Source organism: Pseudomonas kermanshahensis, assembly GCF_014269205.2.
GTDB lineage: Bacteria > Pseudomonadota > Gammaproteobacteria > Pseudomonadales > Pseudomonadaceae > Aquipseudomonas > Aquipseudomonas kermanshahensis.
Genome location: NZ_JABWRY020000001.1, coordinates 1,031,701 through 1,089,371, shown reverse-complemented (window position 1 = coordinate 1,089,371; position 57,671 = coordinate 1,031,701). Strand labels below are relative to the sequence as shown.

At 61.2% G+C, this 57,671-nt stretch carries 41 protein-coding genes (1 of these 41 running past the window's edge); 6 read left to right on the top strand and 35 right to left on the bottom strand.

Annotated features, from left to right (window positions below; translation table 11 throughout):
• Window positions 1–171: 171 nt before the first annotated feature.
• From HU764_RS05080 to ihfB, 18 genes are all read right to left on the bottom strand, one after another.
• A complete protein-coding gene (locus tag HU764_RS05080) occupies window positions 172–915 on the bottom strand; it encodes a hypothetical protein (protein ID WP_186682329.1) in 744 nt (247 codons plus the stop codon).
• A 294-nt stretch (window positions 916–1,209) separates the two neighbouring features.
• On the bottom strand, window positions 1,210–2,562 hold the full coding sequence (locus tag HU764_RS05075) for an aminotransferase class I/II-fold pyridoxal phosphate-dependent enzyme (protein WP_186703957.1): 1,353 nt from the start codon (window positions 2,560–2,562) through the stop codon (window positions 1,210–1,212).
• 8 nt (window positions 2,563–2,570) lie between these two features.
• Window positions 2,571–10,073 (bottom strand): type I polyketide synthase, encoded by a 7,503-nt coding sequence (locus HU764_RS05070; RefSeq protein WP_186703958.1) that lies wholly within the window; start codon window positions 10,071–10,073, stop codon window positions 2,571–2,573.
• Window positions 10,074–10,443: 370 nt separating this feature from the next.
• Window positions 10,444–12,432, bottom strand: a complete 1,989-nt coding sequence (locus HU764_RS05065; protein ID WP_225935615.1) for a polysaccharide biosynthesis protein — start codon at window positions 12,430–12,432, stop codon at window positions 10,444–10,446.
• Between the two features lie 27 nt (window positions 12,433–12,459).
• Complete coding sequence (locus HU764_RS05060) at window positions 12,460–13,473, bottom strand: MraY family glycosyltransferase (RefSeq protein WP_186682321.1); 1,014 nt, start codon at window positions 13,471–13,473, stop codon at window positions 12,460–12,462.
• Window positions 13,470–14,459 carry a UDP-glucose 4-epimerase family protein gene (locus HU764_RS05055; RefSeq protein ID WP_186682319.1) on the bottom strand — a complete coding sequence of 330 codons (990 nt, stop codon included), beginning with the start codon at window positions 14,457–14,459 and terminating at the stop codon, window positions 13,470–13,472. Before HU764_RS05055 ends, HU764_RS05060 begins: the two co-directional genes overlap by 4 nt.
• Window positions 14,456–15,616 (bottom strand): glycosyltransferase family 4 protein, encoded by a 1,161-nt coding sequence (locus HU764_RS05050; RefSeq protein ID WP_186682317.1) that lies wholly within the window; start codon window positions 15,614–15,616, stop codon window positions 14,456–14,458. The genes HU764_RS05055 and HU764_RS05050 overlap by 4 nt, the downstream gene beginning before the upstream one ends.
• Window positions 15,617–15,697: 81 nt before the next feature.
• Entirely contained in the window at window positions 15,698–16,645 is a 948-nt protein-coding gene (locus HU764_RS05045; protein WP_186682315.1) for an NAD-dependent epimerase/dehydratase family protein, read from the bottom strand.
• Between the two features lie 36 nt (window positions 16,646–16,681).
• The gene (locus HU764_RS05040) at window positions 16,682–17,734 is read right to left on the bottom strand and encodes an EpsG family protein (RefSeq protein ID WP_186682313.1); all 1,053 of its coding nucleotides are present in this window, start codon (window positions 17,732–17,734) and stop codon (window positions 16,682–16,684) included.
• Window positions 17,731–18,537, bottom strand: coding sequence for a glycosyltransferase family 2 protein (locus HU764_RS05035; RefSeq protein ID WP_186682311.1), 807 nt, complete (start codon window positions 18,535–18,537; stop codon window positions 17,731–17,733). The genes HU764_RS05040 and HU764_RS05035 overlap by 4 nt, the downstream gene beginning before the upstream one ends.
• Before the next feature lie 60 nt (window positions 18,538–18,597).
• Window positions 18,598–19,611 carry a polysaccharide biosynthesis protein gene (locus HU764_RS05030; protein WP_186682309.1) on the bottom strand — a complete coding sequence of 338 codons (1,014 nt, stop codon included), beginning with the start codon at window positions 19,609–19,611 and terminating at the stop codon, window positions 18,598–18,600.
• A 19-nt stretch (window positions 19,612–19,630) separates the two neighbouring features.
• On the bottom strand, window positions 19,631–20,488 hold the full coding sequence (locus HU764_RS05025) for a dTDP-4-dehydrorhamnose reductase family protein (RefSeq protein WP_186682307.1): 858 nt from the start codon (window positions 20,486–20,488) through the stop codon (window positions 19,631–19,633).
• Between the two features lie 38 nt (window positions 20,489–20,526).
• Window positions 20,527–22,011 carry an oligosaccharide flippase family protein gene (locus tag HU764_RS05020; protein ID WP_186682305.1) on the bottom strand — a complete coding sequence of 495 codons (1,485 nt, stop codon included), beginning with the start codon at window positions 22,009–22,011 and terminating at the stop codon, window positions 20,527–20,529.
• A 13-nt stretch (window positions 22,012–22,024) separates the two neighbouring features.
• Entirely contained in the window at window positions 22,025–23,242 is a 1,218-nt protein-coding gene (locus HU764_RS05015) for a glycosyltransferase family 2 protein (protein WP_186682303.1), read from the bottom strand.
• A gap of 116 nt (window positions 23,243–23,358) precedes the next feature.
• Window positions 23,359–24,408, bottom strand: coding sequence for an LPS O-antigen chain length determinant protein WzzB (locus HU764_RS05010; protein ID WP_186682301.1), 1,050 nt, complete (start codon window positions 24,406–24,408; stop codon window positions 23,359–23,361).
• Window positions 24,409–24,656: 248 nt separating this feature from the next.
• Complete coding sequence (locus tag HU764_RS05005; RefSeq protein ID WP_186703959.1) at window positions 24,657–26,096, bottom strand: MBL fold metallo-hydrolase RNA specificity domain-containing protein; 1,440 nt, start codon at window positions 26,094–26,096, stop codon at window positions 24,657–24,659.
• 103 nt (window positions 26,097–26,199) lie between these two features.
• Window positions 26,200–26,463, bottom strand: a complete 264-nt coding sequence (locus tag HU764_RS05000) for a lipopolysaccharide assembly protein LapA domain-containing protein (protein ID WP_027595953.1) — start codon at window positions 26,461–26,463, stop codon at window positions 26,200–26,202.
• An 18-nt stretch (window positions 26,464–26,481) separates the two neighbouring features.
• Complete coding sequence (gene ihfB, locus HU764_RS04995) at window positions 26,482–26,778, bottom strand: integration host factor subunit beta (RefSeq protein WP_003252675.1); 297 nt, start codon at window positions 26,776–26,778, stop codon at window positions 26,482–26,484.
• A gap of 569 nt (window positions 26,779–27,347) precedes the next feature.
• Between ihfB and HU764_RS04990 the strand changes: the two genes are divergently transcribed.
• The gene (locus tag HU764_RS04990; protein WP_186682297.1) at window positions 27,348–27,803 is read left to right on the top strand and encodes an REP-associated tyrosine transposase; all 456 of its coding nucleotides are present in this window, start codon (window positions 27,348–27,350) and stop codon (window positions 27,801–27,803) included.
• A gap of 144 nt (window positions 27,804–27,947) precedes the next feature.
• Here HU764_RS04990 and rpsA read toward each other — a convergent pair whose 3' ends face one another.
• The 7 genes from rpsA to mtnA form a co-directional block, all read right to left on the bottom strand.
• Window positions 27,948–29,624, bottom strand: a complete 1,677-nt coding sequence (gene rpsA, locus HU764_RS04985) for a 30S ribosomal protein S1 (RefSeq protein WP_003252673.1) — start codon at window positions 29,622–29,624, stop codon at window positions 27,948–27,950.
• A 123-nt stretch (window positions 29,625–29,747) separates the two neighbouring features.
• The gene (cmk, locus tag HU764_RS04980; RefSeq protein WP_027595952.1) at window positions 29,748–30,434 is read right to left on the bottom strand and encodes a (d)CMP kinase; all 687 of its coding nucleotides are present in this window, start codon (window positions 30,432–30,434) and stop codon (window positions 29,748–29,750) included.
• Window positions 30,431–32,671, bottom strand: a complete 2,241-nt coding sequence (locus HU764_RS04975) for a bifunctional prephenate dehydrogenase/3-phosphoshikimate 1-carboxyvinyltransferase (RefSeq protein WP_099453220.1) — start codon at window positions 32,669–32,671, stop codon at window positions 30,431–30,433. Before HU764_RS04975 ends, cmk begins: the two co-directional genes overlap by 4 nt.
• Before the next feature lie 159 nt (window positions 32,672–32,830).
• The gene (gene pheA / locus HU764_RS04970; protein ID WP_027595950.1) at window positions 32,831–33,925 is read right to left on the bottom strand and encodes a prephenate dehydratase; all 1,095 of its coding nucleotides are present in this window, start codon (window positions 33,923–33,925) and stop codon (window positions 32,831–32,833) included.
• A complete protein-coding gene (gene serC, locus HU764_RS04965; RefSeq protein WP_085272802.1) occupies window positions 33,925–35,010 on the bottom strand; it encodes a 3-phosphoserine/phosphohydroxythreonine transaminase in 1,086 nt (361 codons plus the stop codon). Before serC ends, pheA begins: the two co-directional genes overlap by 1 nt.
• Before the next feature lie 272 nt (window positions 35,011–35,282).
• Entirely contained in the window at window positions 35,283–38,045 is a 2,763-nt protein-coding gene (gyrA, locus tag HU764_RS04960; RefSeq protein WP_027595948.1) for a DNA gyrase subunit A, read from the bottom strand.
• Window positions 38,046–38,401: 356 nt separating this feature from the next.
• Window positions 38,402–39,478, bottom strand: coding sequence for an S-methyl-5-thioribose-1-phosphate isomerase (mtnA, locus tag HU764_RS04955; RefSeq protein WP_186682293.1), 1,077 nt, complete (start codon window positions 39,476–39,478; stop codon window positions 38,402–38,404).
• A gap of 110 nt (window positions 39,479–39,588) precedes the next feature.
• Here mtnA and ubiG point away from each other — a divergent pair, with 110 nt between their 5' ends.
• From ubiG to HU764_RS04940, 3 genes are all read left to right on the top strand, one after another.
• The gene (ubiG, locus tag HU764_RS04950) at window positions 39,589–40,287 is read left to right on the top strand and encodes a bifunctional 2-polyprenyl-6-hydroxyphenol methylase/3-demethylubiquinol 3-O-methyltransferase UbiG (protein WP_027595946.1); all 699 of its coding nucleotides are present in this window, start codon (window positions 39,589–39,591) and stop codon (window positions 40,285–40,287) included.
• A 2-nt stretch (window positions 40,288–40,289) separates the two neighbouring features.
• Window positions 40,290–40,961, top strand: coding sequence for an N-acetylmuramic acid 6-phosphate phosphatase MupP (mupP, locus tag HU764_RS04945; RefSeq protein ID WP_027595945.1), 672 nt, complete (start codon window positions 40,290–40,292; stop codon window positions 40,959–40,961).
• 148 nt (window positions 40,962–41,109) lie between these two features.
• Window positions 41,110–41,850: a YciK family oxidoreductase gene (locus HU764_RS04940; protein ID WP_027595944.1), complete on the top strand. Its 741-nt coding sequence runs from the start codon at window positions 41,110–41,112 to the stop codon at window positions 41,848–41,850.
• A 126-nt stretch (window positions 41,851–41,976) separates the two neighbouring features.
• Here HU764_RS04940 and HU764_RS04935 read toward each other — a convergent pair whose 3' ends face one another.
• The 7 genes from HU764_RS04935 to HU764_RS04905 all read right to left on the bottom strand — a co-directional run bounded on the left by HU764_RS04935 (window position 41,977) and on the right by HU764_RS04905 (window position 49,831).
• Entirely contained in the window at window positions 41,977–42,762 is a 786-nt protein-coding gene (locus HU764_RS04935) for an iron-containing redox enzyme family protein (protein WP_027595943.1), read from the bottom strand.
• Between the two features lie 62 nt (window positions 42,763–42,824).
• Window positions 42,825–45,281, bottom strand: a complete 2,457-nt coding sequence (locus HU764_RS04930; protein ID WP_027595942.1) for an EAL domain-containing protein — start codon at window positions 45,279–45,281, stop codon at window positions 42,825–42,827.
• A gap of 131 nt (window positions 45,282–45,412) precedes the next feature.
• Window positions 45,413–47,245: an ATP-binding cassette domain-containing protein gene (locus tag HU764_RS04925; RefSeq protein WP_186703960.1), complete on the bottom strand. Its 1,833-nt coding sequence runs from the start codon at window positions 47,243–47,245 to the stop codon at window positions 45,413–45,415.
• Window positions 47,238–47,870 (bottom strand): DsbA family protein, encoded by a 633-nt coding sequence (locus tag HU764_RS04920; RefSeq protein ID WP_186682289.1) that lies wholly within the window; start codon window positions 47,868–47,870, stop codon window positions 47,238–47,240. The genes HU764_RS04925 and HU764_RS04920 overlap by 8 nt, the downstream gene beginning before the upstream one ends.
• Before the next feature lie 3 nt (window positions 47,871–47,873).
• Entirely contained in the window at window positions 47,874–48,806 is a 933-nt protein-coding gene (trhO, locus tag HU764_RS04915; protein ID WP_027595939.1) for an oxygen-dependent tRNA uridine(34) hydroxylase TrhO, read from the bottom strand.
• A 193-nt stretch (window positions 48,807–48,999) separates the two neighbouring features.
• A complete protein-coding gene (locus tag HU764_RS04910; RefSeq protein WP_085272798.1) occupies window positions 49,000–49,296 on the bottom strand; it encodes a BolA family protein in 297 nt (98 codons plus the stop codon).
• 10 nt (window positions 49,297–49,306) lie between these two features.
• Window positions 49,307–49,831, bottom strand: coding sequence for a DUF2059 domain-containing protein (locus HU764_RS04905; protein ID WP_027595937.1), 525 nt, complete (start codon window positions 49,829–49,831; stop codon window positions 49,307–49,309).
• 154 nt (window positions 49,832–49,985) lie between these two features.
• On the opposite strand from HU764_RS04905, the gene HU764_RS04900 reads away from it, so the two are divergent.
• Window positions 49,986–51,380, top strand: coding sequence for a class II fumarate hydratase (locus tag HU764_RS04900; protein WP_099453215.1), 1,395 nt, complete (start codon window positions 49,986–49,988; stop codon window positions 51,378–51,380).
• 363 nt (window positions 51,381–51,743) lie between these two features.
• On the opposite strand, the gene HU764_RS04895 is transcribed toward HU764_RS04900, so the two are convergent.
• The 3 genes from HU764_RS04895 to pap all read right to left on the bottom strand — a co-directional run bounded on the left by HU764_RS04895 (window position 51,744) and on the right by pap (window position 55,677).
• The gene (locus HU764_RS04895; protein WP_186683367.1) at window positions 51,744–52,802 is read right to left on the bottom strand and encodes an IS110 family RNA-guided transposase; all 1,059 of its coding nucleotides are present in this window, start codon (window positions 52,800–52,802) and stop codon (window positions 51,744–51,746) included.
• Window positions 52,803–52,950: 148 nt separating this feature from the next.
• On the bottom strand, window positions 52,951–53,916 hold the full coding sequence (locus HU764_RS04890; RefSeq protein WP_085272796.1) for a DMT family transporter: 966 nt from the start codon (window positions 53,914–53,916) through the stop codon (window positions 52,951–52,953).
• 267 nt (window positions 53,917–54,183) lie between these two features.
• Entirely contained in the window at window positions 54,184–55,677 is a 1,494-nt protein-coding gene (gene pap, locus HU764_RS04885; RefSeq protein WP_027595934.1) for a polyphosphate:AMP phosphotransferase, read from the bottom strand.
• Window positions 55,678–55,798: 121 nt separating this feature from the next.
• Here pap and mnmC point away from each other — a divergent pair, with 121 nt between their 5' ends.
• On the top strand, window positions 55,799–57,671 hold the 5' portion of the coding sequence (gene mnmC, locus HU764_RS04880) for a bifunctional tRNA (5-methylaminomethyl-2-thiouridine)(34)-methyltransferase MnmC2/FAD-dependent 5-carboxymethylaminomethyl-2-thiouridine(34) oxidoreductase MnmC1 (protein ID WP_186703044.1). The gene runs 95 nt beyond the window's last position; 1,873 of the gene's 1,968 nt are visible here — the first part of the coding sequence; the start codon lies at window positions 55,799–55,801; the stop codon falls past the right edge of the window.

The window sequence follows — 57,671 nt, the reverse complement described above, 5'->3', positions numbered from 1 at the left end:
AGACACCTGTAGGAGCAGCCTTGTGCTGCGAAGACGCCAGTGGCAGCAGCGAAGATCGATTGTGCTGGCACCGGCCTCTTCGCAGCACAAGGCTGCTCCTACAAGGATTGCGCCTGGCGGTTGGCTCAGGGTCACTTCATTAATTATTGCAAAACCCTTGCGTGTGCAAGATTAAAAACTGACGCCAAGTTTTATACCGTATTCATCCTGCACCTGAGTATCCGTTGGGGTCATTGCAAACTGCCCGTCCAACTCATATTCAAAGCGGCTGTAATACAACGAGGCAATCACCGGTATCATCCCGTCCTGATTGAACAGCAGGCTCATTTCAGCAAACGGATGAGTGCCATCTTTCAAGTCCACTTTCTCGTTGCTGATGCCATGGATCTCCAATTGCGAATCACCATTGATCAGCTTACGCATGCCGGCTTCGAAACGTAGGGTCGCGGTGTCGAACCGGTAGTTGTAACCCAGCGCCACCTTGGCAAAAGGCGTGCGGTTGGTGAGGTCGATGTCGTACTTGCGGTTGTTCGGCTGCAGGCGGTTCCATTTGTAACCGCCGCCCACCAGCAGGTCGACGGAATGGCGCTCAGCCAGCGTAATACGCCAGCCCAAGTCGAGGTCGGCCTGCGCGTCCTTGACCTTCTGGTTCTGGTGCTTGCTATAGAGGCCGCTGAGTTCTGCCTGATAAATGAACCCGTCGGTTGACGTCATTTTATTGCCGAAGTTAATGAATGCGCCGCCTTCTGGCATATGTTCCGTGTCGGTTTTACCGTGCCCGGTGAATTCCTGTTCGGTGTAGCTTCCCTGTAAGCCAAACGCAAAAGCCGGTGCAGTGTGAGAAGTCGCATCGCAAACGGTTGGCACGGCGCAGACGCACGCCGATACAACAGCAGCAAGAGTCACTCTGCTCATAAGTACTCCATCGGATACACGACGGGCCCAGGGGGTGGCCCGGTTAATGATCACGATAGTCGTATTTTTTAAAGTTGCAGGCGTTACGCAAACTTTACACAGACACTTTTTTGCGTCGTTTTAAAGAGGAATTATTTAGATGTTTAACACTAGAGCGCTCGAAGTAAGTTCGGCTTTTCTTGCTTCGATTTAATATGATTAGCCGCTTTTCAGTGGCCAGATTCCAGCTATCATTGATGGCCCATTGATGGCACGCCACAAGGGCTGCCAAGCAGCCCCTCAGGCCTTACCCCATCACCCCAGCCGCGCCATCTCTTCAGCGACCACCGCCACCGTGTGCTGGATCTGCTCGGGCGTATGCTCGCACGAGACAAAGAAGCGCACCCGCGCCGCCTGCTCTGGCACGGCCGGGTAGACGATCGGCTGGGCATTGATGCCCCGCTCGAACAGGGCACTGGACAACCGCCCCGCCTTGAACGAACTGCCGGTAATCACCGGGATCACCGCAAGCCCCGTGCTGGTGGCGGTGTCCAAGCCCGCTTCACGCGCCAGGCGCAAGAACAACTCGCCCCGCGCCTGCACCTGGGCAACCCGCCCGTTATCCGCCGCCAGCAGCTGCAACGCTGCCAAGGCCGACGCTGCGACAGCCGGCGGCATACCAACGCTGTACAAAAAACCCGGCGCCAGAAACTTGAGGTGCTCGATCAGCGCCGTGCTGCCAGCGATATATCCGCCGCAACTGGCCAAGGTCTTGCTCAAGGTGCCCATCCAGATGTCGACGTCATCACCCGCCAGGCCAAAGTGCTCACGGATACCTTTACCCGTAGCCCCCATCACGCCCAGCGAATGCGCTTCATCCACCATCAGAAACGCTTTGTGCTTGCGCTTGATGTCGACGAAGCGGGGCAGCTCAGGGTAGTCGCCGTCCATGCTGTAGATGCCTTCGACCACCACCAGCACCCGCTCGAAGTGCTGGCGCTGCTCGCTCAACAGGCGGTCCAGCGCCTGCCAGTCGTTATGCGCAAAGCTCAAACGCCGTGCACCGGACAACTGAATGCCCTGCAGGACGCTGTTGTGAATCAGCTCGTCATGCACCACCAGGTCGCGCGGCCCGAACAGGTAGCCGATAGTGGTGACGTTGGTGGCATGGCCGCTGACCATCACCACGGCGTCGTCCACCTCGTACAGCCTGGCCAACCCCTGCTCCAGCTCACGGTGCAGCGGGCGATCACCCGAGACCGGGCGGCTGGCAGACACCGAGGTGCCGTAGCGGTCGATCGCCGCCTTGGCTGCCTCGGCAACGCTGGGGTGGCCGGAATACCCCAGGTAGTTGTAACTGGCGAAGTTCAGGTACTCGCGCTCGCCAATCTGGGTCTGCGCGCCGGCGGTGCCTTGGTGCAGGCGGAAAAACGGGTTGCTCAGCCCCAGCCGCTGCGCGGTTTGTTGCATCACCCGCAGGTGCTGGTAACCCGGGAGCTGGTCGAAACGGTAAAACGCTTCAGGCACCTTCAATGCAGCCTGCTGCACCTGCTCCAGGGTGGCACCTTCCGCGCCTTCGGCGCCTGTGTTACGGCGCCGCGCAAGGGCTTGCTGGATCAGGCGTTGCTTGGCGTCGCCACCAAGGCCGGTCGGGGTTTTGGCTGTCATCTGAGCTCTTAGTCAATCAATCGGTTAGGTGCCACACTGGTCTCGGCCAGTTCTGCATTCAGTTCAGCCACTTGTTCGGCGCTGAGTTCGCTGCCATGACGGGCGAGCACGTTTTGCGCCAGCTGGTCTTCGCCAGTGCCGGCTTCACCGCGCAACAGCTCAAGCAAGCGCACGCTGAGCTTATCGATGCTGGAACTGTCACTGAGCTCCATGACCGGCAGGCGGATACCGAAGCGTTCTTCCAACGCCACCACCAGCTCGACACTCATCAGCGAGTCCAGCCCCAGTTCCTGCAGCGGGCGCTGTGCATCCAGGCGCGCGGGCGGCAGGCGCAGAATCTCGCACACCTCGTGCTTGAGCATCTCGGCAAAGCGCTCGAGCAATTCGGCATCGTCAAGCTCGGCCAGCATGCGCTGGATGTCTTCACCGCCGTTGTCGTCTTCCTGGTCACCGCCGTGGGCACGGGCCAGTTCGCTGAAGCGTGGCGAGGTGGCGGTCGGCAGGAAGCGCGACAGGGCTTTGAAGTCCAGTTCGAGCACGCCTTGGCCGTTGTCACCGCTCAGCAGCATGGCTTCGAGCTGGGCCAGGGCCGCCTCGGCGCGCAGGGCAGCACCGCCCATGCGGCTTTGCAGGGCATCCTTGATCTGGCTGTTGCGGGCCAGGAAGCCGACGTCGTCAATCGCGCCCCACAGCACTGCGGTGGCCGCCAGCCCTTGGGCACGACGGTGGCGCGCCAAGGCTTCGAGCCAGTGGTTGGCGGCGACGTAGTTAGCCTGGCCGGGGTTGCCGAACAGGGTGGTGGCCGACGAGAACATCACGAAGAAGTCCAGCGGCAACGCTTGGGTCAGTTCATGCAGGTACTGCGCGCCCTTGGCCTTGGGCTCAAGCACGCGACGCAGCTGGTCGCCATCGAGGTTGCGGATCAGGCTGTCGTCGATCACTGTCGCGGCATGCACCAGGCCTCGCAGCGGCCATGGGCTGGCTGCGATGCGCTCGAACACCGCGCGCAGCTGGCCGGCATCCGTGATATCGCAAGCCACTGCCTGCACATCGATACCTTGAGCCTGCCACAGCGCCAGCTGCGGCTGGGCCTCGGCACTGGCCGGGCCACGGCGGCCCAGCAGCACCAGGTGGCGGGCGCCCTTGTCGATCAACCATTGCGCCGTGCGCAGGCCGAAGCCACCCAGGCCACCGGTGACCAGGTAACTGGCATCGGCTGCCAATTGCAAATTACGCAGCGGTTGTTCGCGGGTGTCGACCGTGCGTTCGATCGGGTTGGCGTAGGTGATCACCACCTTGCCGATCTGCCGCGCCTGCTGCATGTAGCGGTAGGCTTCGACCACCTGGTTGGCGTCGAACTCGCGGAATGGCAGCGGGTGCAGGATGCCTTGGGCAAACAGCGCCATCATTTCGGCGAACAGGCGACGGGTCAGTTGCGGGCGTTCGCTCATCAGCTGGTCGGCGTCGATGCCGAAGTAGCTGATGTTGTTGCGGAACGGGCGCAAGCCGATACGGGTGTTCTGGTAGAAGTCGCGCTTGCCCAGTTCGAGGAAACGGCCAAACGGCTTCAGCACACGCAGGTTGCGGTTGATCGCCTCGCCCGCCAGCGAGTTGAGCACCACATCGACGCCACGCCCGCCGGTTGCGGCCAGTACCTGGTCGGCATAGGCCAGCGAACGCGAGTCGTAGACGTTGTCCACGCCCAGCAGGCGCAGGAAGTCGCGCTTCTCGTCGCTGCCGGCGGTGGCGTGGATCTCGGCACCCAGCCACTTGGCGATCTGGATCGCCGCGATGCCCACGCCGCCAGCCGCGCCGTGGATCAGCACTTTCTCGCCCGGCTCTACGCGTGCCAGGTGGTGCAGCGCGTAGTACACGGTGAAGAAGGTGCTCGGAATGGTCGCTGCGGCTTCGAACGACATGCCCTCTGGGATGCGTGCCACGGCGTTGGCGTTGGTCACCAGGCGGTTGGCGAAGCTGCACGGGCCAAAGCCCACCACGCGGTCGCCCGGGGCGAAATCGCCGAGCACGTCAGCGCCCTTGCCTTGCACCACACCGGCAAACTCGAAGCCCAGGGTTGGGCCAGAGAAGCCGTTCTCGATCGCTTCGTCAGACAGCAGGCCGAGGGCGAACATCACGTCGCGGAAGTTCAGGCCGGTGGCCCGTACGGCGATGTCCAGCTCGTCCGCCGCCGGTTGGCGCGGCTCGCGCAGCTCCCAACGCAGGTTACGAAGCTGGCCAGGCAGGTCGAAGCCCAGGCACACCCACTGCGCGGCGCTGTCGGCGCTGGCGGGCTGGTCTGCCAATACACGCAGGCGCGGCACATAGCGGCGGCCTTCGGCATCCAGCGCCAACTCGGTTTCGCTGTCGGCGTGCAGCAACGAGGGCAGCACGTGGTCGATTGGTGCCGCGTGGGCCAGGTCCAGCAGGCGAATGCGGCAATTGACCGATTCGTTGGCCAGGGTGCGGCCAAAGCCCCAGAACGCCGCGTCAGCGATGGCCGCGACGTCGGCGGCGGTGTCGGTGCCGTACAGGTGTTCGGCAGCGCCACGGGTCAGCAGCCAGCATTGCGGCGCCAGTGCCAGGGCCTCGCAGGCCTGTACCAGTGCGGCTGCCTGCAGGCAGCGCTCAGCCTGGTTGTCTAGGCCGGCGGCGCTGTCGAAGCCTGCCAGGTGCAGCACATGCGCTGGCGCCTGGTCCAATGCGCTGAGCTGTGCAGCCAGCGCCTGCGCATCGCCAGGCAGGAGCAGGCTCACGAGCTGGCCTTGGGCACGCAGTTGCGCGGCCAAGCACTCGGCAGCGCCCTGCCCGGCTTCGGCAAGCACCGCCCAGTGTTGCACAGGCACCTCTGCCGAGGCGTGCACAGCGCCCGCAGGCTTGTCGGCCAGCAGCACGTAGCTACCGCACGCGCTGCCAGGCAAGGCATCGACGGTGTGCAGCGGGCCGAGGCCGTGGCGTTGCAGTTCATGGCTCCAGAAGGCCGGAGCCTGCTGACGCGAAAGCGCGTGCTGCGGGCCAGCCAGCCACCAATCAGGCTCGCCACCGAAGACAAAGTCAGCCCAACGCGCCGGGTATTGCCCCAGCAGCGCCAGTTGGCCATGGGGGTTAAGCTGCGCGCTGGCCTGGCGCAAGGCATCGCCCACTGCGCCAAGTGCGGCGAGGTCGGTCGGCACCAGTGCCCAGTCAAAGCGGCCGGCGTCGGCCAATTGCTCCAGGCTCAGCACGCTCAGCGCAGGGCAATCGTCATGCAGACGTTGCTGCAGCTCGGGCTCTGCCACAGCGTAGACATAATCGATGCGGTCGAAGTCGAGCCCTGCGTACAGCAGCTCGGCAAACGATGCGCCGCCAAAGCCGATTTCCAGCACACGCAGGCGCTGCCCGGCCGGCAGTTGCTCAAGGCGCAAGGCCAAGGTTTGGCTGATACCGGTAAGCAGGCGCTGCTGGCCGGCCGCACCGAGCACCAGGCGCGCCAAGCTGCTGCCGCTGGTTTCGCGCGGCAACAGGCTTTCGAGCGTTTGCTCGCCCGTCAGCAAGGTCGGCAGGTGACGGCCAATACGCCCCACCGAATGAATGATCTGGAAGTACTCGGGGTAGCTCTGGAACAGTTCCTGCCAGATGGCCTCCGACGACGGGCGCTCGTCGCTGTCGACCAACTGCCAGCTGCCATCGGCGTTGCGCAGCACATTGCCGTCCTGCTCGGCGTGGCGCAGCAGGGTCGCCAGGTAATCGCCCTGGCCCTGGGACCACAGCGCGACCTGTTCGGCGCTCAGCTGGCCACCGGCCTGCTCGACCAGGTCGAGCACAAAGCTGGCACACAGCACATCCAGCAGCGGTTCGACTTCATTGAGGTAACGCAACTGCGCCGGCTCGTCGGCCAGGCTGTGCAGCGCGTCAGCCACCGGCGTACCGGCCACGGCGTGGCGTTGCACGGCAACGGCATTGCCCGGTGCGGCCAGGCCAACGTGGCCGAGGCGCTTGATATCGCCACTGCGGTCGTACTGCAGGCGCACGGCGCGCATGCGCGCATCCTTGATCGCCAGCACGGCAGCGCCGCTGGCATCAAACAGGGTGAAATCAACCAACAGCGAATGCGCGGTGCGCTTGCGCTGGCGTACTTCGGCCAGCACCGGCACAGCACCTGCCGTGCTGAAGGCGATACGCCCCAGCTTGACGGGGATGAAGGCCAGCCCGTTGTTGCGGCCCGGGCGGCTGGCCAGCAGTTCGGTAATCAGCTGGAAGGCACCGTCCAGCAGCGCCGGGTGCAGGTGCAGCGCGTCCAGTTCGTGCTCGATGGCGGCAGGGACGGCCAGTTGCGCCAGCACCCGCTCTTCTTCTACCCAAGCCGCGGCGACGGTCTGGTAGGCCGGGCCGTAGTTCAGGCCGACCGCACAGGTCAGTGCCAGGTGCTGCTCGCCGCTGAAGTCCGCCGGGCGCTGTGGCAGCGCCGGCGCACGGGTGTCCAGCATGACGCCACGGGCTTCGCCCGGCAGGCGCGCGACCACGTGCTGCACCCAGTCTTCATGCTGCGCCAGGTTACGCGAAATGATGCGCAGCGTGCCGTCGGCCTCTTCGATGTGCACGCGGACTTTTTTGCTGCCCTCGCTGCTCAGCAGCAGCGGGTTGTGGATTTCCAGCTCTTCGATGTCAACGAACTCACCTGGCTGGTGCAACTGCGCCGCCGCCAGGGCCAACTCGGTGAAACCGGCACCGGGGAACAGCACCGACTCGCCCACTTTGTGGTCGGCCAGGGTCGGGAACAGTTGTGTGTCCAGGCGGTTTTCCCAGGTCAGCGGCTGGTCGACGACGGGGTAACCCAGCAACGGGTGCACGCGCTTGCGGTTCAAGGGGCTGTGCGACTCGGCACTCACCGGCAAGCTGAAGTGATCACGCTGCCAGGCATAGTTCGGCAGGCGTACCTGGCGCCCGGCAACCGGGAAGCGCGTTGCCCACTGCGGCTCGACGCCGGCAATCAGCAGGCGGGCCACGGTGCGTTCCAGCAGCAGCGGGCTGTGGTCGTTGCGCTTGAGCGTGCCGACCACCTGGCCAGGCTGCTCGCACTGGTTCAGCACATCGGTGACGTAGCTGCGCAGAATCGCGTGCGGGCCGATCTCGACGAACAGGTTATGGCCGTTGCGCACCAGCGCGTCCAAGGCGCCCTGGAACAGCACCGGGAAGCGGATGTTCTGCCACCAGTAGTGATTGCCCAGGCACTCGCCATCCAGCTCGCCGCCAACCACCGTGGAGTAGAACGGGATCTGCGTGGCGCGCGGGCGAATGTGCGCCAGGTCGTCGATGACGGCCTGTTCAATCGGGTTCATTGCTGGCGAGTGGAAGGCGTAGTCCAGGTCCAGTCGGCGGGCGAACACCTGGCGCTCGGCAAGGGTTTCTTCCAGCAGCGTCAGGGCGTCGACCTCACCTGCCAGGGTGGCGCCACGGGCACTGTTTTCACCGGCGACGACCAGGCGGCCGTCCAGCTTCAGTTCAGTGATCAGCTCGCCAGCGGCTTCACCCGACAGGCCCACGGCGGTCATCTGCCCGGTACCGCGGGTCAGCCCTTGCAGGCGGCTGCGGTGGTAGATCACTTGGGTGGCGTCTTCCAGGCTCAGGGCACCACTGGCCCAGGCCGCGGCCACTTCACCGACGCTATGGCCGATCACCGCGACAGGGTGGATGCCTTCGGCGGCCAGCACGCGGGTCACCGCCACTTGCAAGGCAAACAGCGCCGGCTGGGCGATTTCGGTGCGGGCATAACGGCCTTCGCCGTTGTCACCCAGCAGCTCGGCGCGCAACGAATAGCCCGCCAGCGGCTGGAACGACGCATCCACTTCATCCACCGCAGCAGCAAACAGCGGTTGACCGAGCATCGCCCGGCCCATGCCTTGCCACTGCGAGCCGTTACCGGAGTAGACGAACACTGGCGCCGAGGCGGCTTCCAGTGCCTGGCCGGCTTCGAGCACCGCGCTCAGTTCACTGAGGGTGGGGTCCTGGGCATAGTCGTCCAGGGCCTGGGCGGCTTCGGCGGCATTGTCGCTGACCAGCAGCAGGCGATGGCTGTGAGCGTCCCGGCGGTACATGGCCTGATAGGCCACGTCGTAATAATCCAGCTCCGGGTGGGCGGCCAAGTACGCGGCAAAGCGCTCGGCGGTGGCGCGCAGACCTTGTTCGGTCTTGCCGCTGAGCAGCAACGGTACGCGTCGCGCCTCGGCAGCTTTAGCCGGGGCAGCCTGCGGTTCGGGGCTCTGCAGGATGACGTGCGCGTTGGCGCCGCCAAAGCCGAACGAGTTAACGCCGACCGTCAGTTGGCCTTCAGGCTTGAGCGGCAGCGGCTCGGTGACCACCTGCAGGTTCAGGTCGCCGAACGCGATATTCGGGTTAAGCGCCTTGACCCCGATGGTGGCCGGCACGGTGCGTTCGGTCAGGCAGTTGAGCGCCTTCATCAGGCCCGCCACACCGGACGCGGCTTCCAGGTGGCCAAGGTTGCTTTTGACCGAGCCAATCGGCAACGGGTTGCCATTGCCACGCGCCTGGGCCAGTGCTTCGCCGATGGCACGGGTTTCGATCGGGTCACCGACCGAGGTACCGGTACCATGGGCTTCCAGGTAATCGAGCTGGTCGGGGCTGATGCCCGCCTTGGCGTAGGTCTGCTTGAGCAGCGCGGCCTGGGCTTCGGCGTTGGGCAGGGTCAGGCTGGACTTGCGCCCGTCGGTGTTCACCGCACTGGCCGCGACCACGGCCAGAATCGTGTTGCCATCGGCCACAGCCTGGTCGTAGTCCTTGAGCAGGAACAACCCACCGCCTTCCGAACGCGCATAGCCATCGCCATTCTCATCGAACGACTGGCAGCGCCCGGTGCGCGACAGCATGGTCGCCTTGGCAAAGATCATGAAGCCAAACGGGTGCATGTGCAGGCTGATGCCGCCGGTCAGCGCCTGGTCGACATCACCGCTGAGGATGGCCTGGCACGCCTGGTGGAAGGCCACCAGCGAAGAGGAACAGGCGGTGTCGATGGCCATGCTCGGCCCACGCAGGTCGTAGAAGAACGACAGGCGGTTGGCGGCAATGCTCATGGTGTTGCCCGTGGCGGTTGCACCATCGATCGACGCCAGGTCTTCGACCAGCCGGTAGGACTGCTCGACACCGGCGATGCCCAGGTACACGCCACAGTTGCTGCCGCGCAGGCTCGACGGCTTGACCCCGGCGTTTTCGAAGGTTTCCCAGCACATTTCCAGCAGCATGCGCTGCTGGGGGTCCATCATCCCCGCTTCACGCGGCGAAATATTGAAGAACCCCGCGTCGAACGCGCTGATGTCGCCCAAAGTGCCCGCGGCGAAGGTGTAGCTGGTCGCAGGGTTGGCCTTGTCCGGGTGCAGAAACTCAGATTTCTCCCACCGAGAAGGGTCGACCTGGGTGACCAGGTCGCGCCCCTCCATCAGGTTTTGCCAGAAGCTGGCATTGGAAGATCCAGGGAAGCGGTACGAACAGCCAACGATTGCAACCTTTCTACGCTTAATCAAAACCTATTCCTTCAAATCTCATCGGGCACCGTCCCATCCGTCGGACAGCCGGCATGCCTGGCCTGGCCATGAATCTGGCAGGTCGTTTTATGACACTGATGATCGTCTGGTTATCTGAAGCTGCTATGCACGCTGGGAACGCAAGACCTTTGGTCTGAAGCAGGCGTGGGGATATTCAGATTTGTGTGAGGGGATGATACGCGGGTTGGGGGGGCGGGGAAAACCCTGGGGTGCTGCGGGGTTCACATTAACGCTGGGCGGTAGTGCTGCCCCGCTCTAATGAGGGCCATTGCGGCCCTCATGGCTGGCACTGCTAATCGTGTAGAACAGGCCGCTGCTATAAGGAGCGGCCTTGTGTCACAGAGGATGCTTACAGATCCAAGCGCCGCTGCTGATAAATCCAGTCAACGATTTCCCCTTCCGGGGCATAGCCGATCACGGTTTCACGCAGCAACTGACGCACCCGTACAAAATCATCTGCAGAGGCCGCGCCCAGCAACTGGTTCAGCGCGTCCTTGAGCTCGTCCCAAGGGAGGAAGTCCTCGCTTGCACTCATGATCATCGGGTGGCGGGTCGCTAGCACGTTGTCACCGATCAACAGCTCTTCGTAAAGCTTCTCGCCCGGCCGCAACCCGGTGAACTCGATAGCGATGTCACCCATGGGGTTGCGTTCGGAGCGGACGCTGAAACCGGACAGGTGGATCATCTTCTCGGCCAACTCGACGATCCGCACTGGCTCGCCCATGTCGAGTACGAACACATCCCCGCCCTTGCCCATCGAACCCGCCTGGATCACCAACTGCGCGGCTTCGGGAATGGTCATGAAGTAGCGGGTGATTTTCGGATGGGTAACGGTCAGCGGGCCGCCGGCCTTGATCTGCTTATGGAACAGCGGGATTACCGAGCCCGATGAGCCCAGCACGTTGCCGAAACGGACCATGGTGAAGCGGGTTTTGTTGACCTGCGAAACATTGCCCCCATCGCCAAACAGTACGGGCGCCAACTCGCGGCTCAGGGCCTGCAGGGTCATCTCGGCAAGGCGCTTGGTACTGCCCATCACGTTGGTCGGGCGTACCGCCTTGTCGGTCGAAATCAGCACAAAGTTGGCGACACCCGCCTGCAATGCTGCTTGCGCGGTGTGCAAAGTACCAATGACGTTGTTCAGCAGGCCTTCGCTGATATTGTGCTCGACCATCGGTACATGCTTATAGGCCGCAGCATGGTAAACCGTATCGACCCGCCAGGTTTTCATGATGTCGAGCATCTGCGCCTGGTTACGTACCGAACCCAGGATCGGCAGCAGGCAAACAGACAGCGACTCACGGGCAATGCGCTGTTCCAGTTCAGAAAGAATGCTGTAGAGGTTGAACTCGCTGTGATCGAACAGCAGCAGCGTTTTCGGGGACTGCGAAAGAATTTGCCTGCACAGCTCGGAGCCGATCGAGCCACCGGCACCGGTGACCAACACGGTTTGTTCAGCGATGCAACGTTCAAGCAGGTCGCTTTGTGCGGGCACCGGGTCACGGCCCAACAGGTCGGCAATGTCCACTTCCTGAATATCATCCACCTTGACCTTGCCGCTCGCCAGGTCGATGAAGCTGGGCACACTGCGCACATGCAGCGGGAAGTCTTCGAGGAAGTTTAGGATCTCTCGACGGCGGGTGCGGGTCGATGACGGCAGTGCCAGCAGGATTTCCTGGGCGCCGGTATCGTCAATCAACTGCTGCAGTTGCTCTGGGCGATACACTTGCAAACCCGCGATCACACGGTCGGCAATGCTCGGGTCATCGTCGATGAATGCCACCGGCCGCATGGCTTTGTCCATGCGCAGCGCCGTTGCCAATTGGTTACCGGCGGCGCCGGCCCCGTAGATTGCCACCCGTGGCAAGCCATCGTCTCGTTGAGCGAACGGGACGTGCTGGACGGCGGCAGCAAACCAGTCACCCAGGAAGTACTGGCGCATGGCGAGCCGCAGGCCACCGACCATGATCAGGCTCAACCACCAGTAGTTGAAGGTGATGGAACGCGGCACTACGTTCTGATGGTTGCTGGACCAATAAATGATGAAGCCGAGGATCAGCGCAGACAGCGTGACCGCCTTGATGATGGCGATCAGTGCGTCGTTACCAAAATAACGCATCACCGCGCGGTACAGCCCGAAGCGAATGAAGAGCGGGATCGACACTACCGGCGCACACAGGAACAGCCACATGTGGTCGACGATCGGATTGGCCAGGTCGTCGATGCCAAGACGAACGACAAAGGCAAGCCACAAGGCGAGCCAGATCATCACTACGTCAGTAGAGAGCTGCAGCAGCCGCTTCTGGCGCCGCGTTAGCTGTAAAAGCCAGCTGCGCATCTTATCGTATCCTTGAACCATAGCTAGTCAGGCCTCTTTCAATCCGGCATTGAACCTTAACGCCAAACACACCAAGGGAATATAGGCCAGAACAAGACCGGCTATACCGTCGAGATGGGCAGAGCCCACCAACAACGCGATGGGCAACAGCCACCCTATATTGATCAGCAGCACAGCGAGGGTCACGGTACGGTGGCTCCCATAATGCCTTGAAGCATACTGGTAAGCATGGCTGCGATGGGCTTCATGGACTTTGTCACCGCGCAACAGCCGGCGGATCAACGTCCACGTGGCATCAACGATGAATACCCCTAGCAATATCATCCAGCTCCAGAAAAACGCCGGCGAAATCCACGCTGCCTGGAGCGCGAAAAGGCCCAGCATGATCCCCAGGAAGCCACTACCGGCATCCCCCATGAAAATCTTCGCAGGCGGGAAGTTCCAGACCAGAAAGCCCGCCACTGCCATCAGCATCAACCCTGACAGCCACAGTTGCGATACGTGCCCCCCCAGCAAACAAAGCAGGCCTCCCCCCAGGCATGCGGTAACCGCCTGCACACTCGCCAGCCCATCGATCCCATCCATGAAGTTGTACAGGTTCAACAACCACACAAGGTAAACGGCCGCCAGCAAGTGGCCTATCACGCCCAAATCAACAACAACGCCGAAAAACTCCAGCGGTGGCGCACCGTTGAGCCAGAAAAGCCCCCAGGCAGCGGCCGCAAAATGCCCGAGCAACCGCCATCCGGCAGGGACGTGCCCGTGGTCATCCAGAAACCCGACGAGGGCCGCAATCAGGCCGGCACCGAACAGGCCCACAGCAACAGCCCAGTCGATCGCATCCACATAGCCCAGCCATGCCAGCGCAATGAGAAAGCTGACGACGATCGCCACACCGCCGCCGCGGGGCGTGGGTATCGTGTGCGAACTACGGGCATTGGGCACATCGATCATGCTCGTCGCCAGTGCGTAACGACGCAGTGCTGCAGTCAATACAAGCGACACAATCACAGTCAGGGGTAAAAGTAACCAAAGGCTCATCTAGGTTCCTGCTCACGGTAAGCTTTAACAGTGCGCTTCAACTCTTCGGCAACCGATGATCGAGGCGTCCAGCCCAGCACGCGGCTGTTTTTTTCAATGTCGACTCTCAACGAGCCGCACAGCCGGTCCACAACGGCCCGCTTACCCAGCAGTTCAGCGAACCCACGGAGTAACGTGACGGGGAACGGCAGCAGACGAGAGGGCTTTCCAAGTGCCTGCGCAACGTTGCGCAACAGCGCGGGGGTGGAAAGATCCTCTCCATCTGAAATCAGGAACACCTGGTTCGCTGCACCCGGATGGTCGATGCAATGGATCAGGAAGTTGGTCAGGTTTTCCAGGCCAACCAAACTCCTGCGGTTATCAACCAAGGCCAACGGAAGCGGCACGCCCCGATCGACCCACTGGATCATCTTCAGGAAGTTTGCCTTTACGCCCGGCCCATAAATCAACGGTGGCCTGACGATGACGACGTCCATCGCCGAATGTTGAGCCAGCTCCATGAGTCCTTTTTCAGCCTCCCATTTCGAAAGGCCGTAGGGGTCGGTCGGGCCGCAGTCGTCTTCGGCAGTGAAGGCTGCTCCGTCCGTACCCTCGCCGTTGACCTTGATCGAGCTGAGATAAATGAAGCGCCTAACGCCTGAGCGAGCGGCCTCCCGCGCAAGCTTCAACGTGCCTTCTACGTTGACCTCGCGGAATGCAGCCAACGGATCTGCAGTGGTTTCGTTCATGACATGAACGCGCGCCGCGCAATGCACGACCACATTCACCCCAGCCAACGCCGACGACCAGTCGGTCTCACTGTTGATAGCGGGTGTGACAACGGCTTTTCCCGGGCTCTTCTGCGCAGAGGCGCTGGAGCGAAACTGCGCGACGACCTCAAAGTCATTGCTTGCCAGCAATCGCGTCACCAGCGCACGCCCAACAAAACCGCTAGCGCCCGTAACGAGGACGCGCTGAGAAGAAGATAACGGCTGACTGCCACTCATGAGCTGAATCCTTCGTACTTTTCAATCAACAAGGCTGAGCACCGTGCTGAATCAAAATCCCTTATAGCCCGCTCCCTGGCGTGCCTGGCCATTTCCTTCAGACGCTCAGGCTCAGCCAAAAGCGATCGAATAGCCTCGGCCAAGGCGTCGGCATTCTGCACGGGGACCAATAAGCCTGTCTCACCGTCCACAATGGCATCGGTTAAACCGTAGATTGCGGTGCCTACCGTCGGCACGCCCATCGCCGCCGCCTCTATCACCACGGTGCCAAAACCTTCTCGATAACTCGGCAAGCACAACAGATCGGCGATCGCCATGTACTGCTCAGGCGCAGCTTGCAAGCCCAGCACTTTCACCCGCTCAACACATGCAGGCGTCAAATGAGACTCGACCACGGCGCGGCCGTCCGCTTCATAGGGCCCGACCAGCACCAGATAAAGCTCTGGGTAGTGCGCTTGCAGCTTCAAAAAAGCCTGCATCAATTCACCGACGCCTTTCTCCGGCGTCACCCTGCCAACGAACAGCAAGACTTTAGCGTCCGCTGGAATACCCAACTGTTGACGCATTGCGTCGTTGGCAGACGTCGAAAACCGTGCGGCGTCAAAACGACGAATATCAACGCCGGCGAGTGACCCGGAACCGATCACTGAAATTCTCGAAGCAGCGACCACCCCTTCCCTTACCAGGAAGTCGCGCTGGCTGACGCTGTCGGTGAAGGTATGTGAATTGAGCCTGGCGATGAGCATATCGCAGAGCTTGAGCAGCTTCTTCTTGGCCCCGCTCATGGTCACCCAAGGCTGCCCGGTAAAAGTGTGCAGGCGCACCTTGACCCCGGCAATCTTCGCGGCTATTGCCGTAAGCAAACCGGCTTTGGGCGTGGTGGAATGCACGATGTCATAACGCTGTTTGCGGAACAAGACGACCAGCCGAATCAGGCTGACCAAATCTTTGAAAGGGCTGATTTCACGCGCGATCTCGACCGGAATGAAACGTATGTCCTCACGGGCTTGAAGCGCCCCTACCAGCTCGTCGTTGCTGGCAATCACGTGCACTTGCGCGCCCGCCTCACCCAGGGCTTGCAGTTGCGCACTGAGCTGGGTCACTACAAAAAACGGAACCGTTGAGATTCGCGCCACCCTTAGGCCTTTGATCGACATCGCTTGAGGTTCCAATTTGCATGTTCATTATTTTCTATCGCCTGCTGGGCCCTCTGGGCTGGCCACTGGCGCATCGCTATTTTATTTCAGCACTTCGCTGATATGCGCTGGGACGCTGTAGCGCGGCACAAAATTCAGTTCGTCGCGTATTTTGCCTATCGGGTAAGCAGTTTTATTGACCATGGCATCAACTCGCCCCTGTGTCAGAGGCAAGCGCGTGACTTTGCCAGCCACCCACACGGCGAGCCTCACCACCCCCTCCGGCACCCTCAAACGCGGCGATGACACCCCGTGGGCAGCGGCCAGGGCGTTGACCACCTCGCTGAACGGGCAATCATTCGACAGGTTGTAGAGTTGCCGTGAGGCACGCGGATCTACGGCGCAGCGCACGAGGGCGGCAGCAACATCGTCGGCATGAATGTACGTGGCAATCGCCTCTTTGTAGCCGACGTAAAAAAACAACTTCTTGCGAATCATCGCACCCAGCTGCCGGATAGAAGCGTTCGGCATGTCGTCTGCAAAAACGTTGGAGGGCCGAAGGATAGCCCAATCAGCGAAATCGCCCTGCAGCGCAGGGTGAGACATGATCAATTCATCAGCCTGGGTCTTGGTGACTTCATAGGTCCCCTGCGGGTTGACTGGCGTCTGCTCGGTGACGATACGCTCACGGCCAGCCGCCGGGCCATATGCCCCGACGCTACTCAACTGCACCCAGCGCACGCGCCCTGTGCGGCTGCGCGCACGGCCCACGGCAGTGAGTAAACGCTCGACCGCGTCAACATGCAGCGCAGGCATCAGCTGTTCATTTCTGATCTCGCCCGCGCAGTTGATGACGACATCGCAGCCGCTGAGCACGTCATCCACATTCAACTGCGGGTCAGTCAGGTCCCCGGCGAATACCTCTAGCTGCGTGGCATCAAAAAGCGCTGGCTTACGGGTCAGAACACGAATCGAGAGCGCCTGCTCCTTAAGAAGACGTACCAACCGCGACCCAATAAAGCCGTTTGCGCCCAACACTAATATCTTCAATTACGCCCCCCCGTTTTCCACCTGTGCGCCCGCAGCCTAGACACCACCAAGCAAGTCCAAAAAATGATAAGGCAGGAATGGGCTAGGCCCCTGCCCCGACTCTTGCAAATAGTTCCTGTAACTGGCCACTACCGAGATAAGCCCAACCAGCGAAAGCCCCAACTTTATCGCCCAGTCGAATTCAAGATCGTTGTCGTTATAAACAACCATGACCGCCAATGGCAGTGAAAACGACAGCAAATCAAGGAAGCGCAAACCCGCGTAGCTTACGGTCGCCAAGCCAAACGAAGCCGCCGTCAACAGCACCGCCAAAACCAACAATTTAAACTTGTCCGGCCGCGGCATACGTGAGGCGATGACCGCCAACAGCATCACCGCAATCAGCACGACCTTGCTCAACCCAGAAAACCTCCCGGGCGACGCGACCTGCTGATAAGCGTTCAGCTTCATCAAGAAGTAGTCGTTATTCAAGAGCACGACCGACAACGCACAGACGACGAAAACGGCGAACCCCAGCATGCTGGCCCAGCGTGTCCAGCGCATACGCAGTGCCAACAAAAAACCCAGATTGAAAAGGGACGAGTAATGAAACGCCAAGGCAACTATCGATAACGCTGCGCGTTGTGAATAACGGTACCGACGAATGTACTGAAACACCAACAGAAGTACGGCGCTGGCCAAGCCTAAGCGCAAGGTATTCATGCTGTACTGATAGATGAATGACGGCAGGAAAAACGACAACAGGAAGAAGCGTTCATTTCTATTCGAGTGCAACAGAAAATAGAAAAGCACGCCAAATAACACAAGCGCAAACAGCCTGACCGCCCCCACTGCAGAACCCGTGACCGTCTTGAAAAGCCAGCCGGACACCATGAACAGAGGCTCTACACCGCCGCTGAACGCCGCAGGGTCCACGGACTCCAGCAAGAACTCGTAGGTGTTTGTGTCCGTACCCACCGCACCCCGGAAAATAGCCAATATCGCCACGAAAGCGATCACCACCGCAGCAGGGATACGGCTTCGGTTTTTGACCACCTCCGAAACCATAAGCCCGAGCAGCATGATCCCCCAGCCGACGATATAAATCATAGAGTCCTTCGAACCGATGAGTTGATGACGCGACGAACAAACTTCCCGAGTGACCATGAAACGGCGAGCAAGCACGCAGGAAGGCCTATGTACCTGCGCTTGAGCAGCGACAGGTGCACCGCCAACTCGCCTCTCTCCATGCGCCAGAGTTGACCACTCAGGCCTGAGTCGCCGTACACGGGCTTGAAGGTGTTGACGAGTGGGTAATCCACGTTAAAGCATGCCCCACCGCCGAAACAGATATCACACCACAACTGGTAATCTTCGCAGTAACGCATGCCCTGCTTGAATCTATACTTCACGTCTTGCCGAATCATGACAGAAGAGGTGGAAAAGCGATTGGACAGCAGCAACTGGCGTCCCGTCACGGGGATAAAACGCACATCGTCAATCGACGGTTCGCTGCGCTGACCTGCCGCAAAATGCTGGCCAAGCAAGTCGACCTCGGGATGCTGCTCAAGCCACTGGTATTGCAACTCGGTTTTCTTGATATGCCAGCTGTCATCAGAATCAAGAAACGCCACGTACTTCCCAGTGGCTTCTGCCCAGCCAGCATTCCGCGCATTGCCTGGGCCGCCATTTTTCTTCAGCGCAATGACCTTTACCCAGCCCGGCGGGTACCTCTTCGCTTCAGCGTGCAGCTGTTCAAGCGTGTCATCTGGGCTGCAGTCGTCAACCAGGATAACTTCAGAAGGCCTCAGTGTTTGAGCAAACACAGACTCAACCGCGCGCGCTATCGAACCCTTGCAGCGATAACAAGGGATAACAACACTGACACTGACGACAGCACTGAGCTCGGCCAAACGACTTCTCCAACACACCGACAAATAATAAAGCACCAACAACCGGGCACACGACGTTGATCAGGCTTTCAGCTCTTGCTGTATGTAATCCAGCTTGAGCAAGGTCTCCTTGATCTCTTCGATCGACAACAACACGGTATTGTGTGAGGTGTAGTCATCGAGATGGGAAACTTCTTCCTCGCCATTGGAGGAATATTTTTCGTAGTTGAGATCTCGGTTATCAGCAGGCACGCGATAATAACGGCCCATGTCTTCGGCCTTGGCCATTTCTTCACGCGATATCAGCGACTCGTAGAGCTTCTCGCCATGCCGCGTGCCGATGACCTTGATTTCATTCTTAAGCTTGAACAATTGTTGCAAGGCGGTCGCCAGGTCACCCACCGTTGAAGCAGGCGCCTTCTGCACAAAAATATCCCCTTGCTGGGAATGCTCGAATGCATGCAGCACCAAGTCGACGGAGTCCTCAAGCGACATGAGGAAACGCGTCATATTGGGGTCGGTAATAGTAAGCGGCTGGCCACTTTTTAGCTGATTGACAAACAAGGGGATTACCGAGCCCCTGGACGCCATCACGTTGCCATAGCGGGTAGCGCAAATGACAGTTTGTGAACTCGCAGGAATCATACGGGACTTGGCAATGACCAGTTTTTCCGCCAACGCCTTGGAGATACCCATCGCGTTGATCGGGTACACCGCTTTGTCGGTGCTCAATACCACCACGCGCTTGACCTTGCACTCGACTGCCGCGTTGAGCACATTCTCAGTACCCATCACGTTGGTCTTGACCGCCTCCATGGGGAAGAACTCGCAAGACGGCACCTGCTTGAGCGCTGCAGCATGGAAGATGTAATCCACGCCGACCATCGCTTGCAACAGGCTGGAATAATCACGCACATCGCCAATGTAGAACTTGACCTTGTCATTACCCAAGGCAATGCGCATGTCTTCCTGCTTTTTCTCGTCACGACTGAAAATCCGAATTTCTTTCACATCGGTATCGAGAAACCGCTTAAGCACTGTATTGCCGAACGACCCAGTACCACCCGTAATCATCAATACTTTATTTTTAAACATTTCCAAGCCCTGAAATATCTTATTTAAAGTCGCGCATCTTAACGATCAGATCAGCCCAGCTCGGGGGCAGGTAACCTGTCGCCTGACGAAACCGGCTCGAGTCAAGCGAGCGATCAATAGCAACCGCGTCATCCGCCACGATATCGATCGTCTTACCGTATTTCTCAGCGACCAACTTCAACAATGAGTATTTATCAATCGCCTCCGCCGACACATGGTAGAGGCCATTCAGCGCTGCATTGGGCAGCACGTAGTCCGCAATGACCCGCGCCATTTCAACCGTTGGCAGGCCTGAAAATATGGCCTTCTGGTAACCCTTGACACTGCCGGACTGAGAAAGGAACCAGTCCACCAGTGACTTGCTCCCTGACAGCTCGTGACCAATGATCGAGGTTCGCAACGTGATCGCGTTCGCTGAATCATGTACTTCACCGATGTACTTCGACTTGCCGTACAGGTCTTCAGCATCAGAAACATCAGCCTCTACGTACTGCCCCTGGGTGCCGGCATAAACACAATCGGTACTAATATGAACCAGCCGCGCACCAATCAGTTGCGCGAGCTTCTGCAGACGATGAGGCAGCAGCGCATTGATCGGCAATACCGCGAGCGGGTCATTTGCAGTTGAAAGTTGCTTTATCAGCCCAGTGCAATTGACAACGACATCCGGCCGATACTGCATAAAGAATTCAAGCAGGTCGTCTTGGCTAAGCACATCAAGCCCTACCACCAAACGTTCACGTTCACTGGCAGAAAAATACTTGAGCGACGCGGAACTACGTACCGTGCCCCATACTGTGTAGCGCTGATCAGACACCAAGTACCTGAACACCGCATTACCCAGCATCCCGGAAGCACCCAGCACAACTATCTTCATTATAATTCTCCGTAATCAAGACAGACTATACGCTCATGTCACCTGAGTCCAGCCAACTGCTTGCGAAAGATAAATGCCCCCAATGCAGCCAGCAACGCCGAAGCCAGGCATGCACCCACCACGCCCGCCACCGCGCCAGACAACCATTGGAAACACAGGAAGAATAAGCCATTCGCCATCACGGCAGTCACCAACGCAGCGTATAGACACGCGCGATAAGCAGGCAGCAACCAAGGAAATCGGCGACACGTAAAATATACCGTACAGCCAAACGAAAAGGCGTTGTAAAGCAGCCAATTGTAAGCACCGCCAACAGCCCCAAAGCTCGCCACCAGTGCTGGCAGGCCGAACAAGATAATCGGCACCGCAACCAGGTTTAAGCGGAACGCAAGCGACGTCCACCCCGCAGCCATCTGCAGCGAGAAAGGAACGATCAACAAGGATTGCAGTGCCGTACCCACCAGCAGCCAAGGCACTACCGTGTCGATACCCTCTGCCAAAAACGGCTCGAACATCATGTGCAAGGCCGCGCCGGCATACCAGAATACCGCACTGCACATAATGGTCATGATCAACGCAAACAGTACCAGTGCAGCTCGAAATACTTTTTCGATACGCGCCAGTTCACCAACACGCAGGTCCCGCGAGAACCGTGGGAACAACACCGTATTAAAAGCTGTCGAAAAAATATAAGGAAAACCTGCAATCGTGCTGGCAAGGCTGTAGTACGCATAGTCTTGCAGGCCGAGCGCACCGCTCATGAACAACTTGTCATATTGCACGGTTATCACCGAAGTCAAGGAGATCAGAAAAACCCCTCGACTAAATGCCAAGCCGCTAAGAACGTATTTTTTGTGAACCCTCCCCGCCCCCAGCAAGTCACGACGATACAGCACATACATCAATGTCGCGACATACATCAACTGGATTAAAACCTGAAGTGTAAAATAACCCGTCACACCACCGAAGGCGGGAACACTATGAACCAACCCTAATACGCCGAGGGTACGCATCAACGAGTAGACGATGTACACTTTGTTCAGCGGGTATTGCAGTTCATTGCCTACAAATACGCCCTGCAGCAACATCACTGGCAAATTAAGGCCAATGAATATTGCCATGCAGTAAAGGGCGTACAGTGCTTGATCCTGGCTGATATCAGTGAGCTTCAGCCAATGGCTCACGAGTGCCGGCGACGCCAGCGATATCGCGCACGCCGCAATCAAGCCCACTGCAGAAAAGACCAACAGGTAGGTATTCACCAGCGCCCTGACCGAGCGCATTGAACGGTCAGCGCTCGCAACGCCTCTGATCCTGGCCAAACGCTGGATGACGTTACTGGTCAGTCCGCCCTCCAGCACCATCAACACCATCAGCAGTGTAGTAAAAAAACCTACCAGGCCTACCGCTTCTGCGCCAAGCACATAAGCGGCCAGCGGCAATGAAATGACACTTGCCAACGCATAGATGAGCTTTCCGGAAAAACTGGCCAGCAGCAGTGACGAGAGATTAGCTATCTTCATTGCCTCCCACCAATCACTCTGTCACGCTGCGCGTTCTCGTCGATGAAGTGCAGATGCCCGCCCCCGCCAACCTTGCTTCCAGCTTATTGTCCAGGGCCTGCCGTGCGAGGTACACATCTTCTACCACGCCAACCACTTCGCGCCCGTTACTGGCATTAGGCTTCATCACCCTTTTCAGGCGGGAGAAGGTATATTTTGTAACCACGGATACAAACTCAGAAACCAGCCGGACCATGCCCACCTGGCTATTGCCACCTGCCTGAGCCGCCCGACGCGCTGCAAAAATTTCTTTTGCGTAGTCACGGTGATAAAAAAGGCACAAGGCATAAAGGCGCGCTAAGTTGAACTGCGACTGCCGCTTTTCGTCTTTCATACCTTCCAGCGTTGCCCAGGCAGCGTGAGCCCAAACAGTCTCAACACTGAAGAACATGGGCAACTCAGCAGGCCACTGTAAGTCCGTGAAGGGCTTCATATGAGGGTCATCTTTCAAGTTGCCCTTGTGCTTGCCCATGGCGCTACGCCCGCTGTTACTCCCACCCCCACCGCCTGGCATGGTGAAGGGGAAATCGAGCAAGCAATAAGTCTTGCCTATCATCGCAAGCGAAACGGACGCTGACATGTCGGGGCTAGTCCCGAAGAAAATCTTTCCACTGCGGCGACGCAGTTCGTCCAGCAAGTTACGCCTTACCAGGCCATGGTAAAGCTTCGGCAGCGCATCGGTGCCCTGGCATGCCTCATGGAGTGCTTTGTCCAACTGCTTGCTAGCCTGCAGCGTCTCGGCACCCCGCCCAAACGTTTCCAGATAAATGCGCCCTGCATGCGCAGCACCGTAAAACTTGGTGCGAAAGTCTGGCCAGTAATAGAAGGCTTTAACCCGCGGCGTCAGCATGTCGACGTTTTCAGCCTTTGCGTATTCGGCCGCCTCGAGAATCCGTTGCGAAACAGTATCATCATCACCAATCAGGCAGACGTACTCGCCCTCTGCCAACTGCATGGCCCGCTCATGGTTCTCGGTCATGGAAAGACGGCTTTTCCAATGGACGTAAACCAATCTCGAGTCCGCCTGATCCGCCGCCCAGGCAGCCAACTGGCAATCATCGTTACTGGTATCGTGCACCACGACCTGTAGCCGCTCGGACTTTATTTCGAGCAAGCTCTTCACACAGGGAATCGCGTACTTCGAACGGTTATGAGTTGGCACTACAATGGAAACTAGATATTGCTCACTCATCCTCAACCACTGCCTTATGTCTTTTGAGTTTTCGGCACTATGAGCCGACGCTTCACAGGCCAGCAGTGTTCGACAGTTTATTCATTGCCGCACACCACCAGCACCTCTGCTGACCACTAGTCCTGGCGCGCTTGCCTGAACCGCCACGCCTCACGAATGAGCGCGATGAATGTGCCGATGAACAAGCCAACCAACACGCCGATCCCCACAATCAAAGCCTTGCGAGGCTTGATTGGAGCTTCGGGTGGCTCCACTACGCCATCCTGCCGATACACCTCAAACTGATCAGGCGTCAGTGTTACCGAACGATAGAACGACACCTTTTGTTCTCGCTCACGCAAGTTACTCACGAACGGGTCATCAGACACGCGCGCCTGCAAATTCTTAATTTCCGATTCCAGCGCTTTGCTTCCGCGCATATACATCAGCGAGCCATTCATCCCCGAAGAGACTTCCGCTGACAACCCGGTGGTAATAATTGGCGGCTTTTCAAGACCGATGGAGCGCGCCGTGTGCAACGCCTCCGTCAACTGGATAATCCGGTCCTCACGCTCACGCGAGGCATTGGCACGCGCGGCATCGATGGCTCGCTGCAGGTTGTCGGCCTCTACCTTGAACTCGGCAGTGACCTTTTTAATCAGTTCACTTTTGGTTCGCTCAGCCGCCATCTCCGCATACTTCACAACCCAATCAGCCGCTTGATGGGGATCCTCGGCACGTGCAGAAACAGAAGAACGGCCCTCCTCCTCATTAGCATTGAGCACCTGTAGCTGCCCATAGAATTTGGCGTAAAGACCAGCCGAACCTGCACCAAGCCCCTCACCAAGACTGGGTAGGTAAACTTGCTCGAAAAACGCTTGCCGCAACGAATCTGACTGCAGATTGCGCCGGTAGATCTGGCCGACCTCCCGCTCACGAATGGGAGCGAGCAAATCATCACCACCCACCCGTCCGACATTCAACTGACTGATATCACTGCTCAGTGGCGGCTGCAGAAGAACCTTGGCCTCATACACCGGAGTCGCCAGCATTGCGTAGACAACTGCCAGCGCCGCAACCAACACAGTGACCACCAGCACCAGCAAGCGTTGCCGCCAAAGCCCCTCGGTCAAATCGAAAATATCATACTCACGCGCTTCACCGAGGCGCTCACGATCATTGCGCATTTCTTTTAGTTATCCTTGAATCCGACGATCTGCACGATTCCCTGGCAAACCAGGGAAAGCCACTTTCAGCAACCCACCCAAATCGGTGGATCAAGACATAGCTCAGCGGCGATGTGTCACCCAGCCGCCCGCATTCGAGCCTGCCCCACTATGAATCAGAGTACAGCATTCGCTCTAATTCGACCGAGGAAAGCACAATCTATCAGTTTCTTGGCACAGCGGATAACGCGCAGATCATCTTGCCGCTTTCAAGGAATACTCACCTCCACTTGCTGCTTGGCTCCCTGTGCCCGACTGAGTAGAGCTCGGCTCAAGGCCGCCTTTGCGGCTGGCTCCCCATGCACCAAAACCACTTTGGCAGGCGACGTGGCGCCGCCCATGGCAAATTCGAGCAGGCCATGCTGATCCGCATGCCCCGAATACCCACTCAACGTCATCACCTTCGCCCGAATCCCATAAGCCTCTCCATCCAGATCAATCTGCACAAACCCTTCCGCGCCTTCACTGGCCTGGATCACTGCCCCCGGCGTGCCCTTGGCCTGATACCCGACGAACAGCACCTCATGCCTCGGTTCCCCAAGCATGGCCTTGAGATAGTTGACGATCCGCCCACCCGAGCACATGCCGTTGCCTGCAATGACAATCGCCGGGCGCCCGGTGCTCTTGAGGTAATTCACCACCTGCTGATGCCTGGCATGGGTATCCACACTGATCAACTGACCGAAGCCCAGCGGGTCACGCCCTTCAGCCAACCGCGCCCGGGCCTCTTCATTCCAGTATTCATGCAGGTCGCGGTAAACGCCGGTGATGCGTTGAGCCAAGGGTGAATCAAGAATGATGGGTAATTGTGACCAATCAAGAGGATTATCACCCGATGCTTGCCCCGCGTTCAGCAGGGCCTTGCGATGAAGGATGTCTTCGAGCTCGTACAACAATTCCTGGGTACGCCCCAGGCTGAAGGCTGGGATGAGGATCGTGCCGTTATCCGCCAATGCCCGATCGATGACTGCTTCCAGTTTTTCTCGACGGTCGTCGGTACTGGGGTGCAGACGATCACCATAGGTGCTTTCGAGCACCAGCACGTCAGCGCGCTCTGGGGGCTGCACTGGCCGCAGCAAGGGATTGGTGGAGGGCCCTAGGTCGCCGGAGAACACGTAGCGGGTGTTGACCTCCCCGCGCGCCACGTCACACTCGACATAGGCTGAACCTAGTAGGTGCCCGGCGCGCTGCAAGCGAATGCGGCAGCCAAGACCAGGTCGATCGATGAGAACATGCCATTGCTCGAAAGGCAGTGGGACGATCAGTTCATTGAGCATCGCGAGATAGCGCTGCACGTGCTTCGGTTCACGGCTGATGCTCAGCCTGTAGGCATCCTCCAGCACCAGTGGAAGCAGCTTGGCAGAGGGTTCGCTGCACAGAATGGGGCCACGGTACCCTGCCGCCAGCAGCGCGGGGATGCGGCCGACATGGTCGAGATGCACGTGCGTGACGATCAGCGCCTGAACACTGCTCACCTCGAAGCTCGCACCCAAACCCAGGGACGCGGACTCCGCGCCAGGCGATGCATCATCACCCTGCTCCAGGCCGCAATCGACCAGCAAGCTGGTAGCGGGGCCAAGATGAAGCTGGTGGCAAGAGCCAGTTACGCCTCGGGTGGCGCCGTGATGAGAAAGAACGGGGAAATCCATGCTGCTGCACACTCGCCTGGGCCGAAAATGAAGTGTGCTATTACTTCATGACAGCCGATGCGGGCATAGGTGAGACTTTCCTCAATAGAAGTAGGAAACCGCCTCAATTACCGCTTAATGCCGCTTGGCGGGCAGAAGCGCGAATTTTGCGCTTGCTGCGCTGCACGCCGTAGGCGCCGAGCAGTGGGCCGATAGCCAAGCCGATGACCAGCGCGGCCAGTACCAGTACCGCAACCGGCACTTCAGGGGCAGACCAACCAAACAGGACCAACGAGACCGCCTGCTGGTTCTCGAGCACGAAGAACAGCACCACAGCCGCCAACAGCAGCACGAACAACGCCGCCAGGGCGCGCTTGAGGTTACGCATCAGACTGCTCCTTTTTTATCAGGCCTCGGCCTCATCTTCTTCATTGACCCGGTCACGCAATTCCTTGCCCGGTTTGAAGTGCGGCACGAACTTGCCTTCCAAGCTGACCGACTGGCCAGTCTTGGGGTTGCGACCGACACGGGGTGCGCGATAGTGCAGCGAGAAGCTGCCAAAACCGCGAATCTCGATGCGATCGCCCGTCGCCAGGCACTGCGACATCTGCTCAAGCATGGTCTTGATGGCCAACTCCACATCTTTCGAGGAGAGCAGCCCCTGATGGGTGACAATACGTTCGATCAGCTCCGACTTCGTCATATTTTTCCCTTCGTTATCAAGCAGCTAGATCATTGCTTAACCAGTTTGTAGCACGCTGGGAGGGATTTGAACAGGGCGGTTCTTGACTTAATAAAAAAATTCAAGATTGAAGTAAAAAGAAATTTGTCGCGGATTGGCTGGGATGCGCGTGGTTGAAGGGGTACGTCGTGAGTTTTGGGGTGACGCGTAGATCGAGCGCCGCCCGCGCGGCGCATCGCGAGCAACGCTCGCTCCTACGTTTGTTTTTGGCCAATAACGCCTGTGACAGGCGCGCGCGACCGCCTTGTTTGCTAGACGCGATATTACGCCATGCGCCAAGGCGGTCGCGGGCATTTACCCCAGAAATAACTGGCCCGATACAAACGTAGGAGCGAGCGTTGCTCGCGATGCGCCGCGCGGGCGGCGCTCGATCTACGCACCACCACACAACTCACGCCAAATGGCCGCCCCACGCCCCCACTGACCCAGCCATTCAACTCATGGCATTTACATGCTGACAATCTTCCATCGCCCAGCGCCACAGGTCGGCAACTACGCTGATTGGACGCCCTTGTTCACGGAAGAACACGATGCCCAAACCTCATGGCTGCATGCTTCGCCGCGCACGATACTCTGAGCCAGGCAGGCTTTATATGTTGACCACAGCCACACACCAACGTCGGCCACTGTTTCAGGACTTTCATTTAGCGCGCATGATTATCCAGAACCTTCGCCATGCCGAAGTAAAAAACCACTGCCGGTCATTAGCCTGGGTTGTGATGCCTGACCATGTGCATTGGTTGCTTGAATTAGGGGAAGTGACGCTTAGTGTACTTATGCAACGCGTAAAGAGCCGGTCCAGTCATGCACTGCGCAAGGCAGGGATAAAGGTTTCACCGGTCTGGCAGGCGGGTTATCACGACCGGGCTTTGCGGCAAGATGAAGATGTTTTGAGGGTTGCCCGATACATCATAGCCAATCCGGTCAGGGCGGGATTGGTCGCCAGGATTGGCGATTATCCGCACAGGGATGCAGTGTGGGTTTGAGATCGAGCGCCGCCCGCGCGGCGCATCGCGAGCAACGCTCGCTACGATTGATTCGGGCCGCTCGATTTAGGCACCACCACAAAAATCACAGATAAAAAAAGGGCGACCCGAGGGTCGCCCTTTTTCTTACCGATCCAACAGAACTTAGTTCTGTTTGGCCATTGCTTCGCGCAGCAGCGCAGCCATGGTGGTGTCGGCAGCAGCTTCCGGAGCGTTTTTCAGGCTCTGGATAGCTTCGCGCTCTTCAGCGTCGTCTTTCGATTTGATCGACAGGCTGATAACGCGGGACTTACGGTCAACGCTGATGATCTTAGCTTCGATCTCTTCGCCTTCCTTCAGAACGTTACGCGCGTCTTCAACGCGGTCACGGCTGATTTCGGAAGCTTTCAGAGTGGCTTCGATGTCGTCGGCCAGGGTGACGATGGCGCCTTTGGCGTCAACTTCTTTCACGATGCCCTTGACGATAGCGCCCTTGTCATTGACAGCAACGAAGTTGGAGAACGGATCGTCTTCCAGCTGCTTGATGCCCAGGGAGATGCGCTCGCGCTCTGGGTCGACCGACAGGATGACGGTTTCCAGCTCGTCGCCCTTCTTGAAACGACGTACGGCTTCTTCGCCGGTTTCGTTCCAGGAGATGTCGGACAGGTGAACCAGGCCGTCGATGCCGCCGTCCAGACCAATGAAGATACCGAAGTCGGTGATCGACTTGATGGTACCGGTGATCTTGTCACCCTTGTTGAACTGGCCGGAGAAGTCTTCCCATGGGTTGGACTTGCACTGCTTGATGCCCAGGGAGATACGACGACGCTCTTCGTCGATGTCCAGAACCATGACTTCCACTTCGTCGCCAACCTGAACGACTTTCGACGGGTGGATGTTCTTGTTGGTCCAGTCCATTTCGGAAACGTGTACCAGACCTTCAACGCCTTCTTCCAGCTCAGCGAAGCAGCCGTAGTCGGTCAGGTTGGTAACGCGAGCTTGTACGCGAGTACCTTCTGGGTAGCGGGCAGTGATAGCAACCCACGGATCTTCGCCCATCTGCTTCAGACCCAGCGAAACGCGGTTGCGCTCACGGTCGAACTTCAGAACGCGAACGTCGACTTCGTCGCCAACGTTAACGATTTCGGAAGGATGCTTGATGCGCTTCCAGGCCATGTCGGTGATGTGCAGCAGGCCGTCGATACCGCCCAGGTCCACGAATGCGCCGTAGTCGGTGAGGTTCTTGACGATACCTTTGACTTGCTGGCCTTCCTGCAGGGTTTCCAGCAGGGCTTCGCGCTCGGCGGAGTTCTCGGCTTCCAGCACGCTGCGACGGGAAACGACAACGTTGTTGCGCTTCTGGTCGAGCTTGATGACCTTGAATTCCAGCTCTTTGCCTTCCAGGTGGGTGGTGTCGCGCACTGGGCGGACATCAACCAGGGAGCCCGGCAGGAACGCACGGATGCCGTTAACGTCGACAGTGAAGCCGCCCTTAACCTTACCGTTGATAACGCCCTTGACCACTTCTTCGGCGGCGAAAGCTGCTTCCAGAACAATCCAGCACTCGGCGCGCTTGGCTTTTTCACGGGACAGTTTGGTTTCGCCAAAGCCGTCTTCGACCGCGTCCAGCGCAACGTGAACTTCGTCACCGACCTTGATGGTCAGCTCGCCAGCTTCGTTGTAGAACTGCTCGAGCGGGATGACGCCCTCGGACTTCAGGCCAGCGTGTACGGTAACCCAGTCGCCGTCGATGTCGACAACGATACCGGTGATGATCGCACCCGGCTGAAGATTGAGGGTTTTCAGGCTTTCTTCAAAGAGTTCTGCAAAGCTTTCGCTCATTTTAATTCCTGTAGATTCGGGCGAAACAGACGCCCATCGCCACATTCCAGACAATGTGGGTTTCGTTATTTAAAGGAAAGCCGACAGGACGTTGACTGGTGCACCTGCCTGCTCTCCTGGCTATCAGTGAAGGTCGCGAAGCGCGATCTCACTCCTGATACGTTGCAACACCTGCTCGATGGACAACTCGGTAGAGTCCAACTGAATGGCATCGGCCGCTGGTTTCAGCGGGGCCACTGCACGTTGGGTGTCACGCTCATCACGTGCACGAATCTCATCCAGCAGACTCGACAGACTAACATCTTCGCCTTTGCCCTTCAACTGCAGGTAACGACGACGTGCCCGTTCCTCGGCGCTGGCGGTCAGGAAAATCTTCAAGGGCGCATCCGGGAACACCACGGTACCCATGTCGCGACCATCGGCGATCAAGCCCGGAGCCTCGCGGAATGCACGCTGACGCAACAACAAAGCGTCCCGCACGGCAGGCAACGAGGCCACCATCGAGGCGCCTGCACCGACGGTTTCGGTGCGGATGACACTGCTGACGTCCTCACCCTCAAGGATGATCTGTTGCAGCTTACCGGGCTCGGCCGCGATGAACTGCACATCCAGATGGGCGGCAAGTTGCTTGAGCAGCTCTTCGTTGGTCAGGTCGACGCCGTGATTGTTGGCATTGAACGCCAGCAAACGGTACAGCGCGCCGGAGTCCAGCAGGCGCCAGCCCAGCTCGCGAGCCAGCAGACCGGCGACCGTGCCCTTGCCCGAGCCGCTTGGCCCATCGATGGTGATGACTGTTGCTTGCGAATTCACGACTTGCCCTCTTCAGCCACGCGGATACCGACTTCGGCACACAGCGCCAGGAAGTTAGGGAACGAGGTGGCGACGTTGGCGCAGTCATGGATGCGAATCGGCGCAGTGGCACGCAGCGAGGCAACGCTGAAGGCCATGGCGATACGGTGGTCACCGTGGCCGTGCACTTCGCCGCCGCCGATCTGGCCGCCGTCGATGATGATGCCGTCCGGGGTCGGTTCGCACTTCACGCCCAGGCTGATCAGCCCATCGGCCATGACCTGGATGCGGTCGGATTCCTTGACCCGCAGCTCTTCGGCGCCACGCAGCACGGTGCGCCCTTCGGCACAGGCCGCGGCGACGAACAGTACCGGGAACTCGTCGATGGCCAGCGGCACCAGGTTTTCGGGGATGTCGATACCCTTGAGCTGAGCACCGCGCACACGCAGGTCGGCCACCGGCTCGCCACCCACTTCACGCTGGTTTTCCAGGGTGATGTCGCCGCCCATCAGTCGCAGAATGTCGATCACGCCGGTACGGGTCGGGTTGATGCCGACATGCTCGAGCACCAGCTCAGAGCCTTGAGCGATCGAGGCTGCGACCAGGAAGAACGCCGCCGACGAAATATCGGCAGGCACTTCGATGCGGGTCGCCGTCAGCTTGCCGCCAGACTGCAGCGAAGCCACCGGGCCATTGGACTCGACTGCGTAACCAAAGCCGCGCAGCATGCGCTCGGTGTGGTCACGGGTCGGTGCAGGTTCAGTGACCGTGGTCTTGCCTTCGGCATACAGACCGGCCAGCAGCAGGCACGATTTGACCTGGGCACTGGCCATTGGCAGCGTGTAGGTCAGCGCCTTGAGCTTGTTGCCACCACGGATGGTCAATGGCGGACGGCCTTCAGGGCCAGTCTCGACCACTGCGCCCATTTCGCGCAGCGGGTTAGCCACGCGATTCATCGGGCGCTTGGACAGCGAGGCATCACCGGTCATGGTCACGTCGAACGGCTGACCGGCCAACAGGCCAGAGAGCAAGCGCATCGAGGTGCCGGAGTTACCCACGTAGATTGGCCCAGGTGGCGGCTTGAGGCCGTGCAGGCCGACCCCATGGATGGTTACGCGACCCTGGTTCGGGCCTTCGATGACCACCCCCATGTCACGGAAGGCTTGCAAGGTCGCCAGCGCATCCTCACCTTCGAGGAACCCTTCGACCTCGGTCGTGCCTTCGGCCAGCGAGCCGAGCATGATCGAGCGGTGAGAAATCGACTTGTCGCCCGGTACGCGGATTCGCCCGGTCAGGCGGCCACCCGGTTGGGCCAGGAAAATCAGATCGTTGGCGTTCATAGCGTCCACATAGGCCCGGCGGGCCAGGATTTTACTGAAATGCTCGCGGGCAACGCGTGCGCGGGTGAATACACCCAGCAACTGGTGCCCGTCCCCTGCATCGATCGCGTCGCGCAAGGCGTCGAGATCGCTGCGATATGTATCAAGCGTGCGCAGGACGGCTTCGCGGTTGGCGAGAAAGATGTCGTGCCACATGGTCGGGTCGCTGCCGGCGATTCTCGTGAAATCGCGGAAGCCTCCCGCAGCGTACCGGAAGATCTCGAGGTTTTCATTGCGCTTGGCCAGCGAATCGACCAGGCCGAAGGCCAGCAAGTGCGGCAGGTGGCTGGTGGCGGCCAGGACTTCGTCATGGCGCTCGACCGGCATGTGCTCGACATCGGCATCCAATGCGCGCCACAGGCGGTCTACCGTGGCCAGGGCGGCGGGGTCGGTGTCCGGCAGCGGCGTGAGGATGACCTTGTGGCGACGGAACAGGGCGGCGTTGGAGGCCTCTACCCCGCTCTGCTCAGAACCGGCAATCGGGTGGCCGGGGACGAAGCGCGACAGGCGCTCACCCAGGACTTCACGGGCGGCGCGCACCACATTGCCCTTGGCGCTGCCGACATCGGTGATGACGGCATCGCCCAGGTCGAGCTGTGCCAGGCGCGCCAGCAGCTTTTCCATGGCCAGGATCGGCACGGCCAGCTGGATGACATCGGCACCGACACAGGCGGCGGCGAGGTCTTCTTCACAGCGGTCGACCACCCCCAGGGCCACGGCCTGCTTGCGCGAGGGGGCATCCAGGTCGACGCCGACCACTTCGCGGCACAGGCCGCTTTCGCGCAAGCCCTTGGCGAAGGAGCCGCCGATCAGGCCCAGGCCTACGACGACGAGGCGACCGATGAGCGGTGCGGGTTTGGTTGTTACTGCATTTACCACGAGTGCGAACCCTGTTCAGAAATCAAGACAGTCTGTGAGACCGCAGGGGGCCGCTTCGCAGCCCATCGCGACACAAGGCCGCGCCCACAGGTATCACGCAGGCCCTGTAGGAGCGGCCTTGCGTCGCGATGGGGCGCAAAGCGGCCCCGGCAAGCTCATTTACAGCACCGCCTTCGGATAAGACCCCAGCACCTTCAGCCCCACAGCCTCTTGGCTGATCGCCTCCAGCACTGCCTTGATCAACGGGTCGCGGTGGTGGCCGACGAAGTCGATGAAGAACACGTACGTCCACTTGCCGCTGCGCGACGGGCGCGTCTCGATGCGGGTCAGGTCGATACCGTTCTCGTGGAACGGCACCAGCAGCTCGTGCAAGGCCCCCGGCTTGTTGCTCATCGAGACGATGATCGAGGTCTTGTCGTCGCCGGTCGGCGGTACTTCCTGGTTACCGATCATCAGGAAGCGCGTCGAGTTGTCTGGACGGTCTTCGATCTTCTCGGCCAGACGGGTCAGGCCGTACAGGTTCGCCGCCATATCACCGGCGATCGCTGCCGAATTCCACTCACCCTTGACCCGCTTGGCCGCTTCGGCGTTGCTCGAAACCGCCACGCGCTCCACGTTCGGGTAGTGCGCATCCAGCCACTTGCGGCACTGGGCCAGCGACTGGGCGTGGGAGTAGATGCGGGTAATGCTGTCGGTCTTGGTGCTCTCACCCACCAGCAGGTGGTGGTGGATGCGCAGCTCGACTTCACCGCAGATCACCATGTCGTGCTCAAGGAAGCTGTCCAGGGTGTGGCTGACCGCGCCCTCGGTGGAGTTTTCCACCGGCACCACGCCGAAGTTGACGGCACCGGCCGCCACTTCGCGGAACACTTCGTCAATGGCCGCCATTGGGCGGCTGATTACGGCATGGCCGAAGTGCTTCATCGCCGCTGCCTGGGTGAAGGTACCTTCAGGGCCCAGGTAGGCGATTTTCAGCGGCTCTTCCAGGGCCAGGCAGGACGACATGATTTCGCGGAACAGCCGCGCCATCTCTTCGTTGCCCAGCGGCCCCTTGTTGCGCTCCATGACCCGCTTGAGTACCGCAGCCTCACGCTCGGGGCGGTAGAACACCGGCTTTTCACCTTCGGCGAGCGAGGCGGTCTTGACCCGCGCCACTTCCTGGGCGCAACGGGCGCGCTCGCTGATCAGCTCGAGGATCTTCTCGTCGAGGCTGTCGATGCGCACGCGCAGCGCCTTGAGCTCGTGTTCGGACATCAGCCGTGCTCCTTCTCGAATTCAGCCATGTAGCCAACCAGGGCTTCAACCGCTTCCAGGCCCAGGGCGTTGTAGATCGAGGCACGCATGCCGCCGACCGAACGATGGCCCTTGAGGTTGAGCAAGCCACGGGCGTCGGCGCCGGCCAGGAAGGCCTTGTCCAGGCGCTCGTCGGCCAGGCGGAACGGCACGTTCATCCACGAACGGGCGTTGACGCTGATCGGGTTGGTGTAGAAGTCGCTGGCGTCGATGAAGCTGTACAGGCGGTCTTTCTTGGCGCGGTTGCGCTGCTCCATGGCCTCGACGCCACCCTGCTCCTTGAGCCACTCGAACACCAGGCCCGAGAGGTACCAGGAATAGGTGGCCGGGGTGTTGTACATCGAGCCGTTGTCGGCCGACACCTTGTAGTCGAGCATGGTCGGGCAGCTGCTGCGGGCATGGCCCAGCAGGTCTTCGCGCACGATCACCACCACCAGGCCGCTCGGGCCGATGTTTTTCTGCGCGCCGGCGTAGATCAGGCCGTACTGCGAGACGTCGATCGGGCGAGAGAGGATATCGGACGACATGTCGACCACCAGCGGAACGTCACCGGTTTCTGGCACCCAGTCGAATTGCAGGCCACCAATGGTCTCGTTGGACGCATAGTGCACGTAGGCAGCGTTCTTGGTCAGGTTCCAGTCGTTCTGGCCTGGGATGGCGAGGTAGTCGTAAGGCTTGGCGCTGGCGGCGACATTGATGTTGCCGAAACGGCGCCCTTCCTCGATCGCCTTCTTCGACCAGATACCGGTTTCGACGTAGTCGGCGGTACCGTTTTCCGGCAGCAGGTTCAGCGGGATCTCGGCGAACTGCTGGCTGGCACCGCCCTGCAGGAACAGGACCTTGTAGTTGGAGGGGACGGACAGCAGGTCACGCAGGTCCTGCTCGGCCTTCTCGGCGATGGCCACGTAATCGTCGCTGCGATGGCTCATTTCCATCACCGACAAGCCCTTGCCGCGCCAGTCCAGCATTTCGGCCTGGGCGCGCTGCAGGACAGCGTCAGGAAGCGCAGCAGGGCCTGCGCAGAAGTTAAAGGCTCGTTTGCTCACATCCACTCTCGCTCTGCCAAATAGAACAAAATCGTTTCTCGCACGCCGCGCACCGCTCTTTGTAGGAGCAGCCTTGCGTCGCGAAAGGGCCGCAAAGCGGCCCCCAGCTTTTTGCAGCGTCGCTGAAATCCTGGGGGCTGCCTTGCAGCCCTTTCGCGACACAAGGCCGCTCCTACAAAAAACGCCCCCACTAATGGGAGGATCCAGCGTTGCCTGCTGTAATCAGTCAAACGGGGCGACCTTGGTCGCCCCGCTCGGGTTGTTGCGCTTGCTTACTCTTGCGGTGCCTCTTCGGCGCCCGCGCTGTCGTCATCGACAGCCTCCGGCGCTTCGCCTTGCGCATCCGCCTCGACCAGTTCGTCGAGCTCTTCTTCGGAAGGCTCCTGGATCCGCTCCAGGCCCACCAGCGTTTCGTCAGCCGCCAGCTTGATCAGCGTCACACCCTGGGTGTTACGGCTCAGGCTGGACACTTCACCAACCCGCGTGCGCACCAAGGTGCCCTGGTCGGAGATGAGCATGATCTCTTCGCCTTCCTGAACCTGGATAGCGCCGATCAACAGACCGTTGCGCCCCTTGGTACCCATGGCGATCACGCCCTGGCCACCACGGCCGCGACGCGGGAACTTGGACAGCGGCGTACGCTTGCCGTAGCCACGCTCGGACGCGGTGAGGATCTGCGCACCGGACTCAGGGATCAGCATCGAAATGATCTGCTGCCCTTTGCCCAACTTCATGCCGCGCACACCACGGGCGGTACGGCCCATTTCGCGCACCACGCTTTCAGCGAAGCGGATCACCTTGCCGGCGTCGGAGAACATCATGACTTCCTTGGCGCCGTCGGTGATGGCCGCGGCAATCAAGGTGTCGCCTTCTTTCAGCTTCAGGGCGATCAGGCCGCTGGTGCGTGGGCGGGCAAACTGGGCCAGCGGGGTCTTCTTGACGGTACCGGAAGCGGTGGCCATGAAGATATAGGCACCGGTCGGCTCAGCAGACCATTCCGGGGTGTCGCCGTCTTCTTCGTCGACTTCCTCGGCTTCTACCAGCTCACCTTCGAGCACGGTGTCATCGGCCTCGTCCAGCTCTTCGTCCAGGTCGGCGCTTTGCTGCAGGGCCTCGAGGTCGATCTGCAGCATCGCAGTGATGCGCTCACCCTCTTCCAGCGGCAGCAGGTTGACCAGCGGACGGCCACGCGCAGCACGGGACGCTTCGGGGATTTCGTAGGTCTTCTTCCAGTACACCTTGCCCTTGCTGGAGAACAGCAACAGGGTGGCGTGGCTGTTGGCGACCAACAGGTGCTCGATGTAGTCCTCGTCCTTCACGCCGGTCGCCGACTTGCCCTTGCCGCCACGGCGCTGGGCCTGGTAGGCGGACAGTGGCTGGGTCTTGGCATAGCCACCGTGGGAGATAGTCACCACGCGCTCTTCTTCCGGGATCATGTCGCCGTAGTTGAGGTCGTGGCTGGCGTTGAGGATCTCGGTGCGGCGCGCATCGCCGTATTCGGCGCGGATGGCTTCGAGCTCTTCGCGGATCACTTCCATCAGGCGCTCGGCGCTGCTGAGGATGCGGATCAGTTCGCCGATCTGCTCGAGGATTTCCTGGTACTCGGCCAGCAGCTTCTCGTGCTCCAGGCCGGTCAGGCGGTGCAGACGCAGGTCAAGAATCGCCTGGGCCTGTTCCGGCGACAGGTAGTACTTGCCCTCGCGCAGGCCGAACTGCTCCGGGAGGTCTTCAGGGCGGCAGGAATCGGCGCCGGCGCGCTCGACCATGACCTGCACAGCGCTGGATTCCCAGGCAGTGGAAATCAACGCTTCCTTGGCTTCCGACGGCGTCGGCGAGGCCTTGATCAGGGCGATGACCGGGTCGATGTTGGACAGCGCGACCGCTTGGCCTTCAAGGATGTGGCCACGCTCACGGGCCTTGCGCAGCTCGAACACGGTACGGCGCGTCACCACTTCACGGCGGTGGCGGACGAACGCTTCGAGCAGGTCCTTGAGGTTGAGCAGACGCGGGCGGCCGTCGATCAGGGCCACGACGTTGATGCCGAACACGCTCTGCAGCTGGGTCTGCTGATAGAGGTTGTTGAGCACCACCTCCGGCACCTCGCCGCGACGCAGCTCGATGACGATGCGCATGCCGTCCTTGTCGGACTCGTCACGCAGCTCGGTAATGCCTTCGATCTTCTTCTCTTTGACCAGCTCGGCGATCTTCTCGATCAGACGCGCCTTGTTCAGCTGGTACGGCAGCTCGGTGACGACGATCTGCTGGCGGCCACCGACCTTGTCGATGTCTTCGACTTCGGAACGGGCACGCATGTAAATGCGGCCACGGCCGGTGCGGTAGGCCTCGATGATGCCCTGGCGGCCGTTGATGATGCCGGCAGTCGGGAAGTCTGGGCCAGGGATGAACTGCATCAGCTCATCGATGGTGACATCCGGGTTGTCGATCAGCGCCAGGCAGCCGTCGATGACCTCGCCGAGGTTGTGCGGCGGGATGTTGGTCGCCATGCCCACGGCGATACCGCTGGAACCGTTGACCAGCAGGTTGGGAATACGGGTCGGCATGACTGCCGGGATCTGCTCGGTGCCGTCGTAGTTGGGCACCCAGTCGACGGTTTCTTTGTGCAGGTCGGCCAGCAGCTCGTGCGCCAGCTTGGCCATGCGCACTTCGGTGTATCGCATGGCCGCGGCGTTGTCGCCGTCGACCGAACCGAAGTTGCCCTGGCCGTCGACCAGCAGGTAACGCAGCGAGAACGGCTGGGCCATACGCACGATGGTGTCGTAGACCGCAGTGTCGCCGTGCGGGTGGTACTTACCGATCACGTCACCGACCACACGGGCGGACTTCTTGTACGGTTTGTTCCAGTCGTTGCCCAGTTCGCTCATCGCAAAGAGAACGCGACGATGCACGGGCTTCAAGCCGTCACGCGCATCGGGCAGCGCTCGCCCGACAATCACGCTCATCGCGTAGTCGAGGTAAGACTGTCTCAGTTCGTCTTCGATATTGACCGGGAGGATTTCTTTGGCCAGTTCGCCCATGAGAAGCCTGATTCCTTTTTCTGGTGAAACTTCGCAGCGCCATCAAGGGCCGAACGAAGCTCGCCGTCGCGACGCGCAGTGCTGCGACGACTTACGACAAATCAATGAGTTGTGCCATGGATCTGCGCAAATTTGGCCGCCGTGATGGGCGGTCTTGGAAACTGCCGGATGTTATCACAAAGGCAGTGCGGGTGGGGAGATGTGGCAGGCCTTGACACTACAGGTTGTGCAAGGCTCATGCAGGAGCAGCCTTGCGCTGCGAAGAGGCCGATGCAAGCAGCAGAAATACCCGGCGCCGGTACTGGCCTCTTCGCAGCACAAGGCTGCTCCTACAGAGAAATGTGCAGCCACACCCCTCAGTGCAAACGCTTGCGGCACATCAACTGAGCCAGCTTGGCGGTATCCGGGCGTTCAACGATGCCCTTCTCGGTCACGATCACGTCGATCAGGTCGGCCGGGGTCACGTCGAACACTGGGTTGAACACCTCCACCTGCGGCGCCACGCGGGTGCCGGCGTAATCCAGCAGCTCGTCTGCATCGCGCTCTTCAAGGGGGATGTCCTCGCCGGTGGCCAGGTTCAGGTCGATGCTGGTGCTCGGCGCCACGACCATGAAGCGCACGCCGTGGTGCATGGCACTGACCGCGAGCTGGTAGGTGCCGATCTTGCTCGCCACATCACCATTGGCCGCGATGCAGTCGGCACCGACCACGACCCAGGTGATGCCCTTGCTCTTCATCAGGTGGGCCAGGGCCGAATCGGCGCACAACGTCACCGGAATGCCCTCGTTGGCCAACTCCCAGGCGGTCAGGCGCGAGCCTTGCAGCCAGGGGCGGGTTTCGCCGGCATACACCCGCTCGACCATGCCTTCCAGGTAACCCGCGCGGATCACCCCCAGCGCGGTGCCAAAACCGCCACTGGCCAGGGCCCCGGAATTGCCGTAGGTGAGCAGGGTCTGGGCGTTGCCCTGATGGCGGCGAATCAGTTCGATGCCGTACTGGGCCATGGTCAGGTTGGCTTCACGGTCGCTTTCATGAATCGCTACCGCCTCAGCTTGCAGCGCCGCCAGCACGTCTTCCTCCGGGCGCAAGCGCTGCAGGCGCTCGCGCATGCGGTTCAGCGCCCAGAACAGGTTAGCGGCGGTGGGGCGCGCCTCGGCCAGGCTGAGAAAGTCTTCTTCCAGGTCCTGCTCCCAGTCGCCGCCCTCGGCCAGGCGCTCTTCCAGGGCGAGGACCAGGCCGTAGGCCGCGGCAATGCCGATGGCCGACGCACCGCGCACAGCCATGTCACGGATCGCGTCCACCACCTGCGCGACATTGTCGCAGGCCAGCCAGACCTCCTGCGCGGGCAGCAGGCGCTGGTCGAGCAGATGCAGAACGCCGCCTTGCCAGCGGATCGCGGTCACCTTCTCCGCCGCCAAAAGTCGCTCGCGCATCGCCTCTCCCCGTCGTTCGGATATCAAAAGCCGGCGATTATAGCGACCCTCGGCCTTGAGCGCTCGGGTATACTCCGGCCCAATTTAGCGAAGTTTCAGAGGACTCTTAAATGAGCAACGTCGACCACGCCGAAATTGCCAAGTTCGAAGCCTTGGCCCACCGCTGGTGGGACCGTGAAAGCGAGTTCAAGCCGCTGCATGAAATCAACCCGTTGCGCGTCAACTGGATCGACGAGCGGGTCGGCCTGGCTGGCAAGAAAGTGCTGGACGTGGGCTGCGGCGGCGGCATTCTCAGCGAATCCATGGCCCTGCGTGGCGCCTCGGTAACCGGCATCGACATGGGCGAGGCCCCGCTGGCGGTGGCCCAGTTGCACCAGTTGGAGTCCGGCGTCGAGGTTGAATACCGGCAGATCACCGCCGAAGCACTGGCCGAAGAGATGCCCGGGCAGTTCGACGTGGTCACCTGCCTGGAAATGCTCGAGCACGTCCCCGACCCGTCGTCGGTGATTCGCGCCTGCTACCGCATGGTCAAGCCTGGCGGCCAGGTGTTCTTCTCCACCATCAACCGCAACCCCAAGGCCTACCTGCTGGCCATTGTCGGCGCCGAGTACATCCTGAAGATGCTGCCGCGCGGCACCCACGACTTCAAGAAGTTCATCCGCCCCTCCGAGCTGGGCGCCTGGAGCCGTGTTGCCGGCCTTGAAGTCAAGGACATCATCGGCCTGACCTACAACCCGTTGACCAAGCACTACAAGCTTTGCAACGACGTGGACGTCAACTACATGATCCAGACCCTGCGCGAGGAATGAGCATGCGTTTGCGAGCAGTACTCTTCGACATGGACGGCACCCTGCTCGACACGGCGCCGGACTTCATCGCTATCTGCCAGGCCATGCTCGCCGAGCGCGGCTTGCCGGCCGTGGACGACAACCTGATTCGCGGGGTGATTTCCGGCGGTGCCCGTGCCATGGTCGCCACCACCTTCGCCATGGACCCGGAGGCCGAAGGCTTCGAGGCCCTGCGCCTGGAGTTTCTCGAGCGCTACCAGCGCGACTGCGCGGTGCACAGCAAGCTGTTCGACGGCATGGCCGAGCTGTTGGCCGACATCGAGAAAGGCAACCTGTTGTGGGGCGTGGTCACCAACAAGCCGGTACGTTTTGCCGAGCCGATCATGCAGCGCCTGGGCCTGGCCGAGCGCTCGGCGCTGCTGATCTGCCCGGACCACGTGAAAAACAGCAAGCCCGACCCCGAGCCGCTGATCCTGGCCTGCAAAACCTTGAACCTGGACCCGGCCAGTGTGCTGTTCGTCGGCGACGACCTGCGCGACATCGAGTCTGGCCGCGATGCCGGCACCCGCACGGCGGCGGTGCGCTACGGCTATATTCATCCAGAGGACAACCCGAACAACTGGGGTGCCGACGTGGTGGTGGACCACCCGCTGGAACTGCGCAAGGTGATCGACAGCGCGCTGTGCGGCTGCTGATCAAGACCTGAAGTCAGCAGGGCCTGTGGGAGCGGGCTTGCCCCGCGAACGCGGGCGAAGCCCGTGCCATCCTCCGCGCCGCCTGCTTCGCGGGGCAAGCCCGCTCCCACAATGATCGGCGCTGCCCAATGAACAAGGGAAAAATCTGATGTTCGACTACACCGCCCGCCCCGACCTGCTGCAAGGCCGGGTCATCCTGGTCACCGGAGCCGGCCGCGGCATCGGCGCCGCCGCTGCCAAGGCCTACGCCGCGCTCGGTGCCACCGTGCTGCTGCTGGGCAAGACCGAGGCCAACCTCAACGAGGTCTACGACCAGATCGAGGCCGCCGGGCACCCACAACCGGTGGTGATCCCGTTCAACCTGGAAACCGCCCTGCCCCACCAGTACGACGAGCTGGCGGTCATGATCGAAGACCAGTTCGGGCGCCTGGATGGCCTGCTCAACAACGCCTCGATCATCGGCCCGCGCACGCCCCTGGAGCAGTTGTCGGGTGACAACTTCATGCGCGTAATGCACATCAACGTCGATGCCACCTTCATGCTCACCAGCACCCTGCTGCCGCTGCTCAAGCTGTCGGAGGACGCCTCGGTGGTGTTCACCTCCAGCAGCGTCGGGCGCAAAGGCCGGGCCTACTGGGGCGCCTACGGGGTGTCGAAGTTCGCCACCGAAGGCCTGATGCAGACCTTGGCCGACGAACTGGAAGGGGTTGCGCCGGTGCGCTCCAACAGCATCAACCCAGGCGCCACGCGCACCGCGATGCGGGCCCAGGCTTACCCGAGCGAGAACCCGCAGAACAACCCGCTGCCTGAAGAGATCATGCCGGTGTACCTGTACCTGATGGGGCCAGACAGCACTGGGGTGAATGGGCAGGCGTTCAACGCCCAGTGATTTTGGGTGGCCTGTACTGGCCCTATCGCCGGCAAGCCGGCTCCCACAGGATTTATACTATGCCAGAAAGCAGTGACTACCCTGTGGGAGCGGGCTTGCCCGCGAAGAGGCCAGCACAGTAAACCATCAACCCGCCGCCAACGCCGGCCGCACCCGCCCCTGCTGACGCCCTTCCAGCTGCATGCAGCGCTCCAGGAACAGGTACATGCAGTCGTAACTCTTGCAAATCGCCCGGCGCAATTCGGTACGCAACCCCAGCGTCGGGTTCTCCCCCGCCAAGGTACAGATGATTTCCAGCGCTTCCCACGGGTGCGCATCGTCGTACTGCGCATGCATCTTCAGCCATTTCATGGCGCGCTTGCGCTGCTCCTCCGGGAAGCCTTGGGCGTAGGTGTCATTAGCGCACACCACCGCCGACCATTCCCCCGTCGCGCCTTCGATGGCGTAGTTGGTCGCCGCCATGGAAATCGCCAGGTTTTCAGTAGCACACACCCGCCAGCACCAGTCATTGAGCCCATTCAACTCGGGTGGCACCTCTTGCGCCTGCAGGTCATGCAGGTGAACGCCATGGGCATGGCACCAGTGCACCCAGTAGTCGGCATGGTTGAGCTCGACGCGGATGTTGCGCATCAACCAGCGCCGCGCCATGTCTTCGCCGGGGTGGCGGCCATAGCGGGTCTTGGTCAGGTTATGGGCCATGTACAGGGAGAACTGCTCGACCACCGGCCAGCCGCCGATCAGGTACTGGCGGATGGTCGAAGGCTTCAGCTGGCCATCACGCAGGCGCTGGTAAAACTCATGCTCGACCACCCGGCGCTTGCTTTCGCGGCACTCTTCAATCAATTGCTGGGCCCATTGAGGGTAACTGGCGGGGTCCATCAATGGCCCGATACGAACGAATGCATCAATCACTTTCAGCTCCTTGTTCCTTGTGATTTTTCGGACGTGTTGTGTCAGCGAAAGCCGCTGTCTAGCTAACGAAACGTGCCAGGTGCCCGCTGCAACAGAGGCCGTGCGGCGATCCGTTGGCGCTGCAGGCTGTCACAGGTGAACACCTGGGGCCGTTCGATCAGGTAGCCCTGGGCGTAATCCACGCCAATTTCCTGCAGGGCCTGTTCGATCAAGGGGGTTTCGACAAACTCGGCGATGGTCCGCTTACCCATGACATGGCCGATGTGGTTGATGACCTCGACCATGGCCCGGTTGACCGGGTCGTCGAGCATGTCCTTGACGAAACTGCCGTCAATCTTGAGGAAATCCACAGGCAAATGCTTCAAATAGGCGAACGACGACATGCCGGCACAGAAGTCGTCTAGCGAGAACCTGCACCCCAGCCCTTTCAGTTCGTTGATGAAACGAATAGCACTGCCGAGGTTGGCAATGGCGCTGGTTTCGGTGATCTCGAAGCAGATCATGCGTGGCGGGATGGCGTACTCGACGAACAAGCGCTGCAAGTACTCGAGGAAGTTGTCGTCGCCGATGCTCGACCCCGACAGGTTGATCGCGCACATGGACAACGGCCCTTCGCGCCCTTCGTCCAGGCACTGGCGAATCACCTGGAACACATTGCGCACCACCCAGCGATCAAGGGCGGTCATCAGGCCATAGCGCTCGGCGGCGGGGATGAAGCTGCTGGGCAGGATGGTGCGCCCGCTCTCATCGTGCAGGCGCAGCAGAATCTCGATATGGCCAGGGCCTTCGATGGTCTTCAGCGCGGCGATTTCCTGGGCGTACAGGCAGAAGCGGTTTTCTTCCAGGGCCACGTGCAAACGCTGGATCCAGGCCATCTCGCCAAAGCGCATGGACAGCTCGCTGTCGTCGGCGTGGTACACCTGCACCCGGTTGCGGCCCTTTTCCTTGGCCATGTAGCAGGCCATGTCGGCGGCGCGCAGCGAGGCCTCCAGGGTACCGGGGGCCTGCGCCATGTTCACCAGGCCAATGCTCACGGTGGTGACGAACGGGCGCCCCTTCCACACAAAGTGCAGGCTCTGGACCATCTGGCGCAGCTGCTCGGCAATTCGCTCGGCCTGGTCCGGCGGGCAGTTTTCCAGCAGCACGCCAAACTCATCGCCACCCAGCCTGGCCAGGGTGTCCCCTTCGCGCAGCCCCGACTGCAACACGGCGCAAATATGGCGCAGCAACTCGTCGCCCGCCGCGTGGCCACAGGTATCGTTGACCAGCTTGAACTGGTCGAGGTCGAGGAACATCAGTGAATGCCGCCCAGCCTGACGTGCCAGGCCGTTGAGCGCCTGCTCCAGGCGGTATTCGAACTCGCGGCGGTTGGCCAGGCCGGTCAAGGCGTCATGGGTCGCTTGCCAGGACAGGTTGGCGATGTACTGGCGCTCCTGGGTCATGTCGTGCAGCACCAGCACGATGCCGCTGACCTGCCCGTCATTGACAATGGGCGAGCCCACCAGGTTGATCGACACGGTGCTGCCGTCCAGGCGCTGGATCAACCGGGCATGCTCGGCGCCGCCCTTCAGGCTGCCACTGAGCACCTGCTCGACCAGGCTGCGGCCGTCCTCTTCGGCCTGCTCGTCCACCAGGCTGAACAGCGCCGAAAGTGGCAGCCCTTGGGCTTGGCCGGCCTGCCAGTGGGTAAGTTGCTCGGCCGCCGGGTTCATGTAGCCGATATAGCCATCGACATCGGTGGTGATGACCGCATCGCCAATCGCCTGCAGGGTGATCTGCGCCCGCTCCTTTTCGGCCTGCAGGGCACTGGCGAACGCCTGGCGCTGGGCCAGCAACTTGCTGGAGCGGCGCCAGGCAATGGTAATGAGGAACAAGGCAGTCAGCAGGTTGGTGATCAGCAGCACCTGCAGCAGCATGCGCGAACCCTCGCCCAGGGCATCGCTGAAAGCCCTGGCGGCCGGCGTCACACCTTCGTTGATGGCGACGATGCGGGCCTTCCAGTCGCTGATCGTGCCGGCATCGACCTGGCCACCGGCAAAGCCTGTGCGCATCTCATCCGCCAGCACATCCAGCTGGCCTAGGTAGCGGTCGCCGATGTCCCAATAATCGATGGCCGTCTGCATGTAGCTGATGCTGCGGAAGTTGCGATAGAACCAGATGATGCGTTCGACGTCGTCGGGGTGGTTGCCCCCCTGCAACACGGCATCGCGCGCGGCGTTCAAGTCCGGATTGGGCTGGTCGAGCACTTCACGCAACTGGTGATCGCCATGGGGCACGGTGATGGCCTGGCGATAGCGCTGGTAAGTGCTTTCGTCGCGGTTGTCGGCGTACAGGTTGAGGTAGTAGATGGCGTCTTTCTGAGCCTTGGACCACAAGCTCTCGCCCGCGACATAGGCGCGTACCGCCGATAGCGTATAGAGGCTGAGACCGGCCAATGCCGCCTGGAAGATCACGACGGCAATGAAGGGCCAGATGATACCCAGCAGCTTCGGCGCTTCTAGAGTGCGATGTCCCTTCATGGAGTCCCTGTCACAGAGCAGATAAGGCTCGAATCAACCCAGACAAGCACAGCGTAGGCCATTTGCCATCTGCGTGGAGGGGTTTTTTATGACAAGGAATGGGGCGATTCGCACCGCCCGTAACAAGAGGCTCAGGTCTGCTGTAGATGCCCGTACAGCTTGGCGTACAAACCACCCTCGGCAATCAACTGCTGATGGTCGCCATCTTCGGCCACATGCCCGCCATCGAACACCAACACCCGGTCGGCCTGTTTCACGGCCGACAGGCGGTGGGCGATGATCAGCGTGGTGCGGCCGCTGAGGAAGCGTGCCAGGGCCTGGTGCAGGTTGTACTCGGTGGCGGCATCCAGCGCCGACGTGGCTTCATCGAGAATCACCACCTTGGGTTCGGCCAAGACCATCCGGGCAATCGCCAGCCGTTGCCGCTGCCCCCCGGACAGGCGCACGCCGGAACGCCCGACCACGCTGTCCAGGCCTTGCGGCAAGGCGGCGATGGTGGCGTCCAGCTGGGCAATGCGCAGCGCCTGCCAGCAGGCTTCGTCGCTGCACTCGCGGCCCATGGTCAAGTTGGCGCGCACGCTGTCGTTGAACAACGAAGGGTGCTGCAGCACCACCGCGACGTTTTCACGAAGGGTTTCCAGGCCGATTTCCTGCAGGCTGGCACCGCCAAAGCGGATGGTCCCCGCCTGGGCGCTGTACAGGCCAAGCAGCAGCTGCACCAAGGTGCTCTTGCCGCCACCGCTGGCGCCCACGATGGCCACCTTCTCGCCTGGGGCGATGGACAGGTCGAGGTGCTCGAGCACCGGCTCGTCGGCATAGGCGAAGCGCAGGTCGCGCACCTCGATGCCCACTGTTTCGCGGCCCACGAATGGGTCACTGGCCGCGGGGTACTGCGGCTCGTCGGCACGCGCCAGCAGCTCGTTGAGCCGGCTCAGGGCGCCACCGGCGGCATAGTAGGCGTACTGCAGGTTGAGCAGTTGCTCCACCGGGCCGATCATGAACCACAGGTAGCTGAACACCGCCAGCATCTGGCCGATCGACAGGTCGGAAAACAGCACAGTGAGCATCGCCGCGGCGCGGAAGATGTCGATGCCGAACTGGAACAACAAACCACTGGCGCGGCCGCTGGCATCGCTCTTCCATTGCGAGTCCACGGCGTAGTCACGCACTTCCCGGGCGCGCACGCCCAGGCGCCCCAGGAAATAGCCCTGGCGGTTGCCGGCGCGGATCTCCTGGATGGCGTCGAGGGTTTCCGACAGCGCCTGGGTAAAGCGCGCGGTGCTGTCGTTTTCGAGCTTTTTCAGGTGTTTGACGCGCTTGCCCAACTGCACGGTGAAGTAGATCACCAGCGGGTTGAACAGCAAAATCAGCAACGCCAGTTGCCAGTGCATCCAGATCAGGATGGCCGCCGTGCCGGTCAGGGTCAGCATGGCGACCAGGAAACGGCTGAGGGTCTCGCCGACGAATTTGTCGAGGGTGTCCAGGTCGGTGACCAGGTGAGTGGTCACCGTGCCGCTGCCCAGGCTTTCGTATTCCTTGAGGGAAATCCGCTTGAGCCGTTCGATCAGCCGAATACGCAGGCGGTAGACGATGTCCTTGGCCAGCCCGGCAAACAGCTTGGCCTGCACCACGTTGAAGGCCAGGGCGGCCAGGCGCAGGCACAACGTCAGCGCCAGCATCAGGCCGATATAGCCGGCCGCGACCTGCCAGCTGGCCGGCAGCAGCTGGTTCATCCACTTCAGCGCGGCGTCGCCGTGGCCCAGCAGCACTTCATCCACCAGCAGCGGCAGCAGCAAGGGGATCGGCACGCTGCAGCACGCCGCGAGCACGGCAATCAGGTTGGCAGACCAAAGGTTTTTCTTGTGGTGCAGTGCCAGGCGGCGGATTTCCGCCCAGCTCAGTCGATCGGCCGCACTGTGGGGTTTCCCTGGCACAGGGTCGGGCGACCCGGGCACATCAAGCACAGGCAGCCTGCTGCAGCCAGCGGCCGAGCAAGGGTTGCAGGCGCTCCAGCGGCTGGTAGCCGTTGGTCAGCAGCGCCAGCTGGCCGTTACGCTCGGCCAGCAGGGTGGGGAAACCGGCGATGCCCAGGTCTTGCGCCCACGCAATATCGGCTGCGGTTGCTACACGCGTATCGGCGCGGGCAAAGGCCTCGGCAAACACCGCACGGTCGAAGCCTGCCTGTTCGGCCAGCTCAACCAAGTGCGGCGCAGTGGTAACGTCGACGCCGGCCTCGTAGAACGCGCGCTGGATCAACGCCAGCAGTGGCCAGACGCGCTCGGCGTCCAGCTCACGGGCGGTGACCAGGGCGCGGCAGGCAGGCTCGGTGTCGTAGACAAAACCGTCAGGCATGGCGCCCTCGAAACGAAACGGCTGGCCGGTGGCGTCGGCCACCGCCTGCCAATGCTCGAGGATGTACTTGCGGGTCGACGCATCCAAGGCGCTGCCACCGGTGCGCAGGCCGCCTGGCACCAGGTGGGTTGGCACGCCGGCTTCACGCGCCTGGGCGATCAGGGCCGCGGCCACCGGCGCAAAACCCCAGCACCAGGAGCACATGGGGTCCATCACATACAGCAGGCGTGCAGTCATGCATCAGGCCTCGGCTTTGTAGTTGTAACCGATCGGGTGCGGCAGGTTGCGGGCCTTGGCCAGCTCGATCTGCTTCTGCCGGTCGATGGCGCTGCGGCGAGTTTTTTCGCTCAGGCTGTCCCAGCAGTGCGGGCAGCTGACACCTGGCGAATAGTGCTCGGACGCACGCTCCTCTGCGTTGATCGGGTGGCGGCAGGCATGGCACTGGTCGTACTCGCCTTCGCTCAGGTCATGGCGCACCGTGACGCGGTTGTCGAAGACGAAGCAGTCGCCGTCCCACAGGCTTTCTTCCTGAGGCACTTCTTCGAAGTACTTCAGGACGCCACCTTTAAGATGATAGACCGCCTCGAAGCCTTCACCGAGCATGTAGCTGGAGGCTTTTTCGCAACGGATACCGCCGGTGCAGAACATCGCCACTTTCTTGTGCTTGCTCGGGTCGAAGTTGGCCTTGATGTACTCGGGGAACTCGCGGAAGGTCTCGGTCTTGGGGTCGATGGCGCCCTTGAACGTGCCGATGGCCACTTCGTAGTCGTTGCGGGTATCGATCAGCAGCACTTCAGGGTCACTGATCAGGGCGTTCCAGTCCTTGGGCTCGACGTAGGTGCCCACCTGCTGGTTGGGGTCCACGCCCGGCACACCAAGGGTGACGATCTCTTTCTTCAGCTTGACCTTGGTGCGGTAGAACGGCTGTTCGTCGCAGTAGGATTCCTTGTGGTCGACATCCACCAGGCGTGGGTCGTTGCGCAGCCAGGCCAGCAGGCCGTCGATGCCTTCGCGGGTGGCCGACACGGTGCCGTTGATGCCTTCGTTGGCCAGCAGCAGGGTGCCTTTGACGTCATTGTCGAGCATGGCCTTGAGCAGCGGCTCGCGCAGCTCGACGTAGTCCTGCAGGGTGACGAATTTGTACAGCGCCGCGACGACGATCGGTTGTGACATGAACGTGAATCTCCAGGTGGTTGCCCTCGTAAAGGGCGGACCGGGGTAACAAAAACAGGGGGCTGCTTCGCAGCCCATCGCAGGCAAGCCAGCTCCCACAGGTACAGGGTGTGGGAGCTGGCTTGCCTGCGATGGGCCGCAAAGCGGCCCCCTTTGGGATTGTTGCGGATTCTACCAGAACGCTAGAAAGGATTCAGTGCCCACCGCCCGCACACACCGGCGAGGCCGGTGCGACCCCGACCTTGGCCCACTCTTCAGCGGTGTAGGTGTGGATCGCGAGGGCGTGGATCTGGCCCATCAGCTCGCCCATGGTGGCGTAGACCTTCTGGTGACGCTTGACGCTGTTCAGCCCGGCAAACTGCTCGCTGACGATCACTGCCTTGTAGTGGGTCTCCTGACCACGACTGTGCATGTGACTTTCATTGAGCACTTCCAGGTGTTGCGGCGCCAGCGCGGCCAGTTGTTGCTCGATGCGGTGCTGCATGCTCATCACGCGTTACTCACTTCTTGGCGGGGGCGGCGGCCTTGCCAGCGTTCGGATCAAGCTCTTTGGTCATGTCTTCGAGCAGCTTGTTGACCACCGGTACCGCAGGCTCCAGGCTCTGCTGGGTCAGCTGGGCCGACTGCTGGGTAACCTTAGGCATTTCGCGCAGGACTTTCTTGCCCAGCGGCGACTCGTAGAACTTGACCAGGTCCTTGAGCTCGGCCTCGGTGAAGGTGGCGGTGTACAGGTCGACCATTTTCGGCTTCAGCTTGTTCCAGCCGATGGCGCTGTCCAGGGCGGCGTTGGCCTTGGCCTGGTAGCTTTGCAGCACCGGTTGCTTGGACGCAGGCGCCTTGGTTTGGGCGAAGCGCTGGGCGAACATTTGTTGGACCTGCATATAGACCGGGGTGCCCAGCTTGTCGGCGTTGGCCAGGGTCAGGAATTTCTCGGCGGCAGCGTTGTGACTGGCGGTGGCAGCGAGTACCTGGCCGCTGGCACAGGCCAGGGCGACGGCGGCACAAAGGACACGGAGACGGGTCATTGCATTTCCTTCAAGAGAGGGAGGCGGGTACCTCAGAGTAGAGCATTCTGCGCTGTGGTGGCGATGTGCTCAAGTGGGCACGACGAGCGAGGGAACCGCGCTGTCGAATCAGGGCCTAAACTGCGATTTCGAACCACAAAGGAGTGAGTGCAGAATGAGCCGTATCGAGACAGACAGCCTGGGCCCGGTCGAAGTTCCTGAGGGCGCCTATTGGGGTGCGCAGACCCAGCGGTCGCTGATCAACTTCGCCATTGGCAAGGAACGCATGCCGCTCGCGGTGCTGCACGCCCTGGCGCTGATCAAGAAAGCCGCGGCACGGGTCAACAACCGCAACGGCGACCTGCCGGCCGATATCGCCCGGCTGATCGAGCAGGCCGCCGACGAAGTGCTCGACGGCCAGCATGACGATCAGTTCCCACTGGTGGTCTGGCAAACCGGCAGCGGCACCCAGAGCAACATGAACGTCAACGAAGTCATCGCCGGGCGCGCCAATGAACTGGCCGGCAAGGGCCGTGGCGGCAAGACGCCCGTGCACCCCAACGACCACGTCAATCGCTCGCAGAGCTCCAACGACTGCTTCCCCACCGCCATGCACATTGCCGCGGCCCAGGCGGTGCATGAAAAACTGCTGCCGGCGATCGCCGAGTTGTCCTCGGGGCTGGCCGAACTGTCGGCGCGCCACCTCAAACTGGTCAAGACCGGCCGTACGCACATGATGGACGCCACGCCGATCACCTTCGGCCAGGAGGTCTCGGCCTTCGTCGCCCAGCTCGATTACGCCCAGCGCGCCATTCGCGCCACCCTGCCCCCAGTCTGCGAACTGGCCCAGGGCGGCACGGCCGTCGGTACCGGCCTGAACGCGCCACACGGCTTTGCCGAAGCCATCGCGGCCGAGCTGGCGGCCCTTTCCGGCTTGCCATTCGTCACCGCGCCCAACAAGTTCGCCGCCCTTGCCGGCCATGAACCGCTGACCAGCCTGGCGGGGGGGCTGAAGACCCTGGCAGTGGCCTTGATGAAAATCGCCAATGACCTGCGCCTGCTTGGCTCTGGCCCCCGCACGGGGCTGGCGGAAGTGCGCCTGCCGGCCAACGAGCCGGGCAGCTCGATCATGCCCGGCAAGGTCAACCCGACCCAGTGCGAGGCACTGTCCATGCTGGCCTGCCAGGTGCTGGGCAACGACGCGGCGATCGGTTTTGCTGCCAGCCAAGGCCACTTGCAGTTGAACGTGTTCAAACCGGTGATCATCCACAACCTGCTGCAGTCGGTTGAACTGCTGGCTGATGGCTGCCGCAACTTCCAGCAGCACTGCGTGGCCGGGATCGAGCCGGATGCCGAGCAGATGGCGGCGCACCTGGAGCAAGGGTTGATGCTGGTGACGGCATTGAACCCGCATATTGGCTATGACAAGGCGGCGGAGATCGCCAAGAAGGCGTATGCCGAGGGCACGACCTTGCGCGAGGCGGCGTTGGCGTTGAAGTACCTGACCAATGAACAGTTCGATCAGTGGGTCAGGCCGGAAAACATGCTGGCGCCGGGCGGTAAAGGCTGACCCGCTCGCCCCTCCCCTGTAGGAGCAGCCTTGTGCTGCGAAGAGGCCGGTGAAAGTAGCGAAAAATCGCTGTGTTTGCACCGGCCTCTTCGCAGCACAAGGCTGCTCCTATGTATGGACTCGCCCACACTGTCTAGCTGCTTTTGAACTTAGGAACCCGGTTGCATCTATGTATCAGGCCTATTCGAGGAAGCTTTTTGCTTCTGGCCAACATCGTGGTGAGCTCGCAGCGTGCCGTTTACATTGAGGCCATTCATCAGGCCTGTAGGAGCAGAGGCATCTGTCTGCGACGGTCTTACCAGGGGTCAATGTTCACTAGCAGGGGTTGGAGCGCTCGGCGCCCCGGTGGCATTGCTCGGTTGATCAGAGGCTCATAGCAGCCTCCGAGTTGCTGTTCGGTTTGCGCTGATATACCTGATCGCTCTGCAACAAGGCCCAGATAATGCGCAGATTTCGATTAGCCAGTCTGATCGCCGCCTCCTTGCGTCCAAGGCGGGATAGCCAGCGTAAAAGGCGGTGATCGTCTGGCTGATCGGAATCAGGCCTTAGCTGACTCAAGACAGCATGCGCCCCCTGGATCATCAGGCTGCGTATGTAGCCATCACCTCGCTTGCTCATCCTGCCCAGCCTGATTTTGTTTCCGCTGCTGTGCTGGTCGGGCACGATACCGAAGAAGGCGGCATACATTCGGCCACTGGCGAAGCGGCTAGGCTCGGTCTGTTTCGCCACGATCGCCGTGGCAATGATTGGGCCCACGCCACGAATGGTGATCAACCGCTGTGCGACCTTATCTTCCTGGGCTGTCGCTTCAAGCCGCCTACTCAGCGTCGCAATGCGTTCACCCAGAGAGAGCCAGTCAGTCAGCAGCTCATCGAGCAACTCGCGCAACAAGTCGGGCAGAGGTAAAGAGGCATCTTCAAGAGCCCGTGGCACATGCGAATTGATCGCCGCATCGCCTTGAGGCATGGAGACGCCATGCTCTAGCAGCAGGCCACGTATCTGATTACCCAGCGCTGTATGCCGCTTGATGTTGCCGCGCCGGACACGGTGCAGCGCTTGAATAGCCAGTGCTGTAGTGCTCTTGATCGGGATTGAGGCAATACTGGTATCGCGACCGGCACGCAAAATGGCATGGGCGTCGTTACGGTCATTCTTCGCGCCGCTGCGGTGTTCGGCAACGCGTTGCGCAGGCAGGATCCGAACCGGATTACCCTTGGCCTGCAGTAGTCTGGCCCAGGCTTGAGCACCAGGACCGCACTCCATTAAGACAGTCACCGTCACTGGCAGCTTGATTAGAAAATCATGGAAATTTTGACGGGATTTGATGCGATTTTCGTAGATCACCCGCCCGGTAGCATCCTCGCCTGCTAACTGGAAGACCTGTTTGGCCAGGTCTACGCAGAGGGTTGTGCAAAGCTCCACATCAGTGGAAGACAGGGGATCGTGCTTCGAACTATGCTTCTTCATGGTCTCGCCCTCGCTGCCGTTGGCTTCTTTGAACGCCACCGTGGCACTGTGATGCCTCGGCGGGGGCGAGTCCATCGATTACAAGGACGGTGGTTAGCGCATGCTATTGATGGACCTGCGCCAACCGTGCCTTTCTGGCGCGCCAACCGGCAACCAACGAAGGCCCCAGCGCCACCAGCGCCGACCCCAGCACCACCGTCACCGCCCCCAGATACCCCAGGGCATTGATGTCCTCGGCATGCACATAGTCGGGCCACACCCAGGCCGCCAGCGCCACCGCCACAAAGGTCACCAACGGCGTCAACGCCAGCGTCGCGCTCACCCTTGAGGCCTCCCAGTGCGCCAGTGCCTCGGCAAAGGCGCCATACGCCACCAGGGTATTCAGGCAGCAAGCCAACAGCAGCCAGCCTTGCAGCGGCGTCAGTTGCAACGCTTCCAGTGGATGCACCCAAGGCGTGAGCAGCGCGGCGCAGCTCAGGTAAATCACCATCATCACCTGCTGCGAATGCCATGCCGTCAGCAGCTGCTTCTGGCTCAAGGCGTAGAACACCCAGATGCTGGTCGCCAGCAAAATGGTCAGCACGCCAGTGGTGTAGGTGCCGAGTGAGGTCAGCAGCTCTTCCAGACGCTGGTTGAAGAACAGCCCGAAACCGCCGATCAACACCACCAGGCCCAGCCCCTGCCCCAGGCTGAAGCGCTCCTTGAACACGAACACGCTGGCCACCAGCAACAGCACCGGGCCTACCTGCACCACCAGTTGCGCGGTACCAGGGCTAAGCAGCCTGAGGCCGATCAGGTAGAGCACGTAGTTGCCCATCAGGCCAAGCACGGCCACGGCCACCAACCCCTTGCCCTTGGGCCCGAGCTTGCCGAACGAGGGCAACTGGCGCTTGGCCCCTAGCCAGGCGAACAACAGCCCGCCAGACACCAACAGGCGGTACCAGGTGACGGTGACCGGGTCCATCACCTGCAGCACCTGCTTGAGCTTGATCGGCAGGATGCCCCACAGCAGCGCGGTCAGAAGTGCCAACAGCAGGCCATAGACCCAGCGTCCGGAAGTGGTGTGCATAAAGCCCTCGATCAAGCCCGTGGTGGGGGTGCTTGGATTCTACGGGCTTGGCGGCTGGCGCGGGGCTAAGTGCCGGGAAAAGAATTCATCAGGTCATTCCACCGCGGCATGGCTGGACGGGCAGTCCGAAAGGGCCGCTGCGCGCCCCATCGCCGGCAAGCCGGCTCCCACAGATACACCGCCTCTGAGATCCACGCCCCACCTGTGGGAGCCGGCTTGCCGGCGATGGGCTGCACAGCAGCCCCAATGACCAACGGACACAGGTGGCTATTTCTTGTCCTTGGCAAACGCCGCTTCCAGCGCCTCGTTGATGGTGCGCAATACCTTCACCCGGGCCCAGCGCTTGTCATTGGCCTCGACCAGTGTCCATGGCGCGATCTCGCTGCTGGTGCGGTCGACCATGTCGCCCACGGCCTCGGTATACAGGTCCCACTTTTCGCGGTTGCGCCAGTCGTCCTCGGTGATTTTGTAGCGTTTGAAGGGGATCTGCTCACGCTCTTCGAAACGTTCCAGCTGGGTCTGCTGGTCGATCGCCAGCCAGAACTTGACCACCACCACACCGGCATTCACCAACTGCTCTTCAAAATCGTTGATCTCGCTGTAGGCACGCATCCAGTCGGCCGGGCTGCAGAACCCCTCGACCCGCTCCACCAGCACCCGCCCATACCAGGAGCGGTCGAAGATAGTGAACTTGCCCCGCGCCGGGATGTGCCGCCAGAAACGCCACAGGTACGGTTGCGCGCGTTCGTCTTCGCTGGGCGCGGCAATCGGCACGATGCGGTACTGGCGTGGGTCCAGCGCCGCCGCCACGCGGCGGATCGCGCCGCCCTTGCCTGCCGCGTCGTTGCCTTCGAACACCGCCACCAGGGCATGCCGGCGCATGTGCTTGTGGCGCAGCAGGCCGGCCAGGCGTGCCTGCTCGGTGACCAGTTGTTCCTGGTAATCCTGCTTGTCCAGGCGCAGGGTCATGTCCAGGGCACCGATCAAGCTGCGCTGGTCAATGCTGCGACCCAACGGCGCGACGTTGCCCTGGTGCTTGCCCTTGGGGTTGTTGGCGAGGGCGGCTTGCAGGCCGTCCAGCAGAATGCGCCCCACCGCCAGGCTGCGGTAGTAAGGGTCGACCCCCTCGACCACGTGCCAGGGCGCGTAGTCACGGCTGGTGCGGCGCAGCACCCGCTCGCCAAAGCGCACGAAACGGTCGTAGGTCTCGGACTGCTGCCAGTCCAGTGGGCTGATGCGCCAACTGTGCAGCGGGTCGTCCTTGAGCGCCTTCAGGCGGGCTTTCATCTGCTTCTTGGACAGGTGGAACCAGAACTTGATGATCAGCGCGCCTTCGTCGCACAGCATCTGCTCCAGGCGTTCGGCACCGGTGATGGCCTGGTCGAGCACGGCGTCCTTGAACACCCCGTGCACACGCCCCTGCAGCATCTGGCTGTACCAGTTGCCAAAAAACACGCCCATCCGCCCTTTCGGCGGCAAGGCCCGCCAATAGCGCCAGGCCGGTGGCCGGGCGAGTTCTTCGTCGGTCTGCTGGTCGAAGGTGAGCACATCGATCATGCGCGGGTCCATCCACTCATTGAGCAGCTTGACCGTCTCGCCCTTGCCGGCGCCTTCGATGCCATTGATCAGCACGATCACCGGGAAGCGCGCCTGCTGCTTGAGCTCGTACTGGGCTTCGAGCAGCGCCTCGCGCAGGGCGGGCACTTCGGCGTCGTAGGTCTCCTTGTCGATGCTGTGACCGATTTCAGCGGATTCGAACATGCAGTGGCTCCTTCATTGGATAACCAAGACTAGCGGATTTGTGCTGGGGCTGTGTTCGTGCAACCAGCGTAAAAACCGCAGATGGCATAAAATCCCGCCATCCGCTGCAACCGAGCCCACCATGTCCACCCTCCTCCAACATGCCCAGATCGACTGGGACGACCAGGGCCGCCCTCATTCGCGGCAGTACGACGACGTGTACTTCGCCGTCAACGAAGGCATCGAAGAAACCAAACACGTCTTCCTCGGCCAGACCCGCCTGGCCGAGCGTTTCGCCGACCTAACGCCGCACACCTGCCTGGTGATCGGCGAAACCGGTTTCGGCACCGGCATGAATTTTTTCTGCGCCTGGCAGTTATTCGACCAGCACGCCCACGCCGACGCCCGCCTGCACTTCGTCAGTGTCGAAAAATACCCGCTCGGCCACGACGACATGGCCCGGGCGGTGCGCCTGTGGCCAGAGCTGGCGGCCTATACCGAGCCACTGCTTGAGCAGTACGTGGCTGTGCACCCAGGGTTTCAGCAGTTCACCTTCGCCAACGGCCGGGTGACCCTGACCCTGCTGATTGGCGATGTGCTCGAGCAGTTGCCGCAGCTTGATGCACGCATCGACGTGTGGTTCCTCGACGGCTTCGCCCCGGCCAAGAACCCCGACATGTGGACCCCAGAGCTGTTCGCGCAACTGGCGCAGCTGTCACACCCAGGCACCGTGCTGGGCACGTTCACCACCACCGGCTGGGTGCGGCGCAGCCTGGTCGAGGCCGGCTTCGCCATGAAGAAGGTGCCGGGCATTGGCAAAAAGTGGGAGGTGATGAGCGGTGCCTACACCGGGCCGACCGCCCTGCGTAAACAGCTGCCCTGGTATGGCCGCCCGCGCAGTGCTGCGGGGCCACGCGAGGCGCTGGTGATCGGTGCCGGGCTAGCGGGCAGTGCCAGTGCCGCGAGCCTGGCCAGGCGTGGCTGGCAGGTCACGGTACTGGAGCGCCATGCGGCGCCTGCTCAGGAAGCCTCCGGCAACCCACAAGGGGTGCTGTACCTCAAGCTGTCTGCCCATGGTACGGCCCTTTCACAGATGATCCTGGCCGGCTTCGGCTACACCCGGCGCCAACTAGCGCACTTGCAGCGCGGCCGCGACTGGGATGCTTGCGGGGTGCTGCAGTTGGCGTTCGACAGCAAGGAGGCCGAACGCCAGGGCAAACTGGCCGAGGCGTTCGACCACGACCTGCTGCACGCACTTGACCGTGACCAGGCCGAAGCCATCGCCGGGGTGGCATTGCCCGCAGGTGGCCTGTTCTATCCGGAGGGCGGCTGGGTACACCCGCCGGCCTTGTGCCAGGCGCAGTTGCAACACCCCAGGATCCAGGTTCGGGTGCACCATGAGGTGATCGAACTGCGCAAGGTCGATGACCTGTGGCAGGCCTGGGACGGCGAACGCTTGCTGGCCAGCGCGCCGCTGGTGGTGCTGGCCGGTGCTGCCGATGTGCGGCATTTCGCGCCCTGCGCACAGCTGCCGCTCAAGCGCATCCGCGGGCAGATCACCCGCCTGCCGGCCACCGACAGCAGCCGCGCCCTGCGTACGGTGGTGTGTGCGGACGGTTATGTGGCGCCGCCGCGCGAGGGCGAACACACCCTGGGCGCCAGCTTCGACTTCCACAGTGACGACCTGGCGCCGACCGTTGCCGAGCACAAGGGCAACCTGGCGCTGCTGGACGATATTTCCGTGGACCTGGCCCAGCGCCTGGACACCGCTGCGCTCGACCCTGAGCAGTTGCAGGGCCGGGCGGCGTTTCGCTGCACCAGCCCGGATTACCTGCCAATCGTCGGGCCCATGGCCGACCCGCAGGCGTTTGCCGAAGCCTTCGCCGTGCTGGGCAAGGACGCGCGGCAGGTGCCGGAGGTGGAGTGCCCTTGGCTCGATGGGCTGTATGTGAACAGCGGGCATGGGTCGCGGGGGTTGATCACGGCTCCGCTGTCGGGCGAATTGATTGCGGCCT

What these genes read in the sequence shown, in the direction of transcription:
- HU764_RS05080 (WP_186682329.1), bottom strand. Translation starts at nt 915, where the DNA reads ATGAGCAGAGTGACTCTTGCTGCTGTTGTATCGGCGTGCGTCTGCGCC.
- HU764_RS05075 (WP_186703957.1), bottom strand. Translation starts at nt 2,562, where the DNA reads ATGACAGCCAAAACCCCGACCGGCCTTGGTGGCGACGCCAAGCAACGC.
- HU764_RS05065 (WP_225935615.1), bottom strand. Translation starts at nt 12,432, where the DNA reads ATGCGCAGCTGGCTTTTACAGCTAACGCGGCGCCAGAAGCGGCTGCTG.
- HU764_RS05060 (WP_186682321.1), bottom strand. Translation starts at nt 13,473, where the DNA reads ATGAGCCTTTGGTTACTTTTACCCCTGACTGTGATTGTGTCGCTTGTA.
- HU764_RS05055 (WP_186682319.1), bottom strand. Translation starts at nt 14,459, where the DNA reads ATGAGTGGCAGTCAGCCGTTATCTTCTTCTCAGCGCGTCCTCGTTACG.
- HU764_RS05050 (WP_186682317.1), bottom strand. Translation starts at nt 15,616, where the DNA reads ATGTCGATCAAAGGCCTAAGGGTGGCGCGAATCTCAACGGTTCCGTTT.
- HU764_RS05040 (WP_186682313.1), bottom strand. Translation starts at nt 17,734, where the DNA reads ATGATTTATATCGTCGGCTGGGGGATCATGCTGCTCGGGCTTATGGTT.
- HU764_RS05030 (WP_186682309.1), bottom strand. Translation starts at nt 19,611, where the DNA reads ATGTTTAAAAATAAAGTATTGATGATTACGGGTGGTACTGGGTCGTTC.
- HU764_RS05025 (WP_186682307.1), bottom strand. Translation starts at nt 20,488, where the DNA reads ATGAAGATAGTTGTGCTGGGTGCTTCCGGGATGCTGGGTAATGCGGTG.
- HU764_RS05020 (WP_186682305.1), bottom strand. Translation starts at nt 22,011, where the DNA reads ATGAAGATAGCTAATCTCTCGTCACTGCTGCTGGCCAGTTTTTCCGGA.
- HU764_RS05015 (WP_186682303.1), bottom strand. Translation starts at nt 23,242, where the DNA reads ATGAGTGAGCAATATCTAGTTTCCATTGTAGTGCCAACTCATAACCGT.
- HU764_RS05010 (WP_186682301.1), bottom strand. Translation starts at nt 24,408, where the DNA reads ATGCGCAATGATCGTGAGCGCCTCGGTGAAGCGCGTGAGTATGATATT.
- HU764_RS05005 (WP_186703959.1), bottom strand. Translation starts at nt 26,096, where the DNA reads ATGGATTTCCCCGTTCTTTCTCATCACGGCGCCACCCGAGGCGTAACT.
- HU764_RS05000 (WP_027595953.1), bottom strand. Translation starts at nt 26,463, where the DNA reads ATGCGTAACCTCAAGCGCGCCCTGGCGGCGTTGTTCGTGCTGCTGTTG.
- ihfB (WP_003252675.1), bottom strand. Translation starts at nt 26,778, where the DNA reads ATGACGAAGTCGGAGCTGATCGAACGTATTGTCACCCATCAGGGGCTG.
- HU764_RS04990 (WP_186682297.1), top strand. Translation starts at nt 27,348, where the DNA reads ATGCCCAAACCTCATGGCTGCATGCTTCGCCGCGCACGATACTCTGAG.
- rpsA (WP_003252673.1), bottom strand. Translation starts at nt 29,624, where the DNA reads ATGAGCGAAAGCTTTGCAGAACTCTTTGAAGAAAGCCTGAAAACCCTC.
- pheA (WP_027595950.1), bottom strand. Translation starts at nt 33,925, where the DNA reads ATGTCCGAACACGAGCTCAAGGCGCTGCGCGTGCGCATCGACAGCCTC.
- gyrA (WP_027595948.1), bottom strand. Translation starts at nt 38,045, where the DNA reads ATGGGCGAACTGGCCAAAGAAATCCTCCCGGTCAATATCGAAGACGAA.
- mtnA (WP_186682293.1), bottom strand. Translation starts at nt 39,478, where the DNA reads ATGCGCGAGCGACTTTTGGCGGCGGAGAAGGTGACCGCGATCCGCTGG.
- ubiG (WP_027595946.1), top strand. Translation starts at nt 39,589, where the DNA reads ATGAGCAACGTCGACCACGCCGAAATTGCCAAGTTCGAAGCCTTGGCC.
- mupP (WP_027595945.1), top strand. Translation starts at nt 40,290, where the DNA reads ATGCGTTTGCGAGCAGTACTCTTCGACATGGACGGCACCCTGCTCGAC.
- HU764_RS04940 (WP_027595944.1), top strand. Translation starts at nt 41,110, where the DNA reads ATGTTCGACTACACCGCCCGCCCCGACCTGCTGCAAGGCCGGGTCATC.
- HU764_RS04930 (WP_027595942.1), bottom strand. Translation starts at nt 45,281, where the DNA reads ATGAAGGGACATCGCACTCTAGAAGCGCCGAAGCTGCTGGGTATCATC.
- HU764_RS04920 (WP_186682289.1), bottom strand. Translation starts at nt 47,870, where the DNA reads ATGACTGCACGCCTGCTGTATGTGATGGACCCCATGTGCTCCTGGTGC.
- trhO (WP_027595939.1), bottom strand. Translation starts at nt 48,806, where the DNA reads ATGTCACAACCGATCGTCGTCGCGGCGCTGTACAAATTCGTCACCCTG.
- HU764_RS04910 (WP_085272798.1), bottom strand. Translation starts at nt 49,296, where the DNA reads ATGAGCATGCAGCACCGCATCGAGCAACAACTGGCCGCGCTGGCGCCG.
- HU764_RS04905 (WP_027595937.1), bottom strand. Translation starts at nt 49,831, where the DNA reads ATGACCCGTCTCCGTGTCCTTTGTGCCGCCGTCGCCCTGGCCTGTGCC.
- HU764_RS04900 (WP_099453215.1), top strand. Translation starts at nt 49,986, where the DNA reads ATGAGCCGTATCGAGACAGACAGCCTGGGCCCGGTCGAAGTTCCTGAG.
- HU764_RS04890 (WP_085272796.1), bottom strand. Translation starts at nt 53,916, where the DNA reads ATGCACACCACTTCCGGACGCTGGGTCTATGGCCTGCTGTTGGCACTT.
- pap (WP_027595934.1), bottom strand. Translation starts at nt 55,677, where the DNA reads ATGTTCGAATCCGCTGAAATCGGTCACAGCATCGACAAGGAGACCTAC.